Here is a 55,917-nt window from a genome sequence, read left to right as displayed (position 1 = left end):
GGGCTGCCTCACTCACCAACGCTCTCGGCGACCACGCCGACACCAACTTCGGCGACCTGGCCAACGTCAACATCGACGACGGCCAGAAGATCGTCGGCCACATCTTCGGCGACCAGCGTGAGGCGGTCGTCAACCAGCTGGGCGGGCTCGGTGGTGGGGGCGGTGGCCTGATCCAGAAGCTCCTGCCGATCCTCGCCCCGATCGTGCTCAGCTTCCTGGCCAAGAAGATGGGCGGCGGCGGAGGTCTCGGTGGCGCCCTGACCGACGCCCTCGGCGGTGGCGGTGGCGCACCTTCCCCGGGTGCCGCCCCGGCCGGCGGCGGCGTGGGTGACCTCCTCGGCGACCTGCTCGGCGGAGCCCTCGGCGGTCAGGCTGGCGGCCAGGGCGGCGGCATGGGCGGGCTCGACGACCTCCTCGGCGGTCTGCTCGGCGGCGGCAAGCGGTAGGTGGCGTGGTCGCGTCATCGGTCCCTAGAGTGGGCCCATGACCCGACTCCCCCGCTTCGCAGCGGTCCTGGCTCTCTCCGTCCTCGCCGCGCTCCTGGCCCCCGCGGCGGCCCACGCCGTGGGCTATCAGTTCTGGGGGTTCTACCAGCTCTCGGACGACGGCGAGTGGAGTTTTGCCACCGAGGGTCCCGCCACGGTGGTCCCCGAGGACGGGACCGTCGAGGGGTTCCGTTTCGCGGTCTCCTCCGGTGAGGACGTGCGGGTGCCGCGCGCCGTCCTGACCTTCGAGGAGATCTGTGCCGACACCCCGGCCGAGGACGGCATGAAGCGTGTCGGCCTCGTCGTCGACCCGGGTCGTGACGTCGACGCACCCCAGGGCGAGACGCTCTTCACCCCCGGCGCGCAGTGCGTCGTCGCCGACCCCGGCGCCACCTCCCAGGAGGTCGTCGACCAGGCGGCCGGCGAGGTCCGCGTCGTCGACGCGTTCCTGTGCGGCATCGGGGGCTTCCCGGCCGAGGGCGGTTGCGGTGACGAGGTCGCCGAGCCGACCCCGGAGCAGCTGGCCGAAGACGAGGAGATCGCGATCCCGGTGGTGCCCGCCGGTCAGCCGATCATCGCCGCGGCTGACCAGGATGGCGAGGCCACGGACGAGCCCACGGCCACCGACGACGCCACCGCGACCGACGAGTCGACCGAGGACGCCACGACGGAGGAGGCCACCGACGAGGCCACCGACGAGGAGACGACCGAGGAAGCGACCGAGGAGGCGACCGAGGAGGACACCGCCGAGGCCACCCCGGACGAGGGGGCGGACGAGGCGACCGACGAGGACTCCGACGGATCCTCCGGAGGCGTCCCCCCGTGGGTGTGGATCGCCGGGGCGGTGGTGCTGCTGGGGCTGCTCGCCTGGGCGGCCGGGGCGGCCCGCAACCGGCGGCTGGAGGACGCCGAGCGCGACTGGGCACCGGACGACCAGGACGCCAAGGACCCGGACGGCCCGCAGGGTCCTGACGGCGACCCGGGCCCCGGAGGACCGCCCGGTCGCTGACGCGCCAGGGTCAGGACGTTCCGGCGGCCATCGTCCACTACTCTGGAGCCACCCCCGTCTCCTGAGGTCTCGTGAATCATGGCTACCACCCTCGTCCTCGGTGCCGCCCGCAACGGCAAATCCGACTACGCCGAAGCACTCCTGGCGCACCACCCCGTCGTGACCTACGTCGCGACCGGGCCAAAACTTCACGACGCCCCGGACCAGGCGTGGGCCGACCAGGTCCTGGAGCTGCGGGCCAAGCGTCCCGCCTCCTGGGAGACGGTCGAGACCACCGCGCTGTCCCGCGCCCTGCTCCTCTCCCGCCGGCCGGTGCTCATCGACACCCTGTCGCACTGGGTCTGGCGGACCCTCGACGAGCACGACCAGTGGCGGTCCGCGACCCGCGCCATCGAGACACTCGAGCCGATCCTCGACGAGCTGCTCGTCGTCTACCGATCCCTGTCCCACGACGTCGTGGCGATCTCCGACGAGGTCGGGTGGGGTCGGGAGCCCACCAACGCCCGGGAGGGGACCTACCGCGAGGTGCTGGCCCACGTGAACAACCGGTTCAGCGCCGTCAGCCAGCGCGTCCACCTGCTCGTCGGCGGTCGGGTGCTCGACCTGAGCAACGCCCCCTCCCCGCTCTCGGCCAGCCGGTCGGGGGAGGTCAGCAGCCAGACCCGGTGACCTGCGGCATACTCGCGCCGATGTCACGGACCCGGTGAGCTCCGGCATACCCCCCCGCTGTCACAGATCCGGCACCCGCGGTGTCTCATGGTCAGCCGGCCCACCAGGGGCCACCAATAGGAGTGGAGCACCAGATGCCCAGCACGTTCCGGATCCCCAAGGCCGACCTGAGCGGATGGTTTGGCCGGGCCATGAGCATCTACGCGCGTCGCACCTACGGCGAGGTCCCCGACGTGGCCTACGTCTTCCTGCACCACCGCCCCCTGACCCGAGCGGTCTTCGCCTTCGAGCGCAGGATGAGCCGGCTCTCGGCGTGCGACCCGCACCTGAAGGCCTACGCCACGATGGCCACCGCTGCCACGATCGGGTGCACCTGGTGCATGGACTTCGGCTACTACCTGGCGCACACCGAGGGGCTGGACGAGGCGAAGGTGCGCCAGGTCCCGGTGTGGCGCGACAGCGACGTCTTCACCCCGCTCGAGCGCGACGTGATGGCCTACGCCGAGGCGATGAGCGTCACCCCGCTGGAGGTGACCGACGAGATGGTGGCCGGACTGCACGAGCAGCTCGGCAGCGCCGCGCTGGTGGAGCTGACCGAGATGATCTCGGTGGAGAACCTCCGCTCGCGCACCAACGCGGCCATGGGGCTGGCCTCCCAGGGTTTCGCCGACTCCTGCGACCTGGCACCGTTGGCCCGGTGAGCGATGGCGTGAACGATGGAGGGAGCGACCCCTTCCTGCAGCACCGCAACCTGCTCTTCACGGTGGCCTACGAGATGCTCTCCTCCGCCGCCGACGCCGAGGACGTGGTGCAGGAGACCTGGCTGCGCTGGGCCGACGTGGACCAGTCGGCGGTCCGCGACCCGCGCGCCTACCTGGTGCGCATCGTCACCCGCCAGGCGCTGAACCGGATCCGCACCCTGCAGCGCCGCCGCGAGACCTACGTCGGGCCGTGGCTGCCCGAGCCGCTGCTCACCGCACCGGACGTCGCCGAGGACGTGGAGCTCGCCGACTCGGTCTCCACCGCGATGCTCATGGTCCTGGAGACCCTCTCCCCCACTGAGCGGGCCGTCTTCGTCCTCCGGGAGGTCTTCGGTTTCGAGTATGCCGAGATCGCGGCGGCGGTCGACAAGTCACCGGCGGCGGTGCGCCAGGTGGCCAGCCGGGCCGGTCGGGCGGTCCGCAGCCAGCGCCCCGAGCCCGCGCCGACGGCGGAGCTGGACGCGGTGCTGCAGCGGTTCCTCGAGGCGGCCGCCGGCGGCGACCTGCAGCCGCTCATGGAGCTGCTGGCACCCGACGTGGTGCTCTTCACCGACGGCGGCGGCCTGCGGCAGGCGGCGCTGCGACCGATCCACGGCGCGGAGAAGTCGATGCGCTTCCTGGTGGGCGTCCTCGGGCAGTACACCGGCGAGATCGCCTTCGACACGGCGCAGGTCAACGGCCAGCCCGCGATGCGCGTCTACGCCGACGGCGTGCTGGACGTGGTGGCGACGATGCGCGTCGAGGGCGGCCTGGTGACCGCGCTCTACCTGGTGCGCAACCCGGAGAAGCTGGCCCGCGCGGCGGGCGACGCGGCGCGGCTGACCCGCTGAACCAGCCCGCCGGCCCTCCCCTACGCTGGGGCAGAACCCGACCACCGCTGGAGGCCACCCCCCATGTCATCACCTGAGGCACCTCATACTGTCAAGGTCGCCGTCATCCCCGGCGACGGGATCGGCACCGAGGTCATGGAGCCGACCCTGAGGATCCTCGAGGCGGTGGGCGGACGCCACGGCATCGACTTCGCCTGGCAGCACCACGACTGGAGCTGTGAGCACTACGCGCGCACCGGCTCGATGATGCCCGAGGACGGCATCGAGCAGCTGGCCCAGGCCGACCAGATCCTGCTGGGCGCCGTGGGCTTCCCCGGGGTGCCCGACCAGGTGTCCCTGTGGGGGCTGCTCATCCCGATCCGCCGCGCCTTCCAGCAGTACATCAACCTCCGCCCCATCAAGCTGCTCCCCGGCATCGAGTCCCCGCTGAAGGTCCGCGAGGGCACCGACATCGACTTCCTGGTCGTCCGGGAGAACAACGAGGGTGAGTACTCCGAGGCGGGCGGCCGGCTCTATCGCGGCACCGAGCACGAGGTGGCCATCCAGGAGGCGGTCTTCACCCGGCGCGGTGTCGAGCGCGCGGCGCGGTTCGCCCTCGAGCTGGCCCGGGGGCGCGGGGGCGGGCTGGCGTCGGCCACCAAGTCCAACGGCATCATCCACACGATGCCGTTCTGGGACGAGGTGGTGCACGCGACCGCGGAGGCCTACCCGGACGTCGAGGTCCGCGACTACCACATCGATGCCCTGGCCGCGCAGTTCGTGCTGGACCCGGGTCGTTTCGACGTGGTCGTCGCCTCCAACCTGTTCGGCGACATCCTGACCGACCTCGGCGCGGCGATCATCGGCAGCATCGGCATCGCGCCGTCGGGCAACCTGAACCCCGAGGGCGAGCACCCCTCGATGTTCGAGCCGGTGCACGGGTCCGCGCCCGACATCGCCGGGCGGGGCATCGCCAACCCGCTCGGGATGATCTGGACCGCCTCGATGATGCTTGACCACCTCGGGCACCCGCAGGCAGCCGCCGAGCTGGTCGCGGCGATGGAGGCCTCGCTCACCGCCGGGATCAAGACCCCGGACCTCGACGGCACCGCCACGACGACGCAGGTGGCCGACGCCGTCCTCCACGCATTCTTGTAGTGGTTTTGCTGCCGGATCCGCAATTTTGATAGTGGTTTTGCAGGCCGCCGCGCCGACGGGTTCTCGCTCGTGGTGTCGTGTGCTTCCAGCTCCACCTCGCAGGGGGCCGCACCGTCCACCGGAGCGGTCGGATGTCGAGAACTCTGAGGCAGCTCCGTCCTCCCAGTGAGAGCGACCGACAACGGAAGGCAAAGAACCGTGAATCAGCACCAGATCAGCGACATCCTCGCCACGCCCTACGCTCAGCAGCTGCTGAACGGGACAGGCCCGCTCCGCCTCGCCTACGACGGCCTCGACGGCGACCCACGCGTGATCCCGATCGGCTTCTGGACCGAGGGCGAGCAGATCGCGATGGCGACGGCACCGAAAGCGCGGAAGGTGGCAGCGCTGCGGACCAGGCCGAAGGTGGCCATCACCATCGACACCAACGCGTTCCCGCCCAAGGTGTTGCTGGTCCGGGGCACCGCTGAGCTCGAGACCGTCGACGGCCCACCCCCCGGCTACCTCAAGGCCGGGCGCCGCTCGATGGCCGAGGACCAGTACCCCGGGTGGGAGGCCGGAGTGAAGGGCCTCTACGACCAGATGGTGGTCATCCGGGTCACGCCCACCTGGGTCAAGCTGCTCGACTTCGAGACCACGATGCCCGAGGCGGTCGAGGAACTGGTGCAGGCGAAGGCAGCCGCTCGTCAGGACTAACGGACCAGCGAGGCGCCGCAACCGCCGAAGGCAGCCCGACCCTGGGAGATGCGTAGGCCACCAGCAAAACCACTATCAAAATTGCGGATCCGGCAGCAAAACCCCTATCAAATTGGGGGCTACTCGCGGACGCCGACCTCGACGAACGGGGGCTTCTTCACCTGCGCGGTGACGTCCCGGCCACGCACGTCGATGACCACGTCGTCGCCCTCGGCCGCGCTGCGGTCCAGCAGGGCGAGCGCGACGCCCTTGCCGAGGGTGGGCGAGAAGGTGCCGGAGGTGACCGTGCCGATCACGGCACCCCCGGCGTCCTTGACCTCGCACCCGGCCCGCGGGATGCCGCGCCCGGTGACGTCCAGGCCCCAGGAGATCCGGGTGCTCTTGGCCTCCCGCTCGGCCTCCAGGGCCTCCTTGCCCCAGAACGTGTCCTTCTTCCAGCCGACCGCCCACCCGGCCCGGGCCATCACCGGGGTGATCTCGGTGGAGAGCTCGTTGCCGTGCAGGGCATACCCCATCTCGGTGCGCAGCGTGTCCCGCGCGCCGAGCCCGGCCGGGGCACCGTCGTGCGGCTTCATCGCCATCACCAGGGCGTCCCACAGCTCGCCGGTCGCGGCCCATGCGGGCAGCAGCTCATAGCCGCGCTCCCCCGTGTAGCCGGTGCGGCAGACGATGACCGGCTGCCCCTCCCAGTCGGTCTCGACATAGGTCATGTAGTCGTGCCCGACCGGCAGGCCCAGCGCGGTCAGCACCTCGTCGCTCTTGGTGCCCTGCACCGCGATGACGCCGTATGTCGTGTGCTGGTTGATCACCTCGATCCCGTCGGGCGCGGCCTCGGTGAGCAGGCGCACCACCTCGGCGTTGTTCGCCGCGTTGGGGATGAGGAAGACCTCGTCGTCGGACTTCAGATAGGCGATGAGGTCGTCCACGACGCCACCCCGCTCGTTGCAGCACATGGTGTACTGCGCCCGGCCCGGCTCGATCCGGTTGAGGTCGTTGGTGAAGCAGCTGTTCACGAAGTCCTTGGCGCCGGGGCCGCGCACCAGCGCCTTGCCCAGGTGACTGACATCGAAGATGCCCACCCGCTCACGGACGGCCGTGTGCTCGGCCTTCACCCCGGCATACTCGATCGGCATCTGCCACCCGCTGAAGTCGGCCATCTTCGCCCCGAGGGCGATGTGGCGATCGTGGACGGGCGAGATGTTCTGCTGCTCAGGGGACATGTGGCTCAACCTATCCGCGTCGACCGTTAGGCTCAATGCGGCCCCAACGCCCTGACCGACGAACTGAATGGACGACGATGACCACTCTGACACTCACCGACGGCAAGATCGCGAGTGCAAAGGTCGACGCCCTTGTGGTGGCCTCGACCGCGGGAACGGACGGCGCGGTGCTCGCCGAGGGCACCGACCTGCCCAAGAACGCCAGGACTCACCTGACCAGCAACCTGACCGCCACCGGGGCCACCGGCAAGGCCGACGAGGTCGCCACCTTCGCCGGCGTCCCGGGCGTCTCGGCAGGCCTGGTGCTCGTCGTGGGCACGGGCAAGGCCGACGCCGCGGTGCCGGACGCCGCCGAGCGCTACCGCCGTGCCGCGGGCGCCGGGGCGCGCGCACTGGCGGGCAAGAAGTCCGCGCTGTTCGCCCTCGGCGGTGCCGAGCACGCGCGGGCGGTGGCCGAGGGGGTGCTCCTGGGCGCCTACGCCTTCCAGACCTTCCTCGGTGAGGGGAAGTCGTCCAGCGCGAAGGCTCCGCTGGAGGCTGCGCAGGTGCACGTCAAGGGCCGTCACAAGGAGGACGTCGCCGGTCAGGCCAGTGTCGTGGCCGACGCCGTCCGCTACGCCCGCGACCTGGTCAACACCCCGCCCAACGTGCTCTTCCCGGAGAGCTTCGCGACCTCGGTGAGCAAGCGCGCCGCGGGCAGCAAGGTCAAGCTCGAGGTGTGGGACGCCGACAAGTTGCAGGCCGAGGGCTGCGGCGGGATCCTCGGGGTCGGCCAGGGCTCCGGTCGCCCGCCCCGCCTGGTGACGATGACCTACAAGCCGCGCGGCGCCAAGGCTCACCTGGCCTTCGTCGGCAAGGGCATCACCTTCGACTCCGGGGGTCTGTGCATCAAGCCCGGCACCGGCATGGTCACGATGAAGTGCGACATGGCCGGGGCCGCCGCGGTGGCCGCGGCCGTCCTGGCGCTGGCCGAGCTCAAGGTGCCGGTCGCGGTGACCGGCTACCTCTGCCTGGCCGAGAACATGACCGGCGACCTGGCCCAGCGTCCTGGTGACATCGTCACCATGCGCGGCGGCCGCACCGTCGAGATCATCAACACCGACGCCGAGGGCCGCCTGGTGATGGCCGACGGCATCGCCCTGGCCTCCGAGCACAAGCCGGACGCCATCGTCGACATCGCCACCCTCACCGGTGCCTGCGTGATCGCGCTGGGCAACCGCACGATGGGTGTCATGGCCAACGACGACGAGCTGCGCGAGCGGGTCACCGGCGCCGCGAGCCTCGTCGGCGAGGCCGCCTGGGGCATGCCGCTGCCGGAGGAGATCCGCGGCTCGATGGACTCCCCCGTCGCCGACCTCAAGCACACCGGCGACCGCGCCGGCGGGATGATGGTCGCCGCGAAGTTCCTCGAGGAGTTCGTGGGCAAGAACGACGCCGGCGAGACCATCAAGTGGTCACACATCGACATCGCCGGCCCGGCCTTCAACGAGAAGTCCGCCTGGGGCTACACCCCCACCGGTGGCACGGGCTCGGGCGTCCGAGCGCTGATCGAGTTGGCCCAGTCCTACGCCTGACGGCCCCGTCCGCCCCTGACGGCGTTGTCCGCCCCTGACCGCGCCGTCCCGTCCCTGACGGCGTCGTCCTCCGTCTGACGCTCAGCCAGTCCCCATCCGAGGCTCGGCCCGCGCGCGGCCCAGCCTCGCCGGCACCCCGTCTCGTGCCGATTCAGCGCTGGGGCGCCGATCTCGCACAGCCGTTTTCGGCAACGGAGGGAACGTTCGGGCCACAGAGGGGGCGTTCCGGCAACACATGGGAGCTCGACACACCGGTGCCCCGGGTCCGATCAGGACCCGGGGCACCCGTCGCGAAGGGGCTGAGCGTCCCGTGGGGCGCCCACGCCCGACGGCACCCTCGTGCGGCTCAGCCGCCGCTCTTGCGCCGGAACATCTGCTGGGCACCGGAGGTCTTGGCGCGGGCCGCGTGATCCACCTTGCCGTGCTCGGAGTGGTCCGAGACGTCCTTGCCCCCGTGGCCCTGCTTCTTCTCCAGCGCCTCGCGGAACTTGCGCTTGACGTCGTCCTCGACGTGCGCGCTGCCGCTGCTCTGGTCCGTCGGCTTGTCCTGCGTCATGGGCCACCTCCAGGTAGTCGTCCGTTGCGGTCAGCCTGTCACGGACCGGGCGTCGGCACGACCCCTTATCCGCCAGGGCGGCTCAGCGCTGCTTGTGGCGCCGGTTCCACTCCCGCATCCGGGCCGGGTAGCCGGTCTGGTTCACGTCATACACCGGGATGCCGAGCAGGCGGCCGAGCTCGAACCCCGCCTTGGGCGTGCCGACCGCCCGGCGCGTCCACTCGCCGTCGGTCGCGATGAGGATCAGCGTCGTGGTGCTCACGTTGGTGGCCGGCTCGACATACGCCTCGACGCCCTTGTGGCTGGCCACCCACCCCTCCGTGTAGGCGCGCACGGCCTTGTGATCGATCGCCATCGAGGGCCCGTCCTTGCGGCCACCGGCCTCCGCGCCGCCCCCGCTCGTCGCCTGGTTCTTCCGTCGTCTCCACCACGCCATAGGGGCGAGATTACCCTCGGTGGTCGGCTGGCCCAGTGTTTGACAAGATGCTCACATGGCAGAGACCCCCCCTGATGCTGACCACACCTTCGATGTCGTGATCCTGGGTGGTGGCAGCGGCGGCTACTCGTGCGCCCTGCGCGCCGCCCAGCTGGGCCTGAAGGTCGCCCTCGTCGAGAAGGACAAGCTCGGTGGCACCTGCCTGCACCGCGGCTGCATCCCCACCAAGGCGCTCCTGCACGCGGCCGAGGTCGCCGACTCCGCCCGCGAGAGCGCGAAGTTCGGCGTCAACACCACGCTCGACTCCATCGACCTCGCCACGGTGCATACCTACAAGGACGGGGTGGTCGGCCGGCTGCACAAGGGCCTGCAGGGTCTGGTCAGCTCCGCGACCATCGAGTATGTCGAGGGGCTGGGTCAGCTGACCTCCCCCACCATCGTGCAGGTCGGGGACCGCACCCTCACCGGCAAGAACGTCGTGCTGGCGACGGGCTCCTACGCCCGCACCATCCCCGGCCTGGAGATCGGCGGTCGCATCATCACCAGCGACCAGGCGATGACCCTGGCCGAGCTGCCGCAGCGCGTGGTCGTCCTCGGCGGCGGTGTCATCGGCGTCGAGTTCGCCTCGGTGTTCGCCTCCTTCGGCGCCGAGGTCACCGTGGTGGAGGCTCTCCCGCGGCTGGTCGCCGCCGAGGACGAGGCGGTCTCCAAGACGCTCGAGCGGGCGTTCAAGAAGCGCAAGATCACGGTCCGGACCGGCGTGAAGTTCACCGGCGCGACGCAGGACGATGGCGGCGTGCAGGTCTCGCTGGAGTCGGGCGAGCCGATCGAGGCCGACCTGCTGCTGGTCGCGGTGGGGCGCGGCCCGGTCACCGACGGCCTGGGCTACGAGGAGGCCGGGGTCACCCTGGACCGCGGCTTCGTCACCACCGACGAGCGCTGCCGGACCGGTGTCGACGGGCTGTATGCCGTGGGAGACATCGTCCCCGGGCTCCAGCTGGCGCACCGCGGCTTCGCGCAGGGCATCTTCGTGGCCGAGGAGATCGCCGGTCTCGAGCCGACCCCGATCGACGAGGCGGGCATCCCGCGCGTGACCTACTGCGACCCCGAGATCGCCTCCGTCGGCCTCACCGAGGCCCAGGCCCGGGACAAGCACGGCGAGGTGACCACCTACGAGTACAACCTGGGTGGCAACGGCAAGTCCCAGATCCTAGGCACCGCCGGCTTCGTCAAGCTGGTCCGCGCCGAGGGCGGGGCCGTGGTCGGCGTGCACATGGTGGGTGCCAGGATGGGCGAGCAGGTGGGCGAGGCCCAACTCATCTACAACTGGGAGGCACTGCCGGACGATGTGGCGCAGCTCATCCACGCACACCCCACCCAGAACGAGGCACTGGGCGAGGCCCACCTGGCGCTGGCGGGCAAGCCGCTGCACGCCCATGCCTGAGGCAACACCACCACACCCGTCCTGCCAGACGGCAGGAGTATCCGTAGACTGCAAGGCCCCGGACGAGGAGACGTCGAATGTCTGAACGCGTGACCATGCCGGCCCTGGGTGAGTCCGTCACCGAGGGCACCGTGACCCGCTGGCTGAAGAACGTGGGTGACACCGTTGAGGTCGACGAGCCCCTGCTGGAAGTCTCCACCGACAAGGTCGACACCGAGATCCCGTCACCGATCGCCGGCGTGCTCCAGGAGATCCTTGCCGAGGAGGACGACACCGTCGAGGTCGGCGGTGACCTGGCCGTGATCGGCGACGGCTCCGAGGGCGGTGGCTCCGGCGACGACAGCGACGAGGCGTCCTCCGGCAGCGAGGCCGAGGAGGCTCCCACCGACGAAGCACCCGCTGAGGAGGCATCGGCGGAGGACGAGCCGGCGGACGAGGCCCCGGCGGAGGAGCCGGAGCAGGCCGAGGAGCCGGCCGCAGCGGAGAGCGACGGCAGCGGGGACAGCGCGGGCGGCGAGGGCGACGGCGAGGGTGAGACGGTCACCATGCCGGCGCTCGGTGAGTCCGTCACCGAGGGCACCGTGACGCGGTGGCTGAAGGCCGAGGGTGACACCGTCGAGGTGGACGAGCCCCTCCTGGAGGTCTCCACCGACAAGGTCGACACCGAGATCCCCTCCCCCGTCGCGGGGACCCTGACCAAGATCCTGGCCCAGGAGGACGAGACGGTCGAGGTCGGCGGCCCGCTGGCCGTGGTCGGCGGCTCCGGCGGGGGCGGCGGGTCCACTCCGGCCGCTGAAGAGCCGGCGGCAGAGTCCGAGCCGTCCGAGGAGCAGGCCGAGGAGCAGGCGCCGGCCGAGGAGACCCCGGACCTCGCCGAGGACGACAAGCTGCACGAGGAGGCCGCCAAGCAGTCGGCGGACCAGAGCGAGGCGGAGGCCGCCCCGGCTCAGGAGGCACCGCCCGCGCAGGAGCCGGAGGCACCGAAGGCAGAGGCACCGAAGGCAGAGGCCCCCAAGGACGAGGCAGCGCCCGCGGCGAAGTCCGGCGACGACGTCAGCGCCTACGTGACCCCGCTGGTCCGCAAGCTCGCGGCCCAGCACAAGGTCGACCTCAACAGCCTGACCGGCACCGGCGTCGGTGGTCGCATCCGCAAGCAGGACGTGCTCGATGCGGCACGCCAGGCGGAGGAAGCCGCGAAGGCTGCACCGGCCGCGCCCGCCGCCGCGCCGTCCGCACCCGCGGCGCCATCCGCCCCCGCGGCGTCGGCTCCGGGGCCGCAGGTCGCGGCCTCGCCGAAGCGCGGCACCACGGAGAAGATGTCGCGACTGCGCAAGGTCATCGCGACCCGCATGGTCGAGTCCCTGCAGGTCAGTGCCCAGCTGACGACGGTCGTCGAGGTCGATCTCACCAAGGTCGCCCGGCTGCGCAACAAGACCAAGGACGACTTCCTGGCACGCGAGGGCGTCAAGCTCTCGTTCATGCCGTTCTTCGTGCTGGCCGCGGTCGAGGCGCTGAAGGTGCACCCCAACGTCAATGCCAGCCTCGAGGGCGAGGAGATCATCTATCACCCGACCGAGAACGTCGGCATCGCGGTGGACACAGAGAAGGGCCTGATCGTCCCGGTCATCAAGGACGCCGGCGACCTGAACATCGCGGGGATCTCCCGCAAGGTCGCGGACCTGGCCGAGCGCACCCGCACCAACAAGGTGATGCCGGACGAGTTGGGTGGCGGCACCTTCACCATCACCAACACCGGCAGTCGCGGCGCGCTGTTCGACACCCCGATCATCAACCAGCCGCAGGTGGCGATCCTCGGCACCGGCTCGGTCGTCAAGCGGCCGGTCGTCGTGGTGGACGAGGACGGCGGCGAGACCATCGCCATCCGCTCGATGGTCTACCTGGCGCTGACCTACGACCACCGCATCGTGGACGGGGCCGACGCGGCCCGGTTCCTCGGGACCATCAAGGAGCGCCTCGAGGAAGGATCCTTCGAGGTCTGACCCACCCCGGGCCTCTCGTCAGGTCCCTCAGCGAGAGGCGGACACACCGTGTCGTCGGAGCCGAGCACCCCGCAGCACCTGGTAGCCATCACCGGCTCGAGCGGGATGCTCGGCTCCGCGCTGTCCGCCGCACTCCGGGCCCGCGGCGACGGGGTGGTGCACCTGGTCAGACGCGACCCGGCCGGCGACCTGCCGACCGGGGTGACGGAGGCCCGCTGGGACACGGACACAGGGCTGCGCGACCCGCACGCCCTCGACGAGGTCACCGCAGTCGTCAACCTCGCCGGCGCCAATCTGGGCAGTCGTCGCTGGACCGCGCGCTACAAGAGCGAGCTGGTCCGGTCGCGGGTCGGCAACACCCGGGTGCTGAGCAGCACCCTGGCCAGGCTCCCGCACCGGCCGCGCCTGCTCTCCGGCTCCGCGATCGGCATCTATGGCTCACGTGGCGACTCGACGCTCACCGAGGCGAGCCCGCCCGGCACCGGCTTCGTCGCCGAGCTGGCCCACGACTGGGAGCAGGCGACCTGGAGCGCGCAGGAGGCCGGCCTCCGGGTCGCGCACCTCCGCACCGGGATCGTGCTGAGCCGCTCCGGCGGTGCCCTCGCCCGGCTGCTGCCGGTGCTCAAGGCCGGCCTGGGCGGTCGGTTGGGCAGCGGCGAGCAGTACTGGTCGTGGATCTCGCTGCCCGACCACGTCGCCGCTGTCCTGTGGCTGATCGACCACCCGGAGATCACCGGCCCCGTCAACCTCACCGGGCCGGAGCCGGCGCCGCAGCACGAGGTGGTCCGGGCGCTCGCCGCCGACCTGCACCGGCCCGCCGTGGTCCCCGCGCCCACGATCGCCCTGCGCCTGGCGCTCGGGGAGATGGCCAGCGAGGTGCTGGGCAGTATGCGCGTGCTGCCGACGGTGCTCCTCGAGAGCGGCTTCGCGTTTGCTCACCCCCGGCTCGCCGACGCCGTGTCCTGGGTCACGGGAGACGATGCCTGAGACCGAGGAACGCCGCGTCCGACCACCTGCCGCTGTCGTGCCACCACCGCTCAGGCGGTTCGCCTGGGTCCCGGTCCTCGCCGCAGCCGGGGCGGCGATGGTCGCCCTCACGGCGTTCTCGGGCCTGTACGGCTACCACCGCGACGAGCTGTACTTCCGGATGCTCCCGGCGGAGGTCGGTTACACCGACCAACCTTTCCTGACGCCGTGGCTGGCGCGCACGTTCGCTGCGGTGGTCGCCGATGAGGTCTGGACGCTGCGGATCCCGGCGACCCTGGCGGCCGGTGCGGCCGTGGTGCTGCTGGCCCTGCTCACCCGGGAGCTCGGCGGCGGTCGGCGTGCTCAGGTCATCGCGGCGTGGGGCTATGCCGGCACGGCCTCCGTCCTGATGTTCGGCCACGTGCTCCTGCCGGCGACCCTGGACCTGGCGCTGTGGCTGGGCGTGCTGGTGACTGCCACGAGGGCGGCGCTGCGCGACCCGCGCTGGTGGCTGGTGGCGGGCGCCCTCGTCGGCCTCACCACCTGGAACCGGTGGCTGGTGGTCGTCCTGGCGCTGGCCATCGCCGTCGGGGTCCTGCTGCTGGGTCCGCGCCAGGTGTGGAGCTCCCCGTGGGCCTGGGGCGGCGTCGTGGCGTCCTTGGCAGTCGCCGGCCCAAACCTGCTCCACCAGGCGGCCAACGACTGGCCCCAGCTGGCGATGGGCGCGGCGCTAAGCGAGAGCAACGCCGGCGAGGTGCGCCTGCTGATGTGGCCCCTGCTGTTCCTCCTCCTCGGGCCCGCGCTCGTGCCCACGTGCCTCGCCGGCGTCCGCTACCTGTGGACCGACCCGGCGGTGCGGCACGCCCGGTTCCTCCTGGTCTGCCTCGGGGTGCTGCTCGCCTTCACGTTCATCGGCGGCACCCAGCCGCACTACTTCATGACGCCGCTGGCGGCGGTGTTCGCCGCGGGGTGCGTGCGACTCGGGGCACGGACCGAGAGCTACCGGGAGCGTGCCGTGCCGTTCGGCCTCAACACCGCGCTCTGCGCGCTCATCGGCCTGCCGCTGATCCCGCTCGCGGTCCTGGGCAGCACCCCGCTGCCGGCCATCAGTCCACTCGCCGCCGACCAGGTCGGTTGGTCCGCCCATGTGGCCACGGTCGCCTCCACCTACGACCGGGCGGTGCAGGAGTATGGCGAGCCGGTCGCCGTCATCACCGCCAACTACGGCGAGGCCGGGGCCGTCGCCCGCTACGGCCCGGAGCACGGCCTGCCCGCGCCGGTGAGCGGCCACAACCACCTGCACTCCCTCGGTGGGCCGGACGCGGACGTCGCCACGGTGGTGATGATCGGGCAGGACCGCCTCGCCACCCTGTTCCAGGACTGTGCCGTCGCAGCCGAGCTCGACAATGGTGTCGGGGTCGACAACGAGGAGCAGGGCGTCGCGGTGCGGATCTGTCACGGCCCGCGCGAGTCCTGGGACCTCCTGTGGCCCCGGTTCGCCCACCTGGACTGAGCAACCCGCGCGGCCGGACGAGCAGCCCGGCCTCTCGTCGTGGAGTCGTGCCGGGGCAGGCGACCTCCGGTGTGACACGCGTGGCGTGCGTGATTCATGTGACTGATGGGGCTAACGTACGGTCATGGGTACGTCTCGGGGACTCACCCCCGTGTCAGGAGTGGTAGGGCCGGCTACCGCGGTCGGCCAGCGCCCGGCCCCACCCGGCCAGTTCGGTCGACGGGTGGTGTGAGCGCGTCATGGGCCCGATCAGGTATTCCGCGCTGCGGGCGAAGGCCTCGCCCCGCAAGGTCGCAGCCTGGCGCGAGAGCGTGCTGCGCGAGACCGCGCACGACGACCGGGGTGAGAACACCCATGGCTCCGAGGCCAGGGGTCCGGCGCTGAGAGCGTCGACCTGGGTCGGCGTCGTGGCGGCACTGACATTGGTCTGCGGGGCCCTCAGCGTGGCTGCCGGGATCCTCGAGCTGACCGACCGGGGCAACACCGGTGGCCTCTCCGCCGCGGCGCTCCTGGCGACCCTCGCTCTCGGGCTGAGCTGGGTGGTCCTTCAGCGCCGGGTGAGGCAGCTGGCCGAGGGCTGGCGCGACCCCTATCGCCTGATGTCGTTTGCGAGGGACAACGGCTTCCACGCCGTGCCGGTGGCCACGCCGGCTGACCTGCCCGGCCGGATCTTCGGTCGCGGTCTGGACGAGCACCGGGTGCGGCTGGACGTCGTCGCGTGGGTGCAGGGCGGCCGCCAGTGTCACGTCGCCACCGAGTGCTGGAGCTCGGGCGAGCCGCGCGGAGGCGGCACACCACTGGACGAGGGAAGCTGCCGCTACCTGGCCGTTCGCATCGGGCAGGTCCCCCTGCCCTTCGCGGAGTTCACCGCCTTCGACACCGAGACCCAGGAGCCGCCTGTCTCGGACCGCCAGCTCGTCCGGGCCACCGCCGGCACCGAGCGGTGGGCGGCCTCCCTCTTCTCCGAGCGAGTGACCACGCTGCTGACGCACTCGCGCCAACCCCGCGACGCCGAGATCGTCGGCGAGTGGTTCATCGCCTACGACCTCACGGACGCCGACCCGCTCTCTCCCTCGGGCTGGGAGCGCACCTTCCAGCTGGTGGCGGCGTTGCCGGCCTTCCCGGTGGCCCCGCCGAACGAGGACGGGAGCGACCCGCTGACCAGCCCCGAGGTCGCCAAGCCCACCGGACGCGTCCTGACGATGCGGATGCCGCGCCCGTGGCGACGACCCGTCCGGGCCATGTAGGGAACCCTCAGCCCCACCCCCAGATCCGCCACCCGTCCTCCGCGCGGCGCAGCTCCACCTCGACCGTGTCGGCCCGCGCCTCGTGCTGGAGGGTGCCCGCCGGTCCCACCTCGAGGTATTTAGATCGCTCGACGTCCACACCGAGCACCGCACGATCCGGCCCGGACGCGAGCACCGAGGCGTCGGTGACCGTGAACACCAGCTCGCGATAGCTCACCTTGAGGTCCTGCGCGTCCGACAGGGACTCCTGCTCCTGCTCGTGAGCCGGTGAGCCGGGCGCCAGGGCCTCCGCCAGGTCGCCAGCGTCACCGGACCGCCACGCGGCAGCCCGCGCGTCGAGCAACCGCTGCACCGCGACCTGGGGCTCATCCACCGGATCCAGCACGGCACCGGCCGCGGGGGTCCCGGCCGTGGGGGTTTCTGCCGTGCTGGACCGGGGCTCCGTGGCGTCAGCCACGGAGGTTCGTGCCGGGCCTCGCCCGGGATCCGTGGGCTCGGCCACGGAGGTCTCTGTGGTTTCTCGCCCGGCCTCAGAGGGCTCGACCGTGGTGGCTGCGTTGTCACCGGGGTCGACCAGGCTCACGGCCTCGGCCACCGCGCCGGTCTGGGAAAGCGCCGTGTCCCCGGCAGGCTCGTCCGGACCGAGCAGCGCCCCGACGGCACCGGCCACCGCGAGCACCAGGACCACCGCCGCACCGGCACCGGCCACCAGCCACCGCACCGAAGGGCGTCCGGAGCGGACAGCCACGCGCCCCTCGGCCCGGTGCAGCGCCCGGGGGTGCGCGCTCCGGACCGGCTGCTCCTCCGGGTCGGGGTCCGGGCGCTCGGAGCGGATCCGCTGGGTGAGGCCGGCCGCCGGATCGGCGCCGGGGGCCAGCACCACCGGCTCGGGCCGCGCCGCCGCGAGCAGCGCCACCGCGAGCTCCTCGGCGTCGGGCCGCTCGGCCGGCTCGGAGGCCAGGCACGAGGTCACCAGGGCCACGAGTGGCTCGGGCAGCTCCGGCCGCAGGTCCGCGAGCGCGGTCCGCGTGCCGGCCCAGCCGGGCGTTTCACCGACCAGGCAGAGCCAGGCGAGGGCGCCCAGGCCGTAGACGTCGGACTCGGCCGTCGGCGCGAACCCCTCCAGCACCTCGGGTGCGACCATGCCGTCGGTGCCGTAGGTGTCCGTCCGTTGCTCCCCCGCGATGCGGGACACGCCGAGGTCGGCCAGCAGCGGCATCCCGTCCTCCCGGAACAGCACGTTGCCCGGTGCGATGTCGCCGTGCACCACACCGGCCCGGTGCAGCTCGGCCAGGGCGCCGGCCAGCGGCGACCCGACGGTGACCACCTCCCCCGGCGTCAGGTGGCCACGCGCGCCCAGCACCTCGGCGAGGGACCCGCCTGCCGCCAGCTCCATCGCCAGGGCGACCCCACCGGGACGGCCACCGGCCCCGGGGACCGGCAGCACGTCATACAGGTGGATGACGTGCTCGTGCCGCACCCGGGCGAGCACGCCGGCCTCCCGCAGCGCGGCGGAGACGTCCTCGGCGCGCGTCGGGACGACCTTGAGCGCCACGTCGAGGTCGTCGGCCACCCGCCGGGCCCGCCACACCTGCGCGCTCGACCCGGCACCGATGCGGCCGAGCACGTCATATCCGGGGATCCGTGGGACATCCATGCCCCGCACCCTGCACCAGGTCGCCCCGTGCCCGCAGAAGTTGTCCACAACCCGCCCGGCGTACAGTGGCGGCCATGCGCATCGAGCACGTCGGCTTCGCCCCGGACCTCGTCGACTACCAGCAGGCCTGGGACCACCAGCGCGCCGTGCACGCCCAGGTCGTCGCCGGTGAGCTGCCCGACTCGATCCTGCTGCTGGAGCACGCCGCCGTCTACACCGCCGGCAAGCGCACCGAGGACCACGAGCGCCCCACCGACGGCACGCCGGTCATCGACGTCGACCGCGGCGGCAAGATCACCTGGCACGGGCCGGGACAGCTGGTCGGCTACCCCATCGTGCGGCTGCCCTCCCCCGTCGACGTCGTCGCGCACGTCCGGCGCCTGGAGGACCTGCTCATCGACGTCTGCGCGGAGCTGGGCCTGGCCACGACCCGGGTCGAGGGCCGCAGCGGCGTCTGGGTGCTGGCCGACGACCGCGGCCCGGACCGCAAGATCGGCGCGATCGGCATCCGGGTCAGCCACGACGTGACGATGCACGGCTTCTCCTTCAACGCCGACTGCGACCTGTCCTGGGCGGACGCGATCATCCCGTGCGGCATCGCCGACGCGGGTGTCACCACCCTGACCGCCGAGCTGGGCCGGCACGTCACCGTCGCCGAGATCCTCCCGCTGGTCGAGGCCCGCGTGTCGCGGATCGCCGCGGGCACGCCGGCAGCCACAATGGCCTGACCGCCCGGCACCTTCCCGTGCGGCCGGGTGCCGATGGGAGTATGCCGTGGAACTGGTTGCCGATGACGGCCTCGCCGTCGCGACGCGTGGGTTGCGCAAGACCTTCCGGGGGATCAGGGGGCGTCGCGTCGCGATCCACGGTCTCGACCTGGACGTGCCCGCCGGGGGTGTCCACGGGTTCCTGGGGCCGAACGGCTCGGGCAAGACCACGACGATCCGGATGCTGCTGGGGCTGCTGCGCGCGGACAGCGGGACGATGCACATCTTCGGCCAGCCGGTGCCGCAGCGGCTGCCGCACGTCATCGCCCGGGTCGGCGCCATCGTGGAGAGCCCGAAGTTCTATCCCACCTTCACCGGCCGCAGGAGCCTGAGCCTGCTGGCCCAGGCGATCGGCACCGACCAGCGCCGGGTCGGCGAGGTGCTCGAGGAGGTGGGTCTGGCCGACCGCGGGGACGACCGCTTCGCCGGCTACTCCCTCGGGATGAAGCAGCGCCTGGCCATTGCGGCGACCCTGCTCAAGTCGCCCGACCTGCTGATCTTTGACGAGCCCACCAACGGCCTGGACCCCGCTGGCATCCGGGAGATCCGCGAGACCATGCGCAACCTGGGCACGCAGGGCCGCACCGTGCTGGTGAGCAGCCACATCCTGTCCGAGATCGAGCAGATCGCCGACACCGTCTCCATCATCGGACGCGGTCAGGTGGTGGCACAGGGGTCGGTCGCCAGCCTGATCAACGAGGCCGAGACCGGAGGGGTGGACGTCGGCGTCGACAACCCGGAGGCCGCGGTCGCGGTCCTCCGCCGGGCCGGGATGACCGCGGACCTGGCCCCGGGCGGCCTGCGGGTCACCGGTGTCGACCGGCCCGCCGACATCACCCGGGCCCTGGCCGCGCAGGGGCTGTACGTCGACCGTCTCCTGCCCGTGCACCTCGACCTGGAGTCGGTCTTCCTCCAGCTGACCCAGGCCGACCAGCTCGGCGCCACTCCACCCCCACCCGAGGGCACCCCCACCCCACCGAGCGCCCCGGGTGGCGCGGGACCGGGCTCACCCGGCTCACGGCATACTGCCGACGCCGACGAGGAGGCCGGCCGATGACCCAGCTGACCCGCGTCGAGCTGCGGCGCATCTTCTCCCGCAAGATCGTCCACCTGTCCGTGCTGGCCATCCTGGCCGTCGCGCTCCTGACCTTCTGGGGCCTGTGGCAGAGCGTGCAGCCGCAGTCGGCGTTCGAGGAGCAGGCGCGGCAGGACTTCGAGCAGGTCCACGAGCAGTGGGAGCAGGAGCAGGAGTTCCGGGACGAGGAGTTCATCGAGCAGTGCCTGGAGGAGCAGGAGGCCGAGCGCGAGCGGATCGGTGACCAGACGATCGACTTCGGCTGTGAGTGGCCCGAGCCGACGCTGGATGAGATGCTCGCCGGCTACGCCCCGCCGCCGATGGCCGACCTCGCGACCAGCCAGCTGCAACAGACCGGGACCCTGGTGTTCTTCCTGGTGCTGCTGGGCGGCTCGACGGCCACCGCCGCCGAGATCGCCCACCGGACACTGGGCACCTGGCTGACCTTCGAGCCACGGCGGGACCGGGTCTTCGCCAGCAAGGTGCTCGCGTCCGGCCTGGTGGCGATCCCGATCACTGCGGTGTTCCTGGCCATCATCCTGCTGGGGGTCCCGCTGCTCTATCGGATCCGGGGCGTGGACGACGCGATGACGGCGACGCAGTGGACCGATCTGGCGTGGACGAGTGGCCGGATCGTGGCGCTGGCGGTCTTCCTCGGCATGGTCGGCGCGGCCGCCGGGCTCCTGCTGAAGCACACCGGAGCCGTGCTCGGGATCGCCGTCGGCTATCTGCTCGTTGTGGAGAACATGGTGCGCGGCCTGTTCCCGGAGCGGGCGAGGTATCTGCTGAGCGAGAACCTCATCGCGTGGGTCAACGACGGCCACCAGATCTACAACTGGGTGTGCGACGACGGGTTCGACGGCGAGTGTCGTGAGGTCGTCACGCGCATCTCGCTGGAGCACGGGGCCGCCGTGATCGGCCTGGTGGGCGTGGCCGTGATCCTGCTCTCCTGGGTGGTGTTCCGGCGGCGCGACGTCGACTGAGTGTCGCCCCTTCCAGCACCCCGGACCTCGTGCACCACGACGTCGACCAGCGACGTCGTGGTGCACGGGTCGGGCTCGTGATCAGTTGGCGCCGGGCGCTGACCGAGCAGCTTCTTGCCCAGCTCGGCGCCCTTGCGGCTATCAGCCTGCGCCTTGGTGAAGAGGTCGACGAGCTCCTGGTCGCCGTCGCGCTCGGCGTCGGCGCAGTACTGCTCCATGCGCAGCGCGTTGCTCAGGCAGGCCTCGATGAACCAGGGGGCGCCTCACCCTTCCCAGGCTAGGCGGGCACCGACCCGTCGTCGTGCCGAGCCGGCCCCCCGGACGCAGGGCCCGTCAGGCCGTGGCGAGCGCCTCCGCGATCGGCTGGCTGCCGCCGACGAACTCAAGGGCCCGGCCGATGGTGGTGTCGTCGGCCAGCACCGCCGCGATCACGGCCGCCACGTCCTCGCGGGACACGCTCGTGCCGTCCAGCGATCGGTCGTAGTCCGCGTCGAGGTGGATGGTGCCCGAGCCCGGTTCGAGGTCGAGCCCGCCCGGCGCCACGATCGTCCACTGCAGCCCGGTCGCGCGCAGGTGGGCGTCGGCGACGGCCTTCGCCTCGGCATACGTGCTGAAGGGGTTGTCCGCGGGGATCTCGTCCCGGCCCGCGCCGCGATAGGAGACCATCACGTAGCGGTAGGCGCCGGCCTGCGCCGCCGCCTCCATCGAGGCGATCGCGGCGTCCCGGTCCACGGCGTTGGTCCGTGCGGGGTTGCCGCCGCCGGCCCCGGCCGACCACACCACAGCGTCGTGCCCGGCCAACGCGGCCGCGAGCGCCTCGGTGTCCGCGGACTCGACGTCGAGCACCAGGGGTGCGGCACCGGTCCCGGCCACGTCGGCCTCGTGCTCGGGGTTGCGGAAGATCGAGGTGACCTCGTCCCCCCGGCCCGTGAGCTGGCGCGCCAGGTGCAGCGCCACCTTTCCGTGTCCTCCGATGATCGCGATCCTGGGCATGACTGACCTCCATCTGTCGGTGGTGAGCTGCGAGCTCCGTTCCTCCGGGCAACCAGCCCGACCGGAGGACTGTTCCCCCGGCCGCGCCGGTGCAGGTCAGCGGCGGTGCAGGTCAGCGGCGGTGGCCGGCCTCCAGGTAGCCCAACAGGAGACCGGCGCCGGTGGCCGCGTCGTCGACGGTGGCCACGAAGCGGCGCTTGCCGTGCGTGACCTGCAGTGCGGTGCCCCGTCGCGTGATGAGGCCGAGGCCGCCGGGCGTCATCCGCAGACCGAAGCCGCCGAAGTCGGACGGCGACATCTCGACGACCGCGGCGTCGGTGACCTCTGACAGCGGGATGTGGCCGCGCGGGAGGCCGATCGCCGAGCGCCAGGTCACGCCGGAGGCATCGACCGTCACCACGAAGCTGGTCACCGCCACGACCAGCAGCGCCACCAGTGCCGCAATGAGCCACAGCCACCAGATGCCGCTGGCGACCGTCGCGATCACGAGCACCAGCACGCTGGCGGCCAGCGCGAGCACCGGGAGCCGGCCCAGCTGCGCCCGGCCGAACCAGGAGGCCCGCTCGGTCGGCGCGAGGGCCACCGGGGTGACCGCCTCCGGTGCATCGTGCGGGATGCCGCGGGGCACCACGAGCGCCACGATGATCCCGACGACCAGCCCCAGGACCAGGCCGCCCAGCATCAGCCACGGGTCCAGCGTGACCTCCTCGGGAACGGCAGCGCCCCGGTTGGCGACGACGAGCCCGCAGAAGAGCGCGCTGAGCCACACCGAGAAGCCGGCGAGGAATCCCGCGAACGCACGGGCCCACTCCCCGCGCCACCACTGGGCTGCCCCGAACACCGCGATGAGAACGGCGGGCACCCCGATCCCGACGAGGCCGAACAGGGCCAGCGCACCTCCCCGGGCCATGTCGTCGTTGGGTTGCCCTGAGAGGTCGAAGTGCGTGGCGATCCGGTCCGGCAGGTCGCCAGCGTAGAGGAGGAAGACCAGCAGGAGGGCGGCCGCGCTGACGGCGGCCACCAGGACGGTCGCGGTGAGATGGGCACGACGCACGCGCCGCACGGCGGCCGGGTCGGCCATGGCTTGGGTCATCCTCGGGCTCGTTCCTGGGGTCATTGGTGGGCTCCTTCGTCAAGTGCCTGGTGCAGTTGGGACAGTGGTATGCCGTGCTTCCGGGCTGCGTCGAGCAGGTCCGCCACGGCCTGGCCAACCTCGGGCGCGGCCGGTTGCTGGGGCAGGACGACCGCGCCACGACCGCGCCGGACGTCGATCACGCCCGCCTCACGCAGTTCCGTGTAGGCCCGCAGCACGGTGTGCATGTTGACGTCCAGCGAGGCGGCCAGGTCGCGCGCGGCGGGAAGCCGGTCGCCCGCGGTGACCTCACCGGAGGCGATCGCGCGCCGGACCTCCCGCTCGATCTGGGCATAGATCGGCTCGCTCGCTCGAGGGTCGATCCGGATCAGCACAACCCGATCATATAGTTATAGTTGCTCTATAACAAGTGCCCTTCCGCCAGGGGCCCGAAAGTGGGGTCGACCCTGCTCTGCGACGGGTGCGCGGTTAGGCTGACGGGGACCGCCGCCATCTGCAAGGAAGTGGAATGTGACTGTCGCACCCGAGGGTCGTCGCCTGCTGCGAGTCGAGGCCCGCAACGCGGAGACCCCCATCGAGCGCAAGCCCGAGTGGATCCGCACGACCGCCAAGATGGGGCCGGAGTACCAGGAGCTCCACAGCATGGTGAAGTCCGGGGGCCTGCACACGGTGTGCCAGGAGGCCGGCTGCCCCAACATCTTCGAGTGCTGGGAGGACCGCGAGGCGACCTTCCTCATCGGCGGCGACATCTGCACCCGGCGCTGCGACTTCTGCGATATCGCCACCGGCAAGCCGCGGGCCATGGACCTGGACGAGCCGCGCCGCGTGGCCGAGTCGGTGCGCCAGATGGGCCTGCGCTACTCCACCGTGACCGGTGTGGCCCGCGACGACCAGCCCGACGGCGCCGCCAGCCTGTATGCCGAGACGATCCGTCAGATCCACCTGCTCAACCCCAACACGGGCGTGGAGATCCTGCCGCCCGACTTCGGTGCCGTCCCCGAGCTGGTCAGCCAGGTCTTCGACGCCCGGCCCGAGGTGTTCGCGCACAACCTGGAGACCGTCCCGCGCATCTTCAAGCGGATCCGCCCCGCCTTCACCTACGAGAAGTCGCTGCGGGTGCTGACCATGGCGCGCGAGGCCGACCTGGTCACCAAGTCCAACCTGATCCTGGGCATGGGCGAGGAGGACCACGAGATCGAGTCCGCGATCCGGGACCTGCACGACGCCGGGTGCGACATCCTGACGATCACGCAGTATCTGCGCCCCTCCAAGCTGCACCACCCCATCGACCGGTGGGTCAAGCCCGAGGAGTTCGTGCACTGGTCGGACCTTGCCGAGGAGATCGGTTTCAAGGGCGTCATGGCCGGACCGCTGGTGCGCAGTTCCTACCGCGCGGGGCGCCTGTGGGTGCAGGCCATGACCAAGTGGGGTCGTCCGATCCCCGAGCACCTGTCACAGCTGGAAGAGGCCGCCAACGACCCGGCACGGCAGGAGGCTTCCTCGCTGCTGTCCAGGGTCACCGCCAACGTATCCTGATACCTATGGCCACCACGAACGACTCGACCGAGCCCACGCGCAAGCGGCGGTTCGGGCGCAAGAGCAAGAAGCCCAGGGACCCGAACAACCCCGGGAGGTGGCAGCAGTTCAAGCAGGTCTGGAAGATGACCCGCAAGCAGGACCCAACTGCCATCTGGTGGATGCTGCTGGCCGGGCTGGCCGTGCTGCTGCTCGCCCTGCTGGTCGGCCTGTGGCTCAACATGGTGATCTACTGCCTGATCATCGGCCTCCCGCTGGCGCTGCTGGCGGCGATGGTCGTCCTGGCCCGCAAGGCCGAACAGGCAGCCTTCAGCCAGATCGAGGGCCAGCCGGGCGCGACCTCCGCCGTGATGGGCACGCTGCGCCGCGGGTGGTTCTACGACCAGGAGCCGGTCGCGGCGGAGGCGAGCGGCAAGGTGCGCGGCATGCGCGACCTGCACAACGCGGCCATGGTGTTCCGCGCCGTCGGCCGTCCCGGTGTCGTGCTGCTCTCCGAGGGCCCCAAGGCCGGGGCCAAGCGGCTGGTCGAGAACGAGCGCCGCAAGGTTGGCCGCGTCGTCGGCGACGAGGTGCCCGTGCACATCCTGCGGATCGGGCGCGAGGAGGGCGAAATCCCCCTCTCCAAGGTGGTCAAGTCCATGAAGAAGCTGGACAAGAACATCACCAAGGAGGAGGCGCTCGTCGTGCACAAGCGCCTCAAGGCGATCGGCGCGACCGCCAAGCCGCCGCTGCCCGCGGGCGTCGACCCGCGCAAGGCCCGGATGGACCGGCGCGCCCTGCGCGGCCGCTGAGCCGCGACCTGATCCACACACCTGCGGGACCCAGGTCCGCCTCGAGCGCTGGAGGCTTGCTCGTAGACGTGACATCGGTGTCGGACACGCACCATCCTTAGGCTGGTGCACGACACGCACCGTCACCTGTGATTGGTGTCAGACACGCACCATCCCCCAGCCTGGTGCACAGGGCGCACCAGTGTCACGTCCCCACCAGGCGCTTGCTCCACCCGCTGCTGGACCGGGGCCTTCACCGACCGCCGCCGACACCCCGGCCGTCAGTCCTCGCCCACCTGCACCAGGCCGGTCCGGAAGGCCAGCACCGCGACCTGCACCCGGTCCCGCAGCTGCAACTTGGTGAGCAGCCGCGACACGTAGGTCTTCACCGTGGCCTCGCTGAGGAACAGCCGCTGCCCGATCTCGGCGTTGGACAGCCCCTGGGCGACCAGCCGAGCCACCTCGGTCTCGCGCTCGGACAGCTGGGCCAGCTCGGGCGGCAGCTCCCCCGCCCGCGGCCTGGTCGTGAACTGCTCGAGCAGCCGGGCGATCAGCGCGGGCGCCAGCATCGACTCGCCCCGGGCGACGACCCGCACGGCGTGCACCAGGTCCTCCGGGGTGACGTCCTTGAGCAGGAAGCCGGAGGCGCCGGCACGAACGGCCTGGTAGACGTACTCGTCGAGGTCGAAGGTGGTCAGCACCAGCACCCGCGGCCTGGAGCCCACCAGCTCCATGATCCGCCGGGTCGCCTCCACCCCGTCGAGCCGGGGCATCCGGATGTCCATCAGCACGACGTCCGGCCGCAGGTCCCGGACCACCTCGACGGCCTCGAGCCCGTCCCCGGCCTCCCCCACCACGTCCAGCCCGGCACGCTCAAGGATCAGCCGGAACCCCATCCGCACCAGTTCCTGGTCGTCCACGACGACGACCGAAGTGACCTGACCGCCGTCGGTGCGCGACGTCATACTGGCTCCAGCGGCAGCACCGCGCGGACGGTGAACCCCGGCTCGCCCGTGGTCGTCTCGACGTGCCCGCCGAACAGGGCTGCCCGCTCGCGCATGCCGACCAGGCCGTGCCCGGCGCCGGCGGACCTCTCCTCGCGCTCCGGCCCCTCGTCGCGGACCGTGATCTCCAGCGCGTCGGACCCGTAGAGCATCGCGACGTCCGCACGGGTGGCCCGGGAGTGGCGGCGCACGTTGGTCAGCGCCTCCTGCACGATCCGGTAGGCCGTGAGGTCGAGCCCCGCCGGCAGCTGCGCTCGCTCCCCGGTCACCCGGAGGTCGACCTCCAGGCCTGCGGCCCGGGCGGCGTCCACCAGCTCGGGCAGCGAGTGCGTGCCCGGTTGCGGGGCGAGCTCCCCGCCCGACTCGGGCTCACGCAGCATCGCCACCACGCGGCGCATCTCGACCAGCGCGTCCGAGCCCGTCCGCCGGATGGTGCCCAGCGCCTGCCGGACGAAGTCGGGGTCGTCCTCGACCAGCTGCTCAGCGGCACCAGCCTGCACCACGATGACTCCGACGGAGTGCGCGACGACGTCGTGCAGCTCGCGCGCGATGCGGGCCCGCTCCTCGGCGACGGCGGTCAGCGCCTGGGTGCGCGCCTCGGTCTCGGCCTGGTGCGCCCGGACCGCCTCGGCGGCGGCGCGGTCCGAGGAGACCCGCAGGCCGCGCCCGGTGAGCCAGACCAGGGCGACGAACGCCCAGTGGAACAGGATCTCGCTGGGCTCCTGCAGGAGGGGCACGAAGAGGTCCGCGACCGTGAGGAAGACCACGACCGCGATGGTGCCGACCCACAGGTAGCGCCCGGTGCCGTGCCGGGCGATCGTGAACCCGAGGATGAGCAGCGGCACGAGCTGCCCGAAGAACAGCAGGTGCATGTGGTCGGCGCCGTTGACGGTGCCCAGGACCGGCCAGACGAGGAGTCCGGCCAGCGCCCACCAGGGACGCGCACGGCGCAGCGCGATCGCAGCGGCGAAGAGCACGACACCGACGCTGCTGACCAGGTTGGACCCGTCGCCCTGGACAGACTCGAAGGGCACCCAGATCTCCGCGAGCGCGACGCCGGCGAGCAGCACGGCGACCGTGATGTCGACCGCCCACTGTCCTCTGCTGAGCCGCTGCACGATCACAATCTAGGGCCGGCGACGCACCGCTGTCGTCACCCTGAGGTTGATCTTCGGACAACCCCGGGAGTAGGTCGTTCCCCCGGGGTCGCGTCGACGTCTCCTGCTCGTCGGTCCGGAGGTGACCGCACTCGCACCCGGAGGCGGATCCGGTGCGACCAGAGGCACTCCTACGTTCGGGTCGAGGCCGACCAGCAGGGTCGACCCGGACCCAAGGAGACACCATGCAGACCTCGCCCCAGACCGCAGACACACGAACCCCAGCACCTGGGACAACCGCCGCTTCCCGCCGCACCCGACCGGCCCGGTTCGCCCGTGCCACGGTAGCGGCCTCGCTGGTCGTGGGCACCGCCCTCACCGTGGTCAGCATTCTGCTCATGCCCGACTTCTCAGGAGGCCTCGCCGAGTCGCTGCAGGCCATCGCCGCCGCCGGAAGCACGGCCACGATCTCGGCCCTGGGCTTCGCGTCCTCTCAGCTCTTCATGGCGGTCGGCCTGGTCGGGCTGGCCCACCTGCTGCGGAACCGGGTCCCGGTCCTGGCCGTGCTGGGCGGCACCCTGGCGCTGCTCGGCGCCTTCGGGCACGCCGTCTACGGCGGCGTGAACGTCGTGATGCTGCTGATGGCCCAGGACCTGGGAGCCATCGACACGCACGTCGCCGTCCTCGAGCGGACCGAACAGGGCCTGGCGATCCCGTTCATGGCCGCCGGCCTGCTGGGCACCGTGCTCGGTTTCATCCTGCTCGGCGTGGCGGTGTGGCGCGGCGGCCTGGGCCCGCGCTGGGTCGGCCCCGCCATGATCTTCTGGGTGGTCCTCGAATTCGTCGGCAGCGGCCTGTCGGAGTGGGCGGGCTACGCCTCCGGTGTCCTGTATGCCGTGGTCTTCGGCGCCCTGGCTCTGGCGGTGCTGCGCTCCTCGCTCGCGCACTGGATGACGGCGGCCGAGGCCGACGTGCCTCTGTCGGAACCGGTCCCGGCTGGGGCCGCGGGATAGGCCTGGCTGCTACCTGCTGCGCAGGATGACGGTGCCGGCGGCACGGTCGTGGAGCCCACGGCCGTGCCGGTCGATGATGAAGGCGGGGATCACCAGACACAGGAGGACGGTGCGGATCAGGGCCGCCTTGGGTCCCGGCATACTCGGTCGGCCTGCCTGGAGCGCACCAAGGTGATGCACCCGCAGACCCAGGATGCCGTGGCCCAGGGTGTAGCCGCCGGTCCCGACCAGCAACAGGTTCTCCAGGGCGAACAGGCCCAGCGGGAGCAGGGAGGCGGTGCCGGAGAGTCCACCCCAGGGCACCCCGAGGATGGCCAGGGCGATGAAGGTGCAGGCGAGCCAGTCGATGAGGATCGCGACAAGGCGGCGCGGGAAGGTGGCCGCGGAACCCGGCCCGCGCTCCGTGAGGCCCAGGGCGGCACCCGGATAGGCTGTGTCGGTCACCCCAGCAGGGTAACCCGCGAAACACGGGCGAAACATGTGGGTCACGGTCAGGAAACGGGCCCCCCATATCCTCGGCCGCAAGCGGGCACCGGACCCCGCGCGGCTACCAGGAGGATGGATGTTCACCAGCGCAGAGGAGGTCCTCGCCTTTATCAAGGACGAGGACGTCAAGTTCATCGACATCAGGTTCTGTGACCTGCCCGGCGTGATGCAGCACTTCAACGTGCCAGCGGCCACCTTCGACGAGGAGGCGTTCACCACGGGGCAGATGTTCGACGGGTCCTCCATCCGCGGCTTCAAGTCCATCCACGAGTCCGACATGAAGCTCATCCCGGACCCCAAGACGGCCTACCTCGACCCCTACCGGATCGAGAAGACCCTCATCATGAACTTCGCGATCGTCGACCCGTTCACCGACGAGCCTTACGAGCGGGACCCCCGCCAGATCGCGGCCCGGGCCGAGGAGCACCTCCGCTCGACGGGGATCGCGGACACGGCATACTTCGGCGCCGAGGCCGAGTTCTACGTCTTCGACGACGTGCGCTTCTCCACCGGTCCGTCCGGCGGGTACTACCACATCGACTCCATCGAGGCGGCGTGGAACACCGGCCGCGCGGAGGAGGGTGGCAACCGCGGGTACAAGACCCGCTACAAGGGCGGCTACTTCCCCGTCCCGCCGGTCGACCACTTCGCCGACATCCGGGACCGGATGTGCCTGGACCTGGCGACCGTCGGGCTGCAGGTCGAGCGCTCGCACCACGAGGTCGGCACCGCGGGACAGCAGGAGATCAACTACCGCTTCAACACCCTGCTGCACTCCGGCGACGACCTGATGAAGTTCAAGTACGTCGTCAAGAACTCCGCCTGGGCCGCCGGCAAGACTGCCACCTTCATGCCCAAGCCGCTGTTCGGCGACAACGGGTCGGGCATGCACACCCACCAGTCGCTCTGGAAGGACGGCGAGCCGCTGTTCTACGACGAGAGCGGCTACGGCGGCCTGTCCGACATCGCACGGTGGTACATCGGCGGCCTCCTCGCCCACGGCCCCTCGCTGCTCGCGTTCACCAACCCCTCGATGAACTCCTACCATCGCCTGGTGCCGGGCTTCGAGGCGCCGATCAACCTGGTCTACTCCGCGCGCAACCGCTCGGCGTGCGTCCGGATCCCGATCACCGGCTCCTCCCCCAAGGCCAAGCGCATCGAGTACCGCGTGCCCGACCCCTCGGCCAACCCCTACCTCTGCTTCGCGGCCCAGCTGATGGCCGGGTTGGACGGCATCCGCAACCGCATCGAGCCGCCGGAGCCGGTCGACAAGGACCTCTACGAGCTGCCGCCCGAGGAGCTGGAGGACATCGCCCAGCTGCCGACCTCGCTGCCGGCCGTGCTGGAGGCGCTCGAGGCGGACCACGACTACCTCACCGAGGGCGACGTCTTCACCGAGGACCTCATCACGGCGTGGATCGACTACAAGCGCAAGCACGAGATCGACCCGATCCGTCTGCGCCCGCACCCGCACGAGTTCGAGATGTACTTCGACATCTGATCGGCAGACAACGCGAGGACCGGAGTGCGCGATGCACTCCGGCCCTCGTGTTGTGCCGGCGAGGCGTCAGGGCGTCGCCGCAGCCCGCAGGGGGCGCCGCGACCGGGACCACGTCAGCCGGCTGCAGGAAGTCACGCCAGGGGCTAGCGTCGGGGGAGGCAGCCCCTAGTCCCCCGGAGGTCGCAGTGCCCACCATCGCCGAGAACATGGTCGCCCAGCTCGTCGCCAACGGCGTTCGTCGCGTCTACGGCATCTCCGGAGACTCGCTCAACGGGTTCACCGACGCCATGCGAGCCGACGGCACGATGCGTTGGGTCCACGTCCGCCACGAGGAGGGTGCCGCCTTCGCCGCAGCCGCGGACGCCGAGCTCACGGGAGATCTCGCCGTCTGCGTGGGCAGCTGCGGGCCGGGCAACCTGCACCTGATCAACGGTCTCTTCGACGCCAACCGCAACCGGGTGCCGGTGCTCGCGATCGCCGCACAGATCCCCAGCAACGAGATCGGCAGCGGCTACTTCCAGGAGACCCACCCCCAGCACCTCTTCTCCGAGTGCAGCGTCTATGCCGAACTGGTCGCCCACCCCTCGCAGATGCCGCGGGTGATGGAGATCGCGATGCGCAACGCCATCGAGAAGCGTGGCGTCGCGGTCGTCGTGATCCCCGGTGACGTCGCGCTGCAGCAGCTCGAGGACGACAGGGTCACCGTCATCCCCCGGGCCAGGCCGACGGTGGTGCCGGCCGACGACGAGCTCCGGGCCGCGGCAGAGCTGCTCAACGGCGGCGACCGCGTCACCATCCTGGCCGGCGCCGGCGTCGAGGGGGCGCACGACGAGGTGGTCGAGCTGGCCGACCTGCTCGGTGCGCCGATCGTCCACGCCCTGCGCGGCAAGCAGTTCATCGAGCACGACAATCCCTTCGACGTCGGCATGACCGGCCTGCTCGGCTTCGCCTCCGGCTACCGGGCGATGATGGACAGCGACGTGCTGCTGATGCTGGGCACCGACTTCCCCTACCAGCAGTTCTTTCCCCGGCAGGCCAAGATCGTGCAGGTCGACCTGCGGGGCGAGCAGCTTGGCCGCCGGGTGCCCCTCGACCTCGGCCTGGTGGGCGACGTGGGCGACACTGTCCGCGCGCTGGCGCCGATGGTGCAGCGCAAGAAGAAGCGCCGTCACCTGCAGGACTCGCTCAAGCACTACCGCAAGACCCGCGAGAAGCTGGACGACCTGGCGACCCCCAGCCGACGGGGGCGCCCCATCCACCCGCAGTATGTCGCGAGGCTGGTGGACGAGTACGCCTCACCGGACGCAGTGTTCATCCCCGATGTCGGGTCGCCGGTGGTCTATGCCGCGCGGTACCTGACCAGCGGCGGTGGTCGCCGGATCATCGGCTCCTTCATCCACGGCAGCATGGCCAACGCCGTGCCCCACGCGGTCGGCGCCCAGTCGGCATACCCGGACAGGCAGGTCGTCACCCTCTCCGGGGACGGTGGCCTCACCATGATGCTCGGGGAGCTGCTCACGCTCACCCAGAACAACCTGCCGGTGAAGATCGTCGTGCTGAACAACTCCTCCCTCAACTTCGTCGAGCTGGAGATGAAGGCCGCCGGGTTCGTCAACTACGCCACCGACCTGGAGAACCCGGACCTGGCCGGGGTGGCCAACGCCCTGGGCATCAAGGGCGTCCGGGTCGAGCGGTCGAAGGACCTGCCGGAGGCCGTGCGCGAGATCCTGGCACACGACGGCCCGGCCCTTCTCGACGTCGTGACCGAGCGCGAGGAGCTCACCATCCCGCCGTCGATCAAGGCCGAGCAGGTCAAGGGCTTCACCCTGTATGCCGTCAAGACAGTGTTCTCCGGCCGCGGCGACGAGCTGCTCGACCTGGCGCGCGCCAACTTCCGTCAGCTGTTCTGAGGTCGGCGGTCTCGTCGACGCGCAACGCCTGCTGCCGATGGTGCAGCAGGACCGGTCATGCAGGAGTGTCGGTCGTGCAGGAGTGTCGGTCGTGCAGGAGTGTCGGTGCGGTCTGGCACAGTGCACCTGTGCCCCTGTCCCCCGCCGGAGAGTCCCCCGCCGAGGAGTCCCCTGCAGGCGAGTCCCCCGCCGGAGAGCCCCCTGCCGGAGAGCCCCCGGCCGGAGAGTCCCACGCCGAGGAGTCCTTCCCCGACGAGCCAACCCCGGTCGACGCCGTCCCGGACCCACGCCTCGTCGTGGCCCGACCTGACGCGGCCCACGCGGCGATCGCGCGCGCGACGGCCCGGGAGGTGGCGGTCCACGAGGCCTACGACCGTGCCCGCAACGTGCTCCGCGCCCGTGAGCGCCGCCGTGCTCTGACTCCGCTGGCCCGGGAGCGCTTCAGCACCCCGGGGACGCTGGACGCCTACGCCGCGCGGTCGATGCCGTCCTGGGCGTGGGGCGTCCCGCTGTCGCGGCGGGGGCACCTGCTGGCTGTCATCAGTCCCACCGCGAGCGCGATCACCCCGCAGATCAAGACCGCGCTGGGGCCGACCGTCATCGTGGTCGCCTCGTGGGACGAGCAGGAGCGGATCAGGGCGGTCACCGAGTCACGGCAGCGCTTCGACCTGCTGTCGGTGCGGGTGCCCGAGCCGACCCACGAGGAGATCGTGGACTTCGCCCGGCGCCACCCGGTCGCCAGCACTTGGTTCTAACACCGGACCGTCCGCCCGGTGCGAGGAGACCCCCGGCCTCTCCCGTGTCGCGCGTTCCCGCGTGGCACGTTCCGCTGTGTGGCATATGTTCCCGCGTGTGGCTTTTGACCCTCCAGAGGGGTCAGATCCCACACAGTGGCACATTCTCCACACGGTGGCACGTTCCCCACACGGTCGGCCCGTGTCACAGCCCGGGCGCTCGGCGAGCACGCGGACGGGGTACTCGCACAGCCCGCCCGGTCCAGGGCAGAGAACGCCGCGCCGCAGATCCTGCAGATTTCGACACGCTTCCGGGGGCCAGCCCTTGGCGTTCTTCGCCGAGTGAGGTAGGTTGGCGAACGAATTTCCATCACGACCGGCAGAGGGACAGGCCCGATGAAGCCGGGGCAGCCTTCCGTGGAGCAATCTGCGGAAAAGGTGCCAAATCCTGCGGACTCCCCCCGGGAGGACCGGAAGATGGAACTCGTGGACGAGGCTCGCCCAGGAGTTGCAGCCGTTCCCGGTCAGCCGCAGGTCTGGCGGCCAGACACCTGGGAAAGGCACCTCATGACCGAGATCTCCGCCCTCACCCGCGGCCTGCGCACCGGCATCGACACCGACCCCGCACAGGGTGCGGTCGTGCCGCCGCTGTACCTGTCGAGCAACTTCAGCTTCGCCGGGTTCGGCGAGAAGAGGACCTACGACTACACCCGCAGCGGCAACCCGACACGCGACCTGCTCGCTGAGGCGCTGACGACGCTGGAGGGAGGTCACGGCGGCACGATCACCGCCACGGGCATGGCGGCCATCACCCTGTGCGTCTCGACGCTGCTGCGGCCCGGGGACACGATCCTGATCCCGCACGACTGCTATGGCGGCACGTGGCGGCTCTTCGACTCCCTGGCCGCCCGTGGTCATTTCGACTACCGGTGCATCGACTACTCCGACGCCGAGGCCCTCGACGCGGCACTCACCGGGCCGACCCCTCCCCGGGTGGTCTGGTTGGAGACACCGTCCAACCCGCTGCTGCGGATCACCGACCTGGAGGGCGTGACCCGGGCCGCCCACGCGGTCGGCGCCCTGGTCGTGGCCGACAACACCTTCCTCTCCCCCGTCCTGCAGCGGCCCTTCGAGTTCGGCGTCGACGCCGTCGTCCACTCCACCACCAAGTTCATCAACGGGCACAGCGACGTCGTGGGCGGTGCGGTGATCGCCGGGACAGCGGACCTGCACGACGAGTTCACCTACTGGGCCAACGTGCTGGGCATCACGGGCAGCCCGTTCGACTCCTACCTCACGCTCCGGGGACTACGGACCCTGCACACCCGGCTGCGCGCCCACCAGGAGAACGCCGAGGCCCTCGTCGAGGCTCTGGTCGGCCACCCGGCGGTCGAGCGGGTCAACTACCCGGGCCTGCCGGACCACCCCGGGCACGAGATCGCCGCCCGCCAGCAGGACGGCTTCGGCGCGATGCTGTCGGTCGAGCTGCGCGGCGGCGAGGACGCCGTCCGGGCCTTCGTCGACGGGCTTCGATGTTTCAGCCTGGCCGAGTCCCTGGGTGGCACCGAGAGCCTGATCGCCCACCCGGCCACGATGACCCACGCGTCCATGACCGCCGAGGCCAGGGAGGTCGCCGGCATCCGTGACGGGTTGCTGCGGATCTCGGTCGGCATCGAGGCCGCCGACGACCTGCGCCACGACATACTGGCCGCGCTGGACCGGGCCGCCGCGACCGCGACGGCCACCGTCGAGGCAACCGAGCCACGGACGCCCACCGTCGAGGCGACCCCCCGCGGCGCAGTAGCGTGAGTCCCGAAGGAGGAGCCCTCATGACCAGACCGGACACGGAGACCGCCGGGCTCGCCGCACGCCTGGCGGACCGGTCCCGCCCGCTCCGGCTGTTCAGTCTCACACCGCCGCGCGAGGCCACGCCCGCCGAGGACCTGGACCGGATCGCGGAGGTGACCGTCGAGCGGCTGCACGGTCTGGACCTGGACGCGCTGGTGCTCTACGACATCGAGGACGAGTCCGACCGCAACCCGGACGAGCGACCCTTCCCCTACGTCCGGTGCCTGGACCCTGCGGTCTTCCACGCCGGACACCTGCGCGCCTGGCAGCACCCGGTGATCATCTACCGCTCCGTCGGGAAGTACGAGCCCGCCGTGCTCAAGGAGTGGCTCAGCGACCAGGACCCGGCCCGCGTGGCGACGGTGCTGGTCGGCGCCTCCTCGAGCACCAAGACGGTGCGCACCCGGCTCTCCGAGGCCCAGTCGTTGTGGCAGGACGCCGGCGGGGTGCTGCCGCTCGGCAGCGTCGCGATCCCCGAGCGGCACGCCGTCCACGCCGACGAGCACGAGCGGATCCTGCGCAAGCAGCAGGTCGGGAGTTCCTTCTTCGTTACCCAGGTGATCTACGACCTTACCGCGGCCAAGGACATGGTCTCGGACTACGCCTATGCCTGCCGGGACCGCGGGGTTGAGCCGGCGCACACCGTGTTCACCCTGTCCGTGTGCGGCTCGCTGAGGACCCTGGAGTTCCTCCAGTGGCTCGGGGTGCACGTGCCCCGGTGGCTGCAGAACCAGCTGGCCCACGCGGAGGACCCGCTCACCGAGTCCTACGACCAGTGCCTGCGGACGGCGCGGGAGCTCGCCGCGTTCTGCCGGCACCTGGACGTGCCGTTCGGGTTCAACGTCGAGAGCGTGTCGATCCGCCGGGTCGAGATCGAGGCGTCTGTGCGGCTCGCGGCGGAGATCCGCGACCTGCTGGCCAGGTGATCGTGGCCGGGGAACCGGCGACTGAGCCGCACGTCGGGGAACCGGCGCGCGTGAGACGGACTACGGCTCGGTCGGGTCGTCCAGCCGGGGATCGGGCCGCACCAGCGCCATGACGCCGACGACCAGGTTGATCACGGCGAGCGCCAGGAGCAGCCAGTCGAGGATGCCGCGGTCGTCGCCGACCAGGCCGATCACGGCCAGGACGCCCAGCGCGACGCCGATGACGATGTAGAGCCACGCCTGCCGCTTGTTGTTCCTGGTCGCCCGGGCGCGGGCCGCGCCCTCCCGGCCGGAGAGGGGTTCGGGTTGCTCTTCGGTCATGACCTCAGTCCTTCGTCGCGAACGGGTCGATCTTGGGGTCGCCCTTGGTGAGGGCCACGATGCCCATGGAGGCGTTGGCGATGCCGAGCACCAGGAAGGCCCAGTCGAGCAGGTCGGCGTCGTCACCCAGCAGCCCGATGCCGCCGAGGATCAGGAAGAGGACGCCGAGCCCGATGTAGAGCCATCCGTTGCGCCGGTTGCCGGTCGGCTTCTTCTCGGGCGGGGGCAGCGGGATCTGCCCGGGCTGCTGGCGGTTGTCGAACGTCATGGCACCAGCCTCCCACGTCACGGACTCCGGACCGGCAGGTATAGGCGACGGCGGGTCGGCGTGGTTGGCTGGCCCCATGACCTGGCAGCGCACCTCCCGCCACTACCTCGCCGTCCCTGCGGACGAGCTGTGGGAGATCGTCGGTGACCCCAGGCGGTGGCCGATCTGGTCTGGTGCGATCCGCTCGTTCACCCTGGAGCCGGCCCTCCCCCACGAGTATGCCGATCCGCAGGTCTCCCGGACCGCTCAAGAGGTGCAGGTCCAGGGTCTCCCGGCGGTGGTCGGACAGCAGGGCCACTACCTGCCCAGCCGTGGGTGGGCCGCCGCGCTGCACGGCCGCACCGCCGGCCCGCTCCACATCACCGAGGTGGTGCCCGGTCGCTCACTCGGCTTCGAGCAGCCCGCACCCGGTGGCAGCGCCACCCGCGTCAGGTGGGAGCTGACCCCGCACGAGGACGGCGGGACCACGCTGGAGTAGCAGGTCACCGTCTCCGGCCCGGTCACCGCAGCCGTGGTGATGAGCGTCGCCGGCGACCTGGTGAGGGACTGGCCGCTGGCGATCACCCGGCTCTACCGGATGCTCCGCCCCGAGCCGGACCCGGCCCTGCTCAAGGTCGTCATCGCCGGTGGGTCGGGCACGCTGGGTCGCAGCCTCGCCGCCGACCTGAGCACGCGGGGTCACGAGGTCGTGCTGCTCACCCGGTCCATCGACCCGCAGCTGCCTCACCGCCAGGTCGCCTGGGACGGCGCCACGACCGGTCCGTGGGTCGAGGAGCTGGCCGCCGACCCGGCCCGCACCGCCGTGATCAATCTCGCCGGCCGGCTGGTGGACGCCCGCCCGACGGAGGCGAACATCACCGACCTGCGCGAGTCCCGGGTGCGGCCCACCCGCGCGCTGGTCGCGGCGAGCCAGGAGCTGGCCACCCCGCTCGCCCGCTGGGTCCAGGGGTCGACGACCGCGATCTGGTCCGACGCCGGGGAGGACCGGCTCACCGAGAACTCTCCCCTGCCGACCGGCGCGGACGCCCTCCCCCAGATGACCGGTGTGGCCCGGCCCTGGGAGGAGGCCGCCGAGGGCGCCAACACAGAGCACCTGACGGTCCTACGCACCAGCATCGTCCTGCAGACTGGGTCCCCCGCCTTCGACCGGCTCACCCAGCTCACCCTGGCCGGTCTCGGCGGTCGCGTCGGGTCGGGCGAGCAGTGGTTCAGCTGGATCCACATCGACGACTGGCTCGCCCTGGTCCGGGCCACGCTCGGACTGGAGGCGCAGGTGGACCTGCCGGACGGCATACTGATCGCGGCGGCACCCCAGCCCGTGCGCAACCGTGAGCTGATGGCTCTGCTGCGGGAGCACCTGCACCGCCCGGCCGCACCACCCACGCCGGCCCCGCTGGTCCGCGTCGGCAGCGTCGTCCTGCGCACCGACCCCGCGCTCGGACTCACCGGGCGCCACGCGACGTCGGCCCTGACGACCGAGGCCGGCTTCGAGTTCGCCCACCCGACCCTCGACGGGGCGCTGCGCGACCTGACCAGCTGACCCCAATTCTCGTAGTGGTTTTGTCGGTCCCCCACACATTTTCGTAGTGGTCTTGTCGGTCCCCACACATTTTTCGTAGTGGTTTTGTCGCCCGCCCCACCCTCGGAAGCGGGACCATGGAGTGATGGACGCCGTCGTCACGTGGGGCGCGGGGTGGTTCTGGGCCACCGACCACGAGCTGTCCCGGGTCGTCCTGCAGCGCGGCATCGCTGCCCTGTATGTCGTGGCGTTCGTCGCGGTGCTGCGCCAGTTCCGGCCGTTGCTGGGTGAGCGGGGACTGCTGCCGGTCCCGCGGTCCCTGGAGCGCGCCGGCGCACGGGCGGGCCCGACCCTCTTCCGCTGGCACTACTCCGACGCGCTGCTCGTCGTCGTGGGCGGGGTTGGCGTGCTGGTGGCGCTGTCGCTGGTGGTGGGGCTGCCGCAGCGCGGGCCGGCCTGGGTGCCGATGCTCGCGTTCGCGGTGCTCTACCTGCTCTATCTGTCGGTCGTGAACGTCGGGCAGGTGTTCTACGGCTTCGGCTGGGAGTCCCTGCTGCTCGAGGCCGGCTTTCTGGCGGCCTTCCTGGGCTCGGACCGGGTCCCGGTGCCCACGCTCGTGCTGCTCGCCTTCTGCTGGCTGGTGTTCCGCGTCGAGTTCGGTGCGGGACTGATCAAGATGCGGGGCGACCCGTGCTGGCGTGACCTCACCTGTCTGTACTACCACCACGAGACGCAGCCGATGCCCGGGCCGTTCTCCCCCTACTTCCATGCCCTGCCCAAGCCGCTGCACCGGGTCGAGGTGGGCGCCAACCACGTGGTCCAGCTGGGCGTGCCGTTCCTGCTCTTCGCGCCGCAGCCGGTGGCCACCTGGGCGGCGGCACTGGTCGTGATCACCCAGCTGTGGCTGGTCGTCTCGGGGAACTTCGCGTGGCTCAACTGGCTCACCCTGCTGCTCGCCTGCGCGGCCGTCTCGGACGACGTCCTGGCCGCCGTGCTGCCCTGGTCGCCGGGCGGTGCCGCTGCGGGCGAGGTGGGGGCGGGCGAGCTGCCCGCGGACCTGGCGACCGGTCCGGCCTGGTTCGCGGCAGCCGTCGTCGCGATGGCGGCCGTGGTTCTCGCGCTGTCCTACCGCCCGGCCAGGAACCTGCTGTCGCGGAGCCAGCAGATGAACGCCTCGTTCAACCGGTGGCACCTGGTCGGCGCCTACGGAGCGTTCGGGTCGATCACGCGGCGCCGCGACGAGGTGGTGGTCGAGGGCACTCTCGCCGACGACCCCGCAGACGAGGACGCCTGGCGGGAGTACGAGTTCAAGGGCAAGCCCGGACCCGTGCACCAGCGCCCGCGACAGTGGGCGCCCTACCACCTGCGGCTCGACTGGGGCATGTGGTTCCTGGCGCTGGGTTCCCCCGCCCAGCACGTCTGGTTCGAGCGCTTCCTGCGGCGGCTCCTCGAGGCCGATCCGGCCACCCTTCGCCTGCTGCACCGCGACCCGTTCGACGGGCAGCGGCCGCGCTGGGTCCGGGCAAGGGTGTTCCGCTACCGCTACGCGACCCGCGCCGAGCGACGCCGCGACCGCGTGTGGTGGGTCCGGGACGAGCGCGGGCTGCTCGTCGACCCGCGACGGATCGACGAGCAGCCCAGACAACGCGAGGGTTAGTCGCGGGTTAGTCGCGGGGGACATCACCGCGCCAGGAACCTGTCTCGATGCCGCGGGACTCGATGAACTCCTTGAACCGCTGGGCGTCGCCCTTGACCCGCCGGTCGTCGACGCCCACCGCGGCTCCGGCCTTCTCCACGAGGCCCTGCGGGTCCCAGTCCATCTGGATCGTCACCCGCGTCATGGCGTCCTCGAGCTTGTGGAAGGTCACGACGCCGGACTGCTCGACGTCACCGCCCACGGTCGTCCAGGCGATGCGCTCCTCGGGGTGCTGCTCGGTGATCTCGGTGTCGAACTCCCTGCTCACGCCGCCGGTCTCGACCTTCCAGTGGTTGCGGGTGTCGCCCAGCTGCGTCACGGACTCCACGCCCTCCATGAACTGCGGGAACGACTCGAACTGGGTCCACTGGTCGTAGGCCGTCCTGATCGGGACGTTGACGTCGACGGACTCGGTGACCTGGCTCCTCGCATACCTCCATGTGGGGGAAATGACTTGCCTGGCCAGTCAAACCCGGGCGTCGTGGTCACGCACGCCCAAGGGCCACCCCCGCCGAGAGGCCCGACAAACGCGCTGGTCCCGGCCGGTGGCGGGGTGTTGACTGGTGCCGTGATCGACCCCGCGGACCTCCGCGCGCTCTGGGACTTCTCCGACCCCGCGGGGTCCGAGCGCCGGTTCCGCGAGCGACGGGCCGCGTCGGCCGAGCCGCAGAAGGCGGCGGTGCTCACCACGCAGGTCGCCAGGGCGCTGGGTCTGCAGGGGCAGTATGTCGAGGCGCACGCCGAGCTGGACCAGCTCACCCCCGCGGATGGCGAGGTGGCAGTGCGGGTCGCCCTCGAGCGCGGGCGGCTGCTGCGCGACACGGGCCAGGCGGATGCTGCCGCCGACTGCTTCACCAGGGCCAAGGAGTCAGCAGAGGCCGGCGGCCACCACGGGCTGGGCATCGACGCGCTCCACATGCTGGCGCTGCTCCCGGACGACCCGGCCGAGCAGGAGCGACGCACCCGGGAAGCACTGGCCCTGGCCCGGGCCAGCAGCGACCCGGAGGTCAGGCGCTGGGTCGCTCCCCTGCTCAACAACCTGGGGATGACCCTGCACGACACGGGCGACCTGGTCGCGGCGCTGGAGGCGTTCGAGGAGGCGGTGCGGGTGCGCACTGCCCAGGGGGACGCGCCCGAGACTGCGGTCGCCCGCTGGATGGTCGGCTGGACCCTGCGGCTGCTGGGCCGGACCGACGAGGCACTCGCGATCCAGCAGGCCCTCGCGCACGAGAACGAGGAGGCCGACCGACCGGACCCCTACGTGCACGACGAGCTGGCCCTGCTCCACGCCGAGCGGGGCGAGCCCGATCTCGCCGCCCGGCACGACCGCGAGGCTGCCCGTCTCAGACCGGAGGGTTGACGCCCGACCGGCGCCACGTCATACGACCTCCTGACCGGCCCGATCGGGCGGACTCCCGGCTCAGTGCTGGTAGGTGCCGTGGATGATCGCGCGGCCGAGGGTCTTGAAGGCCAGGTTGAAGGAGACGACCGCCGGCGAGACGTCCGGAGTGACGCCGAGGGACTCCTCGCTGACCGCGTGCACCACGAAGTAGTAGCGGTGCACCTGGTCACCCTCCGGCGGGGCGGCGCCCCCGAAGCCCGCGTCACCGCCGTCGTTGCGCACGTGGAAGGCGCTGCCCGGCAGTTGGCCGGCCGCCGCCCCGGTGTCCAGCGAGGTCACCTCGGCCGGCAGGTCGACCAGCACCCAGTGCCAGTAGCCCGATGGGGTCGGCGCGTCCGGGTCGAAGCAGGTCACGACGAAGGACTTGGTGCCCTCGGGAACGTCGGACCAGCTCAGCTGTGGTGAGGTGTTGTTGCCCAGGGCGGCCACCTGGTCGTCCTTCAGCGGCTGGCCGTCGGTGACGTCGGTGCTGGTGACCGTGAATGCCGGCACCACAGGGAGCAGGTCGTAGGGGTTGGGCGTGACGGGACGATCAAGACTCATGCCTGCGAGGCTATCGAGAGTCGGCTGCCCCGGCCACGCGGGAGGACGTTACCCTCACTCCCGTGAGATCCAGCACCGAGCAGACCATCCGGCACGCGTGGGCACAGCTGCTCGGCACGGAGGGGAGCCCGCTGCAGGGGCTTGCTGAGGGTGGCGAGCGGCTGGTGCGGGTGCAGGAGGCGGCCGACACCGTCTCGTTCGTGCGGCTCTTCGGCCAGGGTGTCCTCAGCGGACCGCAGTGGGCGCTGGACCGCGCGGCCGACCACACCGACGACGAGCTCGCGCTGCTCCCGGTCCTCATGGGCCTGGCCTCCGACCACGACGCCCGACCGCTCGGGGCCGCCGAGCTGTCCTACACCGATGCCCCCGTCGAGCACGCCGACCTGCCCACGACCCAGGATGAGGACGCCGTCGCGGCCCTGGAGGCCGCCTGCTCGCGCGAGGACGTCGACGAGGTCAGCCTGGGCAGTATGTCGCACCGCTGGGTGATCCTCGACCGTCGCGCTGGGGAGGCGGAGCCTTCAGAAGGCAAGGAGCCGTCGGGCGCAGATCCGGCGAGCGGTGAACCGCTCGCCGGTGCCGGCTACGTCGTGTGGGCGGACCGTCTCGCGCATATGGGCGTGCTCACCAGCCCGCACGCGCGCGGCCGTGGCTACGGCGTCCTGGCCGCGGCCGTCGGCACCAACGCCGCCCTCACTGCGGGTCTCGTCCCCCAGTGGCGGGCGCGCTGGGACAACGAGGCCTCCAAACGCGTGGCCCAGGTGCTCGACTACGAGCTGGTCGGGACCCAGACGACGGTGTTCATCTCCTGACCAATTCTTGGGGAAGTTCGGTACACCTTTCGCGCACTTTTGGGGAGATTCGGTACGCCCTGAGGCGGTACGTCTTCAGCCGGTGACGCGGAACTCCAGCCACAGCGGGTAGTGGTCGCTGATCCGCCAGGACATCTGCTGGCGGGTCAGCCCGGAGTCGGTCAGCACGTGCGGGACGAAGTCGACGTTGCCACCGACCTGGTCGAAGTCGAGGCCTTCCAGCCGGGACACCGTCGTGCCGTCGGCCAGGGTGGGGGTGAACCAGGAGATCTGGTCGTAGAAGTGCCGGTCGGCGTCGTTGTCGAAGATCGTGCGGTGCACGCCGTGCAGGACGGCTGGCGGATAGAGCCCGGTGGCGAAGAACGCCTGCCACAGCGGGTCCTCGTAGCGGTCGATGTTGAAGTCGCCGAGCACCAGCAGGTTGCGGTTCCAGTCCTTGGGTCGATCGGCCCAGGTGCGCATCCACTCCGCGAAGGCGGTCAGCTCCGGAAGTCGGTCCTCGGGCCGCTTGCCCCACAGCACGTGCACGGTCGTGAGGATGAACTCCACGCCGTTGCGAACGAAGCCTGCCGCGTAGGGCGTGCGGGCGAACTGCTTCACGTCCCCCTCGGCCTCCGGTGGCAGCACGATCTCCCCGACCAGTCCGGAGGGCTGCACCCGGGTCGCGTCGTAGATGTAGGCGAGCCGCTCGTCGTTGCCCTTGTCACCCTCGGTCACGTCCGAGGCGATCACCCGGAAGTCCTCCCCCAGCAGGGACAGCAGCGCGAACAGTGCGCTCGTGTCACGCCGTGTCTCCTGGACCGCGGTCACGTCGAAGCGCAGGATCACCTCGGCGATCGCCGCCATCGAGTGCCAGTCCCGCTTCGGGCTGTCGTCGTCGCCCGCGGTCCACTTGTCGGTGAAGCCGCCGAGGTGGCGGATGTTCCACGTGCCGATCAGCAGGTTGTCCTCGGTCCGCGGCACCAGCTGGGCATCCAGCGCGGCCCGCAGACCAGCCAGGTCGGCGGCGACGGCGTCCGGCATCGGCGACGGCGGGTGGATGTCGCTCACGAGTCCCCTCCCGCGGTGAGAGCGGCCCGCAACCGGTCGGCATACTCGCTCATCTCGCCGTCGGCATATCTGCTGCGCGGCCAGAAGAACCCGCGCAGGCCGTCGCCCTTGGTGCGGGGGACAACGTGCACGTGCAGGTGGGGCACCGACTGGCTCACCGTGTTGTTCATCGCCACGAACGACCCGGTGCACCCGAGCGCGACCCGCACCGTCGCGGCCATCAGGCGGGCGGCGGCGAACACCGGCTCCAGCAGCTCGTCGGGCAGGTCCGTCAGCGTCTCGAGGTGCTCGCGCGGCACCACCAGCAGGTGGCCCTTGAAGACGGGCCGCCGGTCCAGGAACGCGAGGACCTCAGGGCTGTCGAGCACGACCTCCGCGGGCTCCTCGCCGCGGACGATCGCGCAGAACTGGCAGGCACGCTCCGGCACCCGCCCAGCATCCCAGAAACGGGCGGTTGCGGGTATGCGGAACTCCGGCGCCCAGCGATCAGCTGGGGGGCACCGTCCAGATCCTCAGCCCCTGGCCGCACCCAGCTGGTCCACCACGAAGGCGATCTCGAAGGCGGTCTCCCGCCACGCGTCATACCGCCCCGTCTTGCCGCCGTGACCGGCGACCATCTCGGTCTTGAGCAGGATCGGCCGCGACACCGGGTCACTGGTGACCGTCTCCCGCAGCCGGGCGACCCACTTGGCAGGCTCGACGTAGAAGACGCGGGTGTCGTTGAGACCGGTGGTCGCCAGGATCGCCGGGTAGTCCACCGAGCGGATGTTCTCGTAGGGCGCGTAGGTCCGCATGTAGGCGTAGACCTCGGGGTCCTCCAACGGGTTGCCCCACTCCTCCCACTCCCCCACCGTCAACGGCAGCGAGGGGTCCAGGATCGTGGTCAGCGCGTCGACGAACGGCACGGCGGCGTGCACCACGCGGAACGTCTCCGGGGCCAGGTTGAGCACGGCGCCCATCAGGAGCCCGCCGGCCGAGCCGCCCTCGGCCGCGAGCCGGTCCGGCGCGACCCATCCCGAGCTGACCAGCTCCTCGGCGCAGGCGATGAAGTCGGTGAAGGTGTTCTTCTTGTGCTCCATCCGGCCGTCCTCGTACCACCCGCGGCCCATCTCCCCGCCGCCGCGGACGTGTGCGATGGCGTAGACCACGCCGCGGTCCAGGTAGGACAGCCGCGGCACCGAGAAGTACGGGTCGATCGAGATCTCGTAGGAGCCGTAGCCGTAGAGCAGCCCGGGCGCCGTCCCGTCCGCGACGACGTCCTTGCGGACGACCAGGGAGATCGGCACCCGCGTGCCGTCCGCGGCCGTGGCCCACAGGCGGTGCTGCACGTAGTCGTCGGGGTCGTAGCCGCCCAGCACCGGCTGCCGCTTGAGCAGCGTGAGCTCACCGGAGGCGAGGTCCAGGTCGTAGACCGAGCGAGGGGTCACCAGGGACTCGATCACCACCTGCAGGGTCCTGGTGGAGTATGACGGGTTGTTGCCGCTGTCGATGCTGTAGACCACCTCGTCGACCGGGACCTGGTAACCCTCGCCCACGCCGGTCTCGCTCGTCGCCTCCAGCGGCAGGACCCGCACCTGGGTCAGCCCCTCGCTGCGCAGGGCGACGGCCAGGTGGGACTCGAAGGCGTCCACCCCGACGATGCGCTGGCCGTCCTGGCCCGGGATGACCGTGCTCCACTCCTGGGAGGAGTTCGCGCCCAGCGGCGCGCGGGCGAGCTCGGAGTCGCGGTGGTGCTTGTTGTGCACGATCCAGAGGGTGTCGCCGGCGAGCTCCACGGCATACTCCACGCCCTCCTCGCGGGGGGCGACGACCCGGAACTCCCCCAGCGGGTCCGCCGTGGGGAGCAGGCGGTACTCGGTGGTGTTCTTGGTGCCCAGCCCGATGAGCACGTGGCTCTCGTCACGGGAGGTGTCCAGGCCCATCCAGAACCGCTCGTCGTCCTCCTGGAAGACCAGCGCGTCCTGCCCACCGCCCTCGGTGAGCGCGTGACGCCACACCTGGAAGGGGCGCCAGGCGTCGTCGACCCGGGTGTAGAACAGGTGGCTCGCGTCGGCCGACCACGCCAGGCCGTAGCCGACGCCGGTGATGCCCGGCTCGGTGACCTCGCCGGTCGCCAGGTCCTTGACCCGGACGGTGAACCGCTCGTCGCCGCTGGTGTCCACCGAGTAGGCCAGCGTCATGCCGTCCTGGCTGATCTCGAACGCACCGAACGCCAGGAAGGACTCCCCCTCCGCCTCGGCGTTGCCGTCCAGCAGGATCTGCTCATGCGCAGGCGCACCGTCGGCAACCAGCTCGGGCCGCTCGGGGCTGTCGCTGACGGCGATCCGGGCGTGGATGGCGTACTGCTGGCCCTCGACGGTGCGCGTGTAGTACCACCAAGCGCCGTGGCGCACCGGCACCGACAGGTCCGTCTCCTGGGTGCGGGTCTTGATCTCGGTGAAGACCGCCTCGGTGACCCCGGCCAGGTGACCGGTCATCGCCTCGGTGTAGGCGTTCTCGGCCTCCAGGTGCGCGATGACCTGCGGGTTGGTCTTGTCGCGCAGCCACTCGTAGGGGTCGCTGACGGTGTCACCGTGGTGCACGCGCAGGTGCTCGACCTTGGCGGCCACCGGGGCGCTCGGGTGCTCGGGCGTGGACGTGTCGGCGGGTGCTTCGGCGGGGGCTGCTGCGGGCGCGCCGGACGCGGGCGTGCGGAGGTTCTCGGTCACTGCACGAGGCTATCTGCTCCCGACCGCCCACTCCCAACCAGTTTCCGTGGCGCCCCGGCCAGCCCGGCGCCACCGCCCGTGCCCGGCAGATTCACCCGTTCCGGACGGGGTCCGGGAGGTTCCCGGTTCCTAGGCTGCGGAGGAACTCTGGTGACGACGAAGGAGGACGGCATGGCTCAGCAGCGGATGACGACGGCCTATGCGGCGCAGGTCGCACGAACGGCGTACCTGTGGGGGTGGCCGCTGATGAACATCCACAACCGACGGGTGTTCATGGAGCAGCTTCCGGGGCCAGGTCTGCTGGTGGGGATCGTGCCGGCCGGGCCGCCGAACCACGTCGGGATGCTGCATGACTACATCCGCCCGGAGGAGCGGATCGTCGCCTGCCCCAACCAGGACGTGGCGTACGGCTTCGGACCGCTCGACGCCGCTGGCGGCCCGGCGGTGGTGCAGGTTCCCGACTTCGGCGACCGGTTCTGGGTCTACCAGTGTGTCAACCAGCGCACCGACTCCTTCGTCGAGCTCGGCAAGATGTACGGCACGACGCCGGGCCACTACCTTCTGGCGCCGGAGTCGTGGGACGGCGAGGTGCCGGACGGCATCGCCGGGGTGTTCCGGTACGACACGCGGTGCGGGACGGTGATCCCCCGGGTGTTCCTCGATGACACGGCGCAGGACCGCGAGGCGATCCTGCCGATCGTCAACCAGATCAGCGTGTACCCGTTGGCCGACTACGACGGCACGATGAAGATCATCGACTGGAGCAACGCCCCGAGTTTTGGCGACTCCGACGCCGCCTCCGGGCAGGACGCCACCTCCGGGCAAGACGCCGCCTCGGGGCAAGAGGAGACCCAGTGGGTGGATCCGGAGACCTTCTTCGACTCCTTCGGGGAGATCCTCGACGAGGTGCCGCCGTTGCCGGGCGAGGAGGCCATGTATGACTGGTTCCGAGGCCTGATGGCTGCCGCAGCAGAGGACCCCGCCATCGCCGCAGCCTGCCGGGAGGCAGCCCTGGACGCCGAGGTGACCGCGAAGGAGCTGTTCGAGTTCCGCCACTACGGTCTCCCCGTATCTGACAACTGGACGACGCAGGGCAACGGTGCCCGGTTCGGCACCGACTACCTGATGCGTCTGGCCGTGGGGAAGTCGAACATCTTCGTCAACACCCCGGAGGAGACCACCTACTTCTACCAGGACCTCGACATGAACGGTGACCGGCTGGACGGGTCGAAGACCTACTCCCTGCACTTTGCGGCCGACCAGCTGCCGCCCGTGCGGGGGTTCTGGTCGTTGACGCTCTACAACAGGCACCACTTCTTCCACCCGAACGACCTCGACCGCTACTCGTTGGGGACCAAGAACAAGAACCTCACCTACGGCGATGACGGGTCACTGACCATCACCGTCGGCGGTGACGCACCCACCACGGAGGCTGCGCACTCGAACTGGATCCCGGCCCCACCTGAGGAGTTCTCGGTCTACCTGCGTGCCTACTGGCCCGACCAGAGCATCCTCGAGGGCACGTGGACACCGCCTGCCGTCCGCCCGGTCTGAGGACTCAGTGGACGGGGTCCTTCCGGCCGAACGGCAGCAGGTGCATCACGGCGACGAGGACAGCACCCCACAGCAGGCCCAGGACCGCTGAGAAGAAGGTGTTGGTCAGCCAGGACAGCGCACCGCCGATCGCCGGGATCCACCCGCCGACGACCACCTCGAGGTGGTGCACCCAGTCATAGATCGGGGAGAACCCGAGGTCGTTCATGCCGACCAGGATGATGTGACCACCGACCCACAGCATGGCGACGATGCCGACGGTCGACAGCACGCTGAGCACGATCGGCATGGCCTTGACCAGGCCCGTCCCGAGCCTGGTGCTGAACTCGCTCTCGTTCTGCGCCAGCCGCAGACCGATGTCGTCCATCTTGATGATGAGCGCGACCGCGCCGTAGACGAGGGCCGTGATGCCCAGCGCGACCACGATCAGGATGATGAGGCGGCTCACGAACGGCTCGTCGGCCACCTCGTTCAGCGCGATGACCATGATCTCGGCGGACAGGATGAAGTCGGTGGTGATGGCGCCGCGCACCATCTTGTCCTCCTGCTCCGGCCCCTGCTCGACGGCTGGGACGTCGGCCTTCTCCTTGTGGTGTCCGGCGATCAGCTCATAGACCTTCTCGGCGCCCTCGAAGCACAGATAGGAGCCGCCGAGCATCAGGATGGGTGTCAGCGACCACGAGGCGAACTGACTGAGCAGCATAATGGCCGGGAGGATGAACAGCAGCTTGTTGCGGATCGAGCCGATCGCGATCTTCTTGATGATCGGCAGCTCGCGCGCGGCCTTGGCGCCGGTGACGTAGCGCGGCGTGACGGCCGCGTCGTCGATCACCACGCCGAGGGACTTGGCCCCTGCCCGGCTCGCCGCCGCGGCCACGTCGTCGACCGACGCAGCGGCCACGCGCGCGATCGCCGCGATGTCGTCCAGGAGGGCGACCAGCCCGCCCGCCATCAGCGCACCCCCGCCAGGTCGGCGGAGCGCAGGGTCATGGTCTCGGGCTCAGTCGTGGGCACAGGCTCAAGGTTAATGGCAACAACGCCCTCCCAGGGCGTGCGCCTGCCGATCGTGTGTCCGCCGCCTAGCCTGGGAACATGTCCGCCAGCACGCCCAGGCCGCGTCTCGTGCTCGTGCACGGCACGCGGATGGACCGTGCCGAGTGGCAGGCCTACCCCGAGCTGCTGCCCGAGGTCGAGGTCGTGGCGGTGGACCTCCCTGGGCACGGCGAGCGGGTCGAGGAGGAGTTCACGGCCGACGGTGCGGTCGCCGCCATCCGGGAGGCCGTGGACGCCCGGGCGCCGGGCCAGCGGGTGGTCCTGGCCGGGCACAGCCTGGGCGGTTATCTTGCCGTCCTGTATGCCGTGCGCCACCCGGGGACGTTGGGCGCCCTGGTCCTCATCGGGGCCAGCGCCGAGCCGACCGGTCCGTTCGCCGCGGTGTACCGCGGCTTCGCCGACCTGCTCCCTCGCGTGGGCGTGGAACGGATGGCCAGGGCCTCCAACGCGGTGATGCGTCGGCTCGGCGCCGACGAGGCCGTGCTGACCGGGCCCGAGGCCTACGCCGCGCTGCCCGCCGCGTGGCAGGTGGTCTTCGACGAGTGCCGGGCCGAGCTGCTGGGCGACGTGGACTGCCCGGTCTACCTGGTCAACGGGCAGCTCGACCAGATGCGCGTCCACGTGGCCCGCTTCGCGGCGGCCGCCGAGGAGTCGCACATCGTGACCGTGCCACGTGCCACGCACCTGCTGCCGGTGACCCACGGCGAACAGGTCGCCGAGGTCCTGCGCGAGGCACTGCATACTGCCGATGCCCGCTCACCCCACCACAGGCCGCCACAAGTGCGCCCGTGACCCCGAGGTCACCGGCGGACGGCCAGATCGACCCGGTCACCCGGCATACCTCAGCTGCCGACGGCAGCCGGCCCGAGCAGCGCCTTGATGTCGCCGAAGAACTCCGGCGAGGCCGTCACGCGCAGCGTCGGGTCGAGCCGCAGGAGCACCTGGCGGCCCGGCTGGGTGAGCTTGACGTGCACCTCCGTGGACCCGGGGTGGTTGGCGAGCACGCTGCGCAGGTTCTGCGCCAGCCCGTCGGTGGCCCGGGTCAGGGGCAGGGTCAGCAGCACGGGACCGCGCGGGCCCTCCTTGATCTCCGGCAGGGTCAGCTCCTGAGCCAGGATCTCGGTGGTGTCCTCGCTGCGCTTGAACCTGCCGCGGATGACGCCCACCGTGTCCGGCGCGAGCATGGTCGAGACCGTCATGTAGGACTTGGGGAAGAACACGCACTCGATAGACCCGACCAGGTCCTCGAGCATGACGCGGGCATACGGGTCGCCGTTCTTGGTCCGCTTCAGCTGCACCGAGGTCATCAGGCCGGCGACCGTCACGAACTCCCCGTCCTGCGGCCCGTCCTCGCTGACGATGGCCCCGATCGTCGCCGAGGCGTTGGCGGTCAGGATGTGCTCGATCCCGTTGAGCGGGTGGTCTGAGACATAGAGCCCGAGATACTCCCGCTCGAAGGCGAGCTTGATGTGCTTCTCCCACTCAATGTCCGGCACCGGCGGGAGGGTGACGATCTGCACGTCGGCCTCCTCGCCGCCGAAGCCCCCGAAGAGACTGTCCTGTCCGATCGCCTCCTGCTTCTTCTCCTCGGCGAGGGCGTCGACATAGCGCTCGTGCACCGTGGCCAGGCCCTGTCGGGGGTGCTTGAGGTCGTCGAAGGCCCCGCCCTTGATGAGTGACTCGATGGTGCGCTTCTGGCAGACCACGGCCGGGCACTTGCGCAGGAAGTCCTCGAAGGAGGTGAACTTGCCCTTCTCGTCACGGGTCCGCACGATCGCGTCGACCACGTTGGCGCCGACGTTGCGGATGGCCGCCAGGCCGAAGCGGATGTCCTTGCCGACGGCGGCGAAGTTGGCGATCGACTCGTTGACGTCCGGAGGCAGCACCGCGATGCCCATCCGGCGGCACTCGTTGAGGTAGAGCGCGGTCTTGTCCTTGTCGTCCCGCACGCTGGTCAGCAGGGCTGCCATGTACTCGGCGGGGTAGTTGGCCTTGAGGTAGGCCGTCCAGTAGGAGATCACGCCGTAGGCCGCGGTGTGCGCCTTGTTGAACGCATAGTCCGAGAACGGCACCAGCACGCCCCAGAGTGCCGCCACGGACGCCTCGTTGTAGCCGTTGGCCTTCATACCCTCGGAGAAGGGGATGTACTCGGCGTCGAGGACCTCCTTCTTCTTCTTGCCCATCGCTCGGCGCAGCAGGTCCGCGTTGCCCAGCGTGTAGCCCGCGAGCTTCTGGGCGATCTCCATGACCTGCTCCTGGTAAATACAGAGCCCGTGTGTCGTGCCGAGGATCGGCTCGAGGGCCTCGACCATCTCGGGCTGCAGCTTGCCCTTCAGCTGCGGGTCGAGGGGGACGACCTCCTGCTTGCCGTTCTTGCGCAGCGCGAAGTTGGTGTGGGCGTTGACCCCCATCGGGCCGGGGCGGTAGAGCGCCAGGGCCGCAGAGATGTCCTCGAAGTTGTCCGGCTGCATCAGGCGCAGCAGCTGGCGCATGCCCGAACCGTCCAGCTGGAAGACGCCGAGGGTGTCCCCGCGTCCCAGCAGCTCGTAGGCGTTCTTGTCGGTCATGTCCTTGGACAGCGCGTCCAGGTCGATGTCCTGACCGCGGTTGAGCTTCACGTTGGCGATGGCGTCGTCGAGGATCGTCAGGTTGCGCAGGCCCAGGAAGTCCATCTTGACCAGGCCGAGCTGCTCGCAGGTCGGGTAGTCGAACTGCGTGATGACCTGACCGTCCTGCTCGCGGCGCATGATCGGGATGACGTCGAGCAACGGCTCGCTCGACATGATGACGCCGGCGGCGTGAACGCCCCACTGGCGCTTCAGACCCTCGAGGCCGGTCGCCGTCTCGAAGACCTGGGCTGCCTCGGGGTCGTTCTGGAGGAGCTCGCGGAACTCGCCGGCCTCCCCGTGGCGGGGGTGCTCGGGGTCGTGGATGCCCGACAACGGGATGTCCTTGCCCATCACGGCCGGGGGCATCGCCTTGGTGAGCCGCTCCCCCATCGCGAACGGGAAGCCCATCACCCGCGCCGCGTCCTTGAGCGCCGCCTTGGCCTTCAGCGTGCCGTAGGTCGCGATCATCGCGACCCGGTCGTCGCCGTACTTCTCCGTCACGTAGTGGATGACCTCGGAGCGGCGACGGTCATCGAAGTCGACGTCGAAGTCGGGCATCGACATGCGCTCGGGGTTGAGGAACCGCTCGAAGATCAGGCCGTGCGGGATGGGGTCGAGGTCGGTGATCCCCATCGCGTAGGCGCACATCGACCCAGCACCGGACCCGCGCCCGGGACCGACCCGGATGCCCTGGTTCTTGGCCCAGTTGATGAAGTCGGCCACGACCAGGAAGTAGGAGGCGTAGCCCTTGCCGACGATGATGTCCGCTTCGTACTCAGCCTGCTTGCGCCGGTCATCGGGGATCCCTTCGGGGAACCGCCGGTGCAGGCCGGCCTCCACCTCCTTGATGAACCAGGAGACGTCGCTCTCACCCTCGGGCACCGGGAAGCGCGGCATGTAGCGCCCCTCCCCCTCGGTGAAGGACACGTCGCACCGCTCGGCGATCAGCAGGGTGTTGTCGCACGCCTCGGGCAGCTCGCGCCAGACCTCGCGCATCTCCTCGGCGGACTTCAGGTAGTAGCCGTCGCCGTCGAACTTGAACCGGGTCGGGTCGTTGAGCGTGGCGGCCGTCTGGATGCACAGCAGCGCACTGTGGCTCTGGGCGTCCTCGCGGCGGGTGTAGTGCAGGTCGTTGGTCGCCACGAGCGGCAGACCGACTTCCTTGGCCAGCCGGAGCAGGTCCTGACGCGTTCGGCGCTCGATGTCGATGCCGTGGTCCATCAGCTCCAAGAAGTAGTTGTCCTTGCCGAAGATGTCCTGCATGTCCGCGGCATACTGGCGCGCCTCGGCATACTGGCCGAACCGCAGCCTGGTCTGTACCTCCCCGGACGGGCAGCCGGTGGTGGCGATGAGCCCCTGGCCGTAGGTCTCGAGCAGCTCACGATCCATTCGCGGCTTGAAGTAGTAGCCCTCCAGCGACGCCAGGGACGCCATCCGGAAGAGGTTGTGCAGGCCGTTGTTGTTGCGGGCCCACATCGTCATGTGCGTGTAGGCACCGGAGCCCGAGACGTCGTCACGGCCGCCGTCGCCGTACTTGACGCGCGTGCGGTCCGTGCGGTGCGTGCCCGGCGTGACGTAGGCCTCGAGACCGATGATGGGCTTGACGCCGGCCTTCTGCCCTGCGCTCCAGAACTCGTGGGCGCCGAAGATGTAGCCGTGGTCCGTGGTCGCGATGGCGGGCATCCCCAGCTCGGCGGCACGCTCGAACATGTCGGTGATCCGCGCTGCACCGTCGAGCATGGAGTACTCGGTGTGGTTGTGCAGGTGGACGAAGTTGCCGGCGGAGCTGGGTGAGGTGGACATCGCGATGATTCTAGGTCGGCCCACCGACAGACCGGCACCGGCTCACCGGCAACCGCCTCGTTGCCTGCATCGTGCCTGGCAGGAGGCTTCGTGGGTGAGGGAGGTGCCTGGCGGAGGCGCGTGCTTGCGCGAGGGAGGTGCCTGGCAAGGAGGGGCGCGCCTGGCGGGAGTGCGTGCCCGCGCGGGTGGGCGTCTTCGAGCCCCCAAGCGTTCCTCAGGACGGTTGCCGTCGGCCCGAAGATGACGAGGGCGCTCGAAGACGAGGGGTGGGCGCGGCACGAGGGCCACAGCGGCGGTGACCAGCGGTCGCGGGGCCGGTCGTCACGGTGGCCCTGGCGCTGGAGGCAGAGGCATGACAAACGGACCCAGGGCATGCCAAAGGGCCCCTGACCGTGGTGGTCAGGGGCCCTTTGTGAATGTTTGTCCGGCGGTGTCCTACTCTCCCACACCGTCTCCAGTGCAGTACCATCGGCGCTGAGAGGCTTAGCTTCCGGGTTCGGTATGTGTCCGGGCGTTTCCCTCTCGCTATGGCCGCCGTAACTTTATGGAGATATCAACCACACCCGTGGTGGGTGTGGGGTCCACCCTCGTGGCCCCGGTGTGTGGGGTGGGGTGGTGTCCCGTTTGTATCTCGGGAGCTACACAGTGGACGCGTGTCATCTTTGTTGTTTAAGTTGTCGGCTTATTAGTACCGGTCAGCTCCACACATTGCTGTGCTTCCACATCCGGCCTATCAACCCAGTAGTCTAGCTGGGAGCCTTCTCACCCGTGGGTGATGGAAACCTTATCTTGGAGTGTGCTTCCCGCTTAGATGCTTTCAGCGGTTATCACGTCCGAACGTAGCTAATCAGCGGTGCCCTTGGCAGGACAACTGACACACCAGTGGTTCGTCCATCCCGGTCCTCTCGTACTAGGGACAGCTCTCCTCAAGTTTCCTACGCGCGCAGCGGATAGGGACCGAACTGTCTCACGACGTTCTAAACCCAGCTCGCGTACCGCTTTAATGGGCGAACAGCCCAACCCTTGGGACCGACTCCAGCCCCAGGATGCGACGAGCCGACATCGAGGTGCCAAACCATGCCGTCGATATGAGCTCTTGGGCAGGATCAGCCTGTTATCCCCGGGGTACCTTTTATCCGTTGAGCGACGGCGCTTCCACAAGCCACCGTCGGGTCACTAGTCCCCACTTTCGTGTCTGCTCGACATGTCTGTCTCACAGTCAAGCTCCCTTGTGCACTTACACTCGAAACCTGATTGCCAACCAGGCTGAGGGAACCTTTGGGCGCCTCCGTTACTCTTTAGGAGGCAACCGCCCCAGTTAAACTACCCACCAGGCAATGTCCCTGGTCCGGATCACGGACCGAGGTTAGATATCCAGAACGACCAGAGTGGTATTTCAACGTTGACTCCACGGACACTGGCGTGCCCGCTTCATAGTCTCCCACCTATCCTACACAAGCCGTACCGAACACCAATACCAAGCTATAGTAAAGGTCCCGGGGTCTTTCCGTCCTGCTGCGCGTAACGAGCATCTTTACTCGTAATGCAATTTCGCCGAGTTCGTGGTTGAGACAGTGGAGAAGTCGTTACGCCATTCGTGCAGGTCGGAACTTACCCGACAAGGAATTTCGCTACCTTAGGATGGTTATAGTTACCACCGCCGTTTACTGGCGCTTAAGTTCAGAGCTTCGCCTTACGGCTAACCCGTCCCCTTAACGTTCCAGCACCGGGCAGGCGTCAGTCCGTATACATCGTCTTGCGACTTCGCACGGACCTGTGTTTTTAGTAAACAGTCGCTTCTCCCTGGTCTCTGCGGCCGTCCCAGCTGACACCGCGTGGGTGTGTGACTGGTCGGGCCCCCCTTCTCCCGAAGTTACGGGGGCATTTTGCCGAATTCCTTAACCACGATTCACTCGATCGCCTTGGTATTCTCTACCTAACCACCTGAGTCGGTTTGGGGTACGGGCGGCTCGGACCTCGCTAGGAACTTTTCTAGGCAGCATNGAGCTTCGCCTTACGGCTAACCCGTCCCCTTAACGTTCCAGCACCGGGCAGGCGTCAGTCCGTATACATCGTCTTGCGACTTCGCACGGACCTGTGTTTTTAGTAAACAGTCGCTTCTCCCTGGTCTCTGCGGCCGTCCCAGCTTCCACACCGCGTGGGTGTATCACTGGTCGGGCCCCCCTTCTCCCGAAGTTACGGGGGCATTTTGCCGAATTCCTTAACCACGATTCACTCGATCGCCTTGGTATTCTCTACCTAACCACCTGAGTCGGTTTGGGGTACGGGCGGCTCGGACCTCGCTAGGAACTTTTCTAGGCAGCATAGGATCACCCTCTTCCCGCATACGCGGTCACTATCAAGCCTGGGGCACGTGGGGTGCGGACTTACCTACACCCCGCCTTACACTCTTAGACGTGGACAACCATCGCCACGCGGAGGCTACCTTCCTGCGTCCTTCCATCGCTTACCTACTACAGTCTCGGGTCACGCGTTCCACACACCCGACCACCACCACCCGAAGGCAGTAACGGTCATTGGGGTGCTTCAGGCGTTTAGCATCAACTGATTCGGTACTGGGCGGTCCTTCGCCGGTTCCGGAATATTAACCGGATGTCCATCGACTACGCCTGTCGGCCTCGC

The 55,917-nt window shown here is 70.3% G+C and carries 51 protein-coding genes, 2 rRNA genes and 1 riboswitch (2 of these 54 only partly in view); of the genes, 32 read left to right on the top strand and 21 right to left on the bottom strand.

The window, feature by feature from the left end; genetic code table 11:
* The 7 genes from MWU75_RS20085 to MWU75_RS17675 all read left to right on the top strand — a co-directional run.
* Positions 1-446, top strand: partial view of a DUF937 domain-containing protein gene (locus MWU75_RS20085; RefSeq protein ID WP_281497460.1) — the 3' portion only. 151 nt of this gene lie to the left of the window's left edge; the window shows 446 of its 597 coding nt (coding positions 152-597); its start codon lies off the left edge, out of view; its stop codon occupies positions 444-446.
* 37 nt (positions 447-483) lie between these two features.
* A complete protein-coding gene (locus MWU75_RS17700; RefSeq protein WP_247093420.1) occupies positions 484-1,494 on the top strand; it encodes an SCO2322 family protein in 1,011 nt (336 codons plus the stop codon).
* A gap of 78 nt (positions 1,495-1,572) precedes the next feature.
* Positions 1,573-2,163 (top strand): bifunctional adenosylcobinamide kinase/adenosylcobinamide-phosphate guanylyltransferase, encoded by a 591-nt coding sequence (locus tag MWU75_RS17695; RefSeq protein ID WP_247093418.1) that lies wholly within the window; start codon positions 1,573-1,575, stop codon positions 2,161-2,163.
* Positions 2,164-2,297: 134 nt separating this feature from the next.
* Positions 2,298-2,864 (top strand): carboxymuconolactone decarboxylase family protein, encoded by a 567-nt coding sequence (locus MWU75_RS17690; protein WP_247093416.1) that lies wholly within the window; start codon positions 2,298-2,300, stop codon positions 2,862-2,864.
* Positions 2,861-3,754, top strand: coding sequence for an RNA polymerase sigma-70 factor (locus MWU75_RS17685; protein ID WP_348647804.1), 894 nt, complete (start codon positions 2,861-2,863; stop codon positions 3,752-3,754). The genes MWU75_RS17690 and MWU75_RS17685 overlap by 4 nt, the downstream gene beginning before the upstream one ends.
* 63 nt (positions 3,755-3,817) lie before the next feature.
* On the top strand, positions 3,818-4,891 hold the full coding sequence (locus MWU75_RS17680) for a tartrate dehydrogenase (RefSeq protein ID WP_247093414.1): 1,074 nt from the start codon (positions 3,818-3,820) through the stop codon (positions 4,889-4,891).
* A 198-nt stretch (positions 4,892-5,089) separates the two neighbouring features.
* Positions 5,090-5,587 carry a pyridoxamine 5'-phosphate oxidase family protein gene (locus tag MWU75_RS17675; RefSeq protein ID WP_247093412.1) on the top strand — a complete coding sequence of 166 codons (498 nt, stop codon included), beginning with the start codon at positions 5,090-5,092 and terminating at the stop codon, positions 5,585-5,587.
* A gap of 119 nt (positions 5,588-5,706) precedes the next feature.
* On the opposite strand, the gene gcvT is transcribed toward MWU75_RS17675, so the two are convergent.
* Positions 5,707-6,807: a glycine cleavage system aminomethyltransferase GcvT gene (gcvT, locus tag MWU75_RS17670; RefSeq protein ID WP_247093410.1), complete on the bottom strand. Its 1,101-nt coding sequence runs from the start codon at positions 6,805-6,807 to the stop codon at positions 5,707-5,709.
* 77 nt (positions 6,808-6,884) lie between these two features.
* Between gcvT and MWU75_RS17665 the strand changes: the two genes are divergently transcribed.
* Positions 6,885-8,381: a leucyl aminopeptidase gene (locus MWU75_RS17665; RefSeq protein ID WP_247093408.1), complete on the top strand. Its 1,497-nt coding sequence runs from the start codon at positions 6,885-6,887 to the stop codon at positions 8,379-8,381.
* Positions 8,382-8,727: 346 nt separating this feature from the next.
* Here the strand turns inward: MWU75_RS17665 and MWU75_RS17660 are convergent, their stop codons facing one another.
* Together MWU75_RS17660 and MWU75_RS17655 are read right to left on the bottom strand one after the other, a co-directional pair.
* Positions 8,728-8,937 carry a DUF5302 domain-containing protein gene (locus MWU75_RS17660; RefSeq protein ID WP_247093406.1) on the bottom strand — a complete coding sequence of 70 codons (210 nt, stop codon included), beginning with the start codon at positions 8,935-8,937 and terminating at the stop codon, positions 8,728-8,730.
* Positions 8,938-9,019: 82 nt separating this feature from the next.
* The gene (locus MWU75_RS17655) at positions 9,020-9,373 is read right to left on the bottom strand and encodes a hypothetical protein (protein ID WP_247093404.1); all 354 of its coding nucleotides are present in this window, start codon (positions 9,371-9,373) and stop codon (positions 9,020-9,022) included.
* A 55-nt stretch (positions 9,374-9,428) separates the two neighbouring features.
* On the opposite strand from MWU75_RS17655, the gene lpdA reads away from it, so the two are divergent.
* The 5 genes from lpdA (at position 9,429) to MWU75_RS17630 (ending at position 16,543) form a co-directional block, all read left to right on the top strand.
* Positions 9,429-10,817: a dihydrolipoyl dehydrogenase gene (lpdA, locus tag MWU75_RS17650; protein WP_247093402.1), complete on the top strand. Its 1,389-nt coding sequence runs from the start codon at positions 9,429-9,431 to the stop codon at positions 10,815-10,817.
* Positions 10,818-10,894: 77 nt separating this feature from the next.
* A complete protein-coding gene (sucB, locus tag MWU75_RS17645; RefSeq protein ID WP_247093400.1) occupies positions 10,895-12,817 on the top strand; it encodes a 2-oxoglutarate dehydrogenase, E2 component, dihydrolipoamide succinyltransferase in 1,923 nt (640 codons plus the stop codon).
* A 48-nt stretch (positions 12,818-12,865) separates the two neighbouring features.
* Positions 12,866-13,804, top strand: coding sequence for a TIGR01777 family oxidoreductase (locus MWU75_RS17640; protein ID WP_247093398.1), 939 nt, complete (start codon positions 12,866-12,868; stop codon positions 13,802-13,804).
* Positions 13,797-15,296: a glycosyltransferase family 39 protein gene (locus MWU75_RS17635; protein WP_247093396.1), complete on the top strand. Its 1,500-nt coding sequence runs from the start codon at positions 13,797-13,799 to the stop codon at positions 15,294-15,296. The genes MWU75_RS17640 and MWU75_RS17635 overlap by 8 nt, the downstream gene beginning before the upstream one ends.
* Positions 15,297-15,535: 239 nt before the next feature.
* On the top strand, positions 15,536-16,543 hold the full coding sequence (locus MWU75_RS17630; protein ID WP_247093394.1) for a hypothetical protein: 1,008 nt from the start codon (positions 15,536-15,538) through the stop codon (positions 16,541-16,543).
* A 7-nt stretch (positions 16,544-16,550) separates the two neighbouring features.
* On the opposite strand, the gene MWU75_RS17625 is transcribed toward MWU75_RS17630, so the two are convergent.
* Positions 16,551-18,200, bottom strand: coding sequence for a serine/threonine-protein kinase (locus tag MWU75_RS17625; protein WP_247093392.1), 1,650 nt, complete (start codon positions 18,198-18,200; stop codon positions 16,551-16,553).
* A 65-nt stretch (positions 18,201-18,265) separates the two neighbouring features.
* Between MWU75_RS17625 and lipB the strand changes: the two genes are divergently transcribed.
* The 4 genes from lipB to MWU75_RS17605 are packed head-to-tail and all read left to right on the top strand — an operon-like array spanning position 18,266 to position 21,306.
* Entirely contained in the window at positions 18,266-18,928 is a 663-nt protein-coding gene (lipB, locus tag MWU75_RS17620; protein ID WP_348647803.1) for a lipoyl(octanoyl) transferase LipB, read from the top strand.
* Positions 18,929-18,974: 46 nt separating this feature from the next.
* Entirely contained in the window at positions 18,975-20,024 is a 1,050-nt protein-coding gene (locus tag MWU75_RS17615; RefSeq protein WP_247093388.1) for an ABC transporter ATP-binding protein, read from the top strand.
* On the top strand, positions 20,021-21,025 hold the full coding sequence (locus MWU75_RS17610; protein ID WP_247093386.1) for a hypothetical protein: 1,005 nt from the start codon (positions 20,021-20,023) through the stop codon (positions 21,023-21,025). Before MWU75_RS17615 ends, MWU75_RS17610 begins: the two co-directional genes overlap by 4 nt.
* A gap of 29 nt (positions 21,026-21,054) precedes the next feature.
* Positions 21,055-21,306 (top strand): hypothetical protein, encoded by a 252-nt coding sequence (locus MWU75_RS17605; RefSeq protein WP_247093385.1) that lies wholly within the window; start codon positions 21,055-21,057, stop codon positions 21,304-21,306.
* A gap of 52 nt (positions 21,307-21,358) precedes the next feature.
* Here MWU75_RS17605 and MWU75_RS17600 read toward each other — a convergent pair whose 3' ends face one another.
* The 3 genes from MWU75_RS17600 to MWU75_RS17590 all read right to left on the bottom strand — a co-directional run bounded on the left by MWU75_RS17600 (position 21,359) and on the right by MWU75_RS17590 (position 23,485).
* Positions 21,359-22,018 (bottom strand): NAD(P)H-binding protein, encoded by a 660-nt coding sequence (locus MWU75_RS17600; protein WP_247093383.1) that lies wholly within the window; start codon positions 22,016-22,018, stop codon positions 21,359-21,361.
* Between the two features lie 112 nt (positions 22,019-22,130).
* Positions 22,131-23,111, bottom strand: a complete 981-nt coding sequence (locus MWU75_RS17595) for a DUF1648 domain-containing protein (protein ID WP_247093381.1) — start codon at positions 23,109-23,111, stop codon at positions 22,131-22,133.
* A 20-nt stretch (positions 23,112-23,131) separates the two neighbouring features.
* Positions 23,132-23,485 (bottom strand): GntR family transcriptional regulator, encoded by a 354-nt coding sequence (locus MWU75_RS17590; protein WP_247093379.1) that lies wholly within the window; start codon positions 23,483-23,485, stop codon positions 23,132-23,134.
* A gap of 136 nt (positions 23,486-23,621) precedes the next feature.
* Here MWU75_RS17590 and lipA point away from each other — a divergent pair, with 136 nt between their 5' ends.
* Together lipA and MWU75_RS17580 are read left to right on the top strand one after the other, a co-directional pair.
* Positions 23,622-24,647 (top strand): lipoyl synthase, encoded by a 1,026-nt coding sequence (gene lipA, locus MWU75_RS17585; protein ID WP_247093377.1) that lies wholly within the window; start codon positions 23,622-23,624, stop codon positions 24,645-24,647.
* Between the two features lie 5 nt (positions 24,648-24,652).
* Positions 24,653-25,438 carry a DUF4191 domain-containing protein gene (locus MWU75_RS17580; RefSeq protein ID WP_247093375.1) on the top strand — a complete coding sequence of 262 codons (786 nt, stop codon included), beginning with the start codon at positions 24,653-24,655 and terminating at the stop codon, positions 25,436-25,438.
* A 260-nt stretch (positions 25,439-25,698) separates the two neighbouring features.
* Here MWU75_RS17580 and MWU75_RS17575 read toward each other — a convergent pair whose 3' ends face one another.
* Positions 25,699-26,382, bottom strand: a complete 684-nt coding sequence (locus MWU75_RS17575; RefSeq protein ID WP_247093373.1) for a response regulator transcription factor — start codon at positions 26,380-26,382, stop codon at positions 25,699-25,701.
* On the bottom strand, positions 26,379-27,539 hold the full coding sequence (locus MWU75_RS17570) for a sensor histidine kinase (protein WP_247093371.1): 1,161 nt from the start codon (positions 27,537-27,539) through the stop codon (positions 26,379-26,381). The genes MWU75_RS17575 and MWU75_RS17570 overlap by 4 nt, the downstream gene beginning before the upstream one ends.
* A gap of 224 nt (positions 27,540-27,763) precedes the next feature.
* Here MWU75_RS17570 and MWU75_RS17565 point away from each other — a divergent pair, with 224 nt between their 5' ends.
* Entirely contained in the window at positions 27,764-28,531 is a 768-nt protein-coding gene (locus MWU75_RS17565; RefSeq protein ID WP_247093369.1) for a hypothetical protein, read from the top strand.
* A 9-nt stretch (positions 28,532-28,540) separates the two neighbouring features.
* Here MWU75_RS17565 and MWU75_RS17560 read toward each other — a convergent pair whose 3' ends face one another.
* The gene (locus MWU75_RS17560) at positions 28,541-28,975 is read right to left on the bottom strand and encodes an RDD family protein (RefSeq protein WP_247093367.1); all 435 of its coding nucleotides are present in this window, start codon (positions 28,973-28,975) and stop codon (positions 28,541-28,543) included.
* Positions 28,976-29,093: 118 nt separating this feature from the next.
* On the opposite strand from MWU75_RS17560, the gene glnA reads away from it, so the two are divergent.
* From glnA to MWU75_RS17535, 5 genes are all read left to right on the top strand, one after another.
* The gene (glnA, locus tag MWU75_RS17555) at positions 29,094-30,518 is read left to right on the top strand and encodes a type I glutamate--ammonia ligase (RefSeq protein ID WP_247093365.1); all 1,425 of its coding nucleotides are present in this window, start codon (positions 29,094-29,096) and stop codon (positions 30,516-30,518) included.
* Between the two features lie 185 nt (positions 30,519-30,703).
* On the top strand, positions 30,704-32,428 hold the full coding sequence (gene poxB / locus MWU75_RS17550; protein WP_247093363.1) for a ubiquinone-dependent pyruvate dehydrogenase: 1,725 nt from the start codon (positions 30,704-30,706) through the stop codon (positions 32,426-32,428).
* Between the two features lie 128 nt (positions 32,429-32,556).
* Entirely contained in the window at positions 32,557-33,183 is a 627-nt protein-coding gene (locus tag MWU75_RS17545; protein WP_247093361.1) for a hypothetical protein, read from the top strand.
* A gap of 343 nt (positions 33,184-33,526) precedes the next feature.
* Positions 33,527-33,646, top strand: a riboswitch (SAM riboswitch).
* Between the two features lie 83 nt (positions 33,647-33,729).
* A complete protein-coding gene (gene metB / locus MWU75_RS17540) occupies positions 33,730-34,971 on the top strand; it encodes a cystathionine gamma-synthase (protein ID WP_247093359.1) in 1,242 nt (413 codons plus the stop codon).
* Positions 34,972-34,991: 20 nt separating this feature from the next.
* The gene (locus MWU75_RS17535) at positions 34,992-35,936 is read left to right on the top strand and encodes a 5,10-methylenetetrahydrofolate reductase (RefSeq protein ID WP_247093357.1); all 945 of its coding nucleotides are present in this window, start codon (positions 34,992-34,994) and stop codon (positions 35,934-35,936) included.
* A gap of 60 nt (positions 35,937-35,996) precedes the next feature.
* Here the strand turns inward: MWU75_RS17535 and MWU75_RS17530 are convergent, their stop codons facing one another.
* Both MWU75_RS17530 and MWU75_RS17525 read right to left on the bottom strand, forming a co-directional pair.
* On the bottom strand, positions 35,997-36,257 hold the full coding sequence (locus MWU75_RS17530; protein WP_247093355.1) for a hypothetical protein: 261 nt from the start codon (positions 36,255-36,257) through the stop codon (positions 35,997-35,999).
* A 4-nt stretch (positions 36,258-36,261) separates the two neighbouring features.
* On the bottom strand, positions 36,262-36,525 hold the full coding sequence (locus MWU75_RS17525; RefSeq protein ID WP_247093353.1) for a hypothetical protein: 264 nt from the start codon (positions 36,523-36,525) through the stop codon (positions 36,262-36,264).
* Between the two features lie 76 nt (positions 36,526-36,601).
* On the opposite strand from MWU75_RS17525, the gene MWU75_RS17520 reads away from it, so the two are divergent.
* The 3 genes from MWU75_RS17520 (at position 36,602) to MWU75_RS17510 (ending at position 39,701) form a co-directional block, all read left to right on the top strand.
* Positions 36,602-37,003, top strand: coding sequence for an SRPBCC family protein (locus MWU75_RS17520; protein WP_247093351.1), 402 nt, complete (start codon positions 36,602-36,604; stop codon positions 37,001-37,003).
* Positions 37,004-37,042: 39 nt separating this feature from the next.
* The gene (locus MWU75_RS17515) at positions 37,043-38,065 is read left to right on the top strand and encodes a DUF1731 domain-containing protein (RefSeq protein ID WP_247093350.1); all 1,023 of its coding nucleotides are present in this window, start codon (positions 37,043-37,045) and stop codon (positions 38,063-38,065) included.
* A gap of 124 nt (positions 38,066-38,189) precedes the next feature.
* On the top strand, positions 38,190-39,701 hold the full coding sequence (locus MWU75_RS17510) for a lipase maturation factor family protein (protein WP_247093348.1): 1,512 nt from the start codon (positions 38,190-38,192) through the stop codon (positions 39,699-39,701).
* A gap of 7 nt (positions 39,702-39,708) precedes the next feature.
* Here the strand turns inward: MWU75_RS17510 and MWU75_RS17505 are convergent, their stop codons facing one another.
* Positions 39,709-40,191 carry an SRPBCC family protein gene (locus tag MWU75_RS17505; protein ID WP_247093471.1) on the bottom strand — a complete coding sequence of 161 codons (483 nt, stop codon included), beginning with the start codon at positions 40,189-40,191 and terminating at the stop codon, positions 39,709-39,711.
* Positions 40,192-40,308: 117 nt separating this feature from the next.
* Here MWU75_RS17505 and MWU75_RS20420 point away from each other — a divergent pair, with 117 nt between their 5' ends.
* Positions 40,309-41,100: a tetratricopeptide repeat protein gene (locus MWU75_RS20420; RefSeq protein WP_247093346.1), complete on the top strand. Its 792-nt coding sequence runs from the start codon at positions 40,309-40,311 to the stop codon at positions 41,098-41,100.
* Between the two features lie 60 nt (positions 41,101-41,160).
* On the opposite strand, the gene MWU75_RS17495 is transcribed toward MWU75_RS20420, so the two are convergent.
* On the bottom strand, positions 41,161-41,685 hold the full coding sequence (locus MWU75_RS17495; RefSeq protein ID WP_247093344.1) for a YbhB/YbcL family Raf kinase inhibitor-like protein: 525 nt from the start codon (positions 41,683-41,685) through the stop codon (positions 41,161-41,163).
* Positions 41,686-41,747: 62 nt separating this feature from the next.
* Between MWU75_RS17495 and MWU75_RS20415 the strand changes: the two genes are divergently transcribed.
* Positions 41,748-42,497: a GNAT family N-acetyltransferase gene (locus MWU75_RS20415; protein ID WP_247093342.1), complete on the top strand. Its 750-nt coding sequence runs from the start codon at positions 41,748-41,750 to the stop codon at positions 42,495-42,497.
* Between the two features lie 75 nt (positions 42,498-42,572).
* On the opposite strand, the gene MWU75_RS17485 is transcribed toward MWU75_RS20415, so the two are convergent.
* The 3 genes from MWU75_RS17485 to MWU75_RS17475 form a co-directional block, all read right to left on the bottom strand.
* Positions 42,573-43,547 carry an endonuclease/exonuclease/phosphatase family protein gene (locus tag MWU75_RS17485; protein WP_247093341.1) on the bottom strand — a complete coding sequence of 325 codons (975 nt, stop codon included), beginning with the start codon at positions 43,545-43,547 and terminating at the stop codon, positions 42,573-42,575.
* Positions 43,544-43,975, bottom strand: a complete 432-nt coding sequence (locus tag MWU75_RS17480) for an HIT family protein (protein ID WP_247093339.1) — start codon at positions 43,973-43,975, stop codon at positions 43,544-43,546. The genes MWU75_RS17485 and MWU75_RS17480 overlap by 4 nt, the downstream gene beginning before the upstream one ends.
* Positions 43,976-44,059: 84 nt before the next feature.
* Positions 44,060-46,156, bottom strand: coding sequence for a S9 family peptidase (locus tag MWU75_RS17475; RefSeq protein WP_247093469.1), 2,097 nt, complete (start codon positions 46,154-46,156; stop codon positions 44,060-44,062).
* A gap of 249 nt (positions 46,157-46,405) precedes the next feature.
* Between MWU75_RS17475 and MWU75_RS17470 the strand changes: the two genes are divergently transcribed.
* On the top strand, positions 46,406-47,809 hold the full coding sequence (locus MWU75_RS17470) for a DUF1214 domain-containing protein (RefSeq protein ID WP_247093337.1): 1,404 nt from the start codon (positions 46,406-46,408) through the stop codon (positions 47,807-47,809).
* A gap of 4 nt (positions 47,810-47,813) precedes the next feature.
* On the opposite strand, the gene MWU75_RS17465 is transcribed toward MWU75_RS17470, so the two are convergent.
* Positions 47,814-48,761: a DUF808 domain-containing protein gene (locus tag MWU75_RS17465; RefSeq protein WP_247093335.1), complete on the bottom strand. Its 948-nt coding sequence runs from the start codon at positions 48,759-48,761 to the stop codon at positions 47,814-47,816.
* Between the two features lie 140 nt (positions 48,762-48,901).
* Here MWU75_RS17465 and MWU75_RS17460 point away from each other — a divergent pair, with 140 nt between their 5' ends.
* Entirely contained in the window at positions 48,902-49,654 is a 753-nt protein-coding gene (locus MWU75_RS17460; protein WP_247093333.1) for an alpha/beta hydrolase, read from the top strand.
* Between the two features lie 50 nt (positions 49,655-49,704).
* On the opposite strand, the gene dnaE is transcribed toward MWU75_RS17460, so the two are convergent.
* The 3 genes from dnaE to MWU75_RS17445 all read right to left on the bottom strand — a co-directional run.
* Complete coding sequence (gene dnaE, locus MWU75_RS17455) at positions 49,705-53,274, bottom strand: DNA polymerase III subunit alpha (RefSeq protein WP_247093331.1); 3,570 nt, start codon at positions 53,272-53,274, stop codon at positions 49,705-49,707.
* 422 nt (positions 53,275-53,696) lie between these two features.
* Positions 53,697-53,813 (bottom strand): 5S ribosomal RNA (gene rrf, locus MWU75_RS17450).
* Positions 53,814-53,939: 126 nt separating this feature from the next.
* Positions 53,940-55,917 (bottom strand): 23S ribosomal RNA (locus tag MWU75_RS17445); its annotated part runs 1,324 nt beyond the window's last position; the annotation flags it as partial.

Origin of the sequence: Ornithinimicrobium sp. F0845, from assembly GCF_023015765.1 — a bacterium.
Taxonomy (GTDB): domain Bacteria; phylum Actinomycetota; class Actinomycetes; order Actinomycetales; family Dermatophilaceae; genus Ornithinicoccus.
The sequence above is the reverse complement of the archived record's forward strand: the minus strand, read 5'-3'. Positions and strand labels throughout refer to the sequence as shown.

What these genes read in the sequence shown, in the direction of transcription:
- MWU75_RS17700 (WP_247093420.1), top strand. Translation starts at nt 484, where the DNA reads ATGACCCGACTCCCCCGCTTCGCAGCGGTCCTGGCTCTCTCCGTCCTC.
- MWU75_RS17695 (WP_247093418.1), top strand. Translation starts at nt 1,573, where the DNA reads ATGGCTACCACCCTCGTCCTCGGTGCCGCCCGCAACGGCAAATCCGAC.
- MWU75_RS17690 (WP_247093416.1), top strand. Translation starts at nt 2,298, where the DNA reads ATGCCCAGCACGTTCCGGATCCCCAAGGCCGACCTGAGCGGATGGTTT.
- MWU75_RS17680 (WP_247093414.1), top strand. Translation starts at nt 3,818, where the DNA reads ATGTCATCACCTGAGGCACCTCATACTGTCAAGGTCGCCGTCATCCCC.
- gcvT (WP_247093410.1), bottom strand. Translation starts at nt 6,807, where the DNA reads ATGTCCCCTGAGCAGCAGAACATCTCGCCCGTCCACGATCGCCACATC.
- MWU75_RS17665 (WP_247093408.1), top strand. Translation starts at nt 6,885, where the DNA reads ATGACCACTCTGACACTCACCGACGGCAAGATCGCGAGTGCAAAGGTC.
- MWU75_RS17660 (WP_247093406.1), bottom strand. Translation starts at nt 8,937, where the DNA reads ATGACGCAGGACAAGCCGACGGACCAGAGCAGCGGCAGCGCGCACGTC.
- MWU75_RS17655 (WP_247093404.1), bottom strand. Translation starts at nt 9,373, where the DNA reads ATGGCGTGGTGGAGACGACGGAAGAACCAGGCGACGAGCGGGGGCGGC.
- lpdA (WP_247093402.1), top strand. Translation starts at nt 9,429, where the DNA reads ATGGCAGAGACCCCCCCTGATGCTGACCACACCTTCGATGTCGTGATC.
- sucB (WP_247093400.1), top strand. Translation starts at nt 10,895, where the DNA reads ATGTCTGAACGCGTGACCATGCCGGCCCTGGGTGAGTCCGTCACCGAG.
- MWU75_RS17635 (WP_247093396.1), top strand. Translation starts at nt 13,797, where the DNA reads ATGCCTGAGACCGAGGAACGCCGCGTCCGACCACCTGCCGCTGTCGTG.
- MWU75_RS17630 (WP_247093394.1), top strand. Translation starts at nt 15,536, where the DNA reads ATGGGCCCGATCAGGTATTCCGCGCTGCGGGCGAAGGCCTCGCCCCGC.
- MWU75_RS17625 (WP_247093392.1), bottom strand. Translation starts at nt 18,200, where the DNA reads ATGGATGTCCCACGGATCCCCGGATATGACGTGCTCGGCCGCATCGGT.
- MWU75_RS17610 (WP_247093386.1), top strand. Translation starts at nt 20,021, where the DNA reads ATGACCCAGCTGACCCGCGTCGAGCTGCGGCGCATCTTCTCCCGCAAG.
- MWU75_RS17600 (WP_247093383.1), bottom strand. Translation starts at nt 22,018, where the DNA reads ATGCCCAGGATCGCGATCATCGGAGGACACGGAAAGGTGGCGCTGCAC.
- MWU75_RS17595 (WP_247093381.1), bottom strand. Translation starts at nt 23,111, where the DNA reads ATGACCCAAGCCATGGCCGACCCGGCCGCCGTGCGGCGCGTGCGTCGT.
- MWU75_RS17580 (WP_247093375.1), top strand. Translation starts at nt 24,653, where the DNA reads ATGGCCACCACGAACGACTCGACCGAGCCCACGCGCAAGCGGCGGTTC.
- MWU75_RS17575 (WP_247093373.1), bottom strand. Translation starts at nt 26,382, where the DNA reads ATGACGTCGCGCACCGACGGCGGTCAGGTCACTTCGGTCGTCGTCGTG.
- MWU75_RS17565 (WP_247093369.1), top strand. Translation starts at nt 27,764, where the DNA reads ATGCAGACCTCGCCCCAGACCGCAGACACACGAACCCCAGCACCTGGG.
- glnA (WP_247093365.1), top strand. Translation starts at nt 29,094, where the DNA reads ATGTTCACCAGCGCAGAGGAGGTCCTCGCCTTTATCAAGGACGAGGAC.
- metB (WP_247093359.1), top strand. Translation starts at nt 33,730, where the DNA reads ATGACCGAGATCTCCGCCCTCACCCGCGGCCTGCGCACCGGCATCGAC.
- MWU75_RS17535 (WP_247093357.1), top strand. Translation starts at nt 34,992, where the DNA reads ATGACCAGACCGGACACGGAGACCGCCGGGCTCGCCGCACGCCTGGCG.
- MWU75_RS17530 (WP_247093355.1), bottom strand. Translation starts at nt 36,257, where the DNA reads ATGACCGAAGAGCAACCCGAACCCCTCTCCGGCCGGGAGGGCGCGGCC.
- MWU75_RS17525 (WP_247093353.1), bottom strand. Translation starts at nt 36,525, where the DNA reads ATGACGTTCGACAACCGCCAGCAGCCCGGGCAGATCCCGCTGCCCCCG.
- MWU75_RS17520 (WP_247093351.1), top strand. Translation starts at nt 36,602, where the DNA reads ATGACCTGGCAGCGCACCTCCCGCCACTACCTCGCCGTCCCTGCGGAC.
- MWU75_RS17515 (WP_247093350.1), top strand. Translation starts at nt 37,043, where the DNA reads ATGAGCGTCGCCGGCGACCTGGTGAGGGACTGGCCGCTGGCGATCACC.
- MWU75_RS17510 (WP_247093348.1), top strand. Translation starts at nt 38,190, where the DNA reads ATGGACGCCGTCGTCACGTGGGGCGCGGGGTGGTTCTGGGCCACCGAC.
- MWU75_RS17495 (WP_247093344.1), bottom strand. Translation starts at nt 41,685, where the DNA reads ATGAGTCTTGATCGTCCCGTCACGCCCAACCCCTACGACCTGCTCCCT.
- MWU75_RS17465 (WP_247093335.1), bottom strand. Translation starts at nt 48,761, where the DNA reads ATGGCGGGCGGGCTGGTCGCCCTCCTGGACGACATCGCGGCGATCGCG.
- MWU75_RS17460 (WP_247093333.1), top strand. Translation starts at nt 48,902, where the DNA reads ATGTCCGCCAGCACGCCCAGGCCGCGTCTCGTGCTCGTGCACGGCACG.
- dnaE (WP_247093331.1), bottom strand. Translation starts at nt 53,274, where the DNA reads ATGTCCACCTCACCCAGCTCCGCCGGCAACTTCGTCCACCTGCACAAC.